Source organism: Glycomyces tarimensis (assembly GCF_054776215.1).
On record NZ_BAAHCB010000002.1, the window covers coordinates 110,680 to 160,957 of the forward strand.

At 69.2% G+C, this 50,278-nt stretch carries 41 protein-coding genes, 3 tRNA genes and 1 pseudogene; 8 read left to right on the plus strand and 37 right to left on the minus strand.

Annotated elements, in window-relative coordinates; genetic code table 11:
• Positions 1-4 precede the first annotated feature (4 nt).
• The 4 genes from ACYVK3_RS02620 to ACYVK3_RS02635 form a co-directional block, all read right to left on the minus strand.
• A complete protein-coding gene (locus ACYVK3_RS02620) occupies positions 5-1,525 on the minus strand; it encodes an alkaline phosphatase D family protein (protein ID WP_460495702.1) in 1,521 nt (506 codons plus the stop codon).
• Positions 1,526-1,664: 139 nt separating this feature from the next.
• Positions 1,665-1,859 carry a helix-turn-helix transcriptional regulator gene (locus ACYVK3_RS02625; RefSeq protein WP_460495921.1) on the minus strand — a complete coding sequence of 65 codons (195 nt, stop codon included), beginning with the start codon at positions 1,857-1,859 and terminating at the stop codon, positions 1,665-1,667.
• A 38-nt stretch (positions 1,860-1,897) separates the two neighbouring features.
• Complete coding sequence (locus tag ACYVK3_RS02630; protein ID WP_460495703.1) at positions 1,898-2,749, minus strand: ABC transporter permease; 852 nt, start codon at positions 2,747-2,749, stop codon at positions 1,898-1,900.
• Positions 2,746-3,669, minus strand: a complete 924-nt coding sequence (locus ACYVK3_RS02635; RefSeq protein WP_460495704.1) for an ABC transporter ATP-binding protein — start codon at positions 3,667-3,669, stop codon at positions 2,746-2,748. Before ACYVK3_RS02635 ends, ACYVK3_RS02630 begins: the two co-directional genes overlap by 4 nt.
• Before the next feature lie 202 nt (positions 3,670-3,871).
• Here ACYVK3_RS02635 and ACYVK3_RS02640 point away from each other — a divergent pair, with 202 nt between their 5' ends.
• Entirely contained in the window at positions 3,872-6,091 is a 2,220-nt protein-coding gene (locus ACYVK3_RS02640) for an HAD family hydrolase (RefSeq protein WP_460495705.1), read from the plus strand.
• A gap of 53 nt (positions 6,092-6,144) precedes the next feature.
• Here the strand turns inward: ACYVK3_RS02640 and yjfF are convergent, their stop codons facing one another.
• From yjfF to ACYVK3_RS02665, 5 genes are all read right to left on the minus strand, one after another.
• Positions 6,145-7,170, minus strand: a complete 1,026-nt coding sequence (gene yjfF / locus ACYVK3_RS02645; RefSeq protein WP_460495706.1) for an ABC transporter permease family protein — start codon at positions 7,168-7,170, stop codon at positions 6,145-6,147.
• The gene (locus ACYVK3_RS02650; RefSeq protein ID WP_460495707.1) at positions 7,167-8,219 is read right to left on the minus strand and encodes an ABC transporter permease; all 1,053 of its coding nucleotides are present in this window, start codon (positions 8,217-8,219) and stop codon (positions 7,167-7,169) included. Before ACYVK3_RS02650 ends, yjfF begins: the two co-directional genes overlap by 4 nt.
• A complete protein-coding gene (locus tag ACYVK3_RS02655) occupies positions 8,216-9,739 on the minus strand; it encodes a sugar ABC transporter ATP-binding protein (protein WP_460495708.1) in 1,524 nt (507 codons plus the stop codon). Before ACYVK3_RS02655 ends, ACYVK3_RS02650 begins: the two co-directional genes overlap by 4 nt.
• 108 nt (positions 9,740-9,847) lie before the next feature.
• Complete coding sequence (locus ACYVK3_RS02660) at positions 9,848-10,831, minus strand: ABC transporter substrate-binding protein (protein WP_460495709.1); 984 nt, start codon at positions 10,829-10,831, stop codon at positions 9,848-9,850.
• Positions 10,832-11,000: 169 nt separating this feature from the next.
• A complete protein-coding gene (locus ACYVK3_RS02665) occupies positions 11,001-11,582 on the minus strand; it encodes a cob(I)yrinic acid a,c-diamide adenosyltransferase (protein WP_460495710.1) in 582 nt (193 codons plus the stop codon).
• A 25-nt stretch (positions 11,583-11,607) separates the two neighbouring features.
• Between ACYVK3_RS02665 and ACYVK3_RS02670 the strand changes: the two genes are divergently transcribed.
• Positions 11,608-12,456, plus strand: a complete 849-nt coding sequence (locus ACYVK3_RS02670; RefSeq protein WP_460495711.1) for a 3-hydroxyacyl-CoA dehydrogenase family protein — start codon at positions 11,608-11,610, stop codon at positions 12,454-12,456.
• Here ACYVK3_RS02670 and ACYVK3_RS02675 read toward each other — a convergent pair.
• The 7 genes from ACYVK3_RS02675 to ACYVK3_RS02705 form a co-directional block, all read right to left on the minus strand.
• Positions 12,443-12,865 carry a hotdog family protein gene (locus ACYVK3_RS02675; protein ID WP_460495712.1) on the minus strand — a complete coding sequence of 141 codons (423 nt, stop codon included), beginning with the start codon at positions 12,863-12,865 and terminating at the stop codon, positions 12,443-12,445. The genes ACYVK3_RS02670 and ACYVK3_RS02675 overlap by 14 nt on opposite strands.
• On the minus strand, positions 12,862-13,230 hold the full coding sequence (locus ACYVK3_RS02680; protein WP_460495713.1) for a hotdog family protein: 369 nt from the start codon (positions 13,228-13,230) through the stop codon (positions 12,862-12,864). Before ACYVK3_RS02680 ends, ACYVK3_RS02675 begins: the two co-directional genes overlap by 4 nt.
• Positions 13,231-13,276: 46 nt before the next feature.
• On the minus strand, positions 13,277-13,447 hold the full coding sequence (gene rpmG / locus ACYVK3_RS02685; RefSeq protein WP_460495922.1) for a 50S ribosomal protein L33: 171 nt from the start codon (positions 13,445-13,447) through the stop codon (positions 13,277-13,279).
• A gap of 101 nt (positions 13,448-13,548) precedes the next feature.
• Positions 13,549-13,620: transfer RNA gene (locus tag ACYVK3_RS02690), tRNA-Met, on the minus strand.
• 100 nt (positions 13,621-13,720) lie between these two features.
• Positions 13,721-13,793, minus strand: a tRNA-Thr gene (locus ACYVK3_RS02695).
• A gap of 75 nt (positions 13,794-13,868) precedes the next feature.
• Positions 13,869-16,334 carry a putative bifunctional diguanylate cyclase/phosphodiesterase gene (locus ACYVK3_RS02700; protein WP_460495714.1) on the minus strand — a complete coding sequence of 822 codons (2,466 nt, stop codon included), beginning with the start codon at positions 16,332-16,334 and terminating at the stop codon, positions 13,869-13,871.
• An 85-nt stretch (positions 16,335-16,419) separates the two neighbouring features.
• Positions 16,420-16,674: a hypothetical protein gene (locus tag ACYVK3_RS02705; RefSeq protein WP_460495715.1), complete on the minus strand. Its 255-nt coding sequence runs from the start codon at positions 16,672-16,674 to the stop codon at positions 16,420-16,422.
• A 277-nt stretch (positions 16,675-16,951) separates the two neighbouring features.
• On the opposite strand from ACYVK3_RS02705, the gene ACYVK3_RS02710 reads away from it, so the two are divergent.
• Positions 16,952-17,938 (plus strand): biliverdin-producing heme oxygenase, encoded by a 987-nt coding sequence (locus ACYVK3_RS02710; protein WP_460495716.1) that lies wholly within the window; start codon positions 16,952-16,954, stop codon positions 17,936-17,938.
• Positions 17,939-18,056: 118 nt separating this feature from the next.
• A complete protein-coding gene (locus ACYVK3_RS02715; RefSeq protein WP_460495717.1) occupies positions 18,057-18,869 on the plus strand; it encodes a M23 family metallopeptidase in 813 nt (270 codons plus the stop codon).
• Here ACYVK3_RS02715 and pcrA read toward each other — a convergent pair.
• The 4 genes from pcrA to ACYVK3_RS02735 form a co-directional block, all read right to left on the minus strand.
• Positions 18,866-21,112, minus strand: coding sequence for an ATP-dependent DNA helicase (gene pcrA, locus ACYVK3_RS02720; RefSeq protein ID WP_460495718.1), 2,247 nt, complete (start codon positions 21,110-21,112; stop codon positions 18,866-18,868). The genes ACYVK3_RS02715 and pcrA overlap by 4 nt on opposite strands.
• Before the next feature lie 63 nt (positions 21,113-21,175).
• A complete protein-coding gene (locus ACYVK3_RS02725; protein WP_460495719.1) occupies positions 21,176-21,445 on the minus strand; it encodes a chorismate mutase family protein in 270 nt (89 codons plus the stop codon).
• A gap of 235 nt (positions 21,446-21,680) precedes the next feature.
• The gene (locus ACYVK3_RS02730; protein WP_460495720.1) at positions 21,681-22,814 is read right to left on the minus strand and encodes a Cys-Gln thioester bond-forming surface protein; all 1,134 of its coding nucleotides are present in this window, start codon (positions 22,812-22,814) and stop codon (positions 21,681-21,683) included.
• A gap of 392 nt (positions 22,815-23,206) precedes the next feature.
• Positions 23,207-24,340: a thioester domain-containing protein gene (locus ACYVK3_RS02735; RefSeq protein ID WP_460495721.1), complete on the minus strand. Its 1,134-nt coding sequence runs from the start codon at positions 24,338-24,340 to the stop codon at positions 23,207-23,209.
• A 213-nt stretch (positions 24,341-24,553) separates the two neighbouring features.
• Here ACYVK3_RS02735 and ACYVK3_RS02740 point away from each other — a divergent pair, with 213 nt between their 5' ends.
• Positions 24,554-25,804, plus strand: a complete 1,251-nt coding sequence (locus ACYVK3_RS02740) for a phosphatidylserine decarboxylase (protein ID WP_460495722.1) — start codon at positions 24,554-24,556, stop codon at positions 25,802-25,804.
• A gap of 129 nt (positions 25,805-25,933) precedes the next feature.
• On the opposite strand, the gene ACYVK3_RS02745 is transcribed toward ACYVK3_RS02740, so the two are convergent.
• Positions 25,934-26,884: an NUDIX hydrolase gene (locus tag ACYVK3_RS02745; RefSeq protein WP_460495723.1), complete on the minus strand. Its 951-nt coding sequence runs from the start codon at positions 26,882-26,884 to the stop codon at positions 25,934-25,936.
• Positions 26,885-26,948: 64 nt separating this feature from the next.
• Positions 26,949-28,493, minus strand: coding sequence for a glutamine-hydrolyzing GMP synthase (guaA, locus tag ACYVK3_RS02750; protein ID WP_460495724.1), 1,545 nt, complete (start codon positions 28,491-28,493; stop codon positions 26,949-26,951).
• A 58-nt stretch (positions 28,494-28,551) separates the two neighbouring features.
• Between guaA and ACYVK3_RS02755 the strand changes: the two genes are divergently transcribed.
• Positions 28,552-30,627: an FUSC family protein gene (locus ACYVK3_RS02755; RefSeq protein ID WP_460495725.1), complete on the plus strand. Its 2,076-nt coding sequence runs from the start codon at positions 28,552-28,554 to the stop codon at positions 30,625-30,627.
• Positions 30,628-31,172: 545 nt separating this feature from the next.
• The gene (locus ACYVK3_RS02760; protein ID WP_460495726.1) at positions 31,173-33,026 is read left to right on the plus strand and encodes an HNH endonuclease signature motif containing protein; all 1,854 of its coding nucleotides are present in this window, start codon (positions 31,173-31,175) and stop codon (positions 33,024-33,026) included.
• Positions 33,027-33,551: 525 nt separating this feature from the next.
• Here ACYVK3_RS02760 and ACYVK3_RS02765 read toward each other — a convergent pair.
• The 4 genes from ACYVK3_RS02765 to ACYVK3_RS02780 all read right to left on the minus strand — a co-directional run bounded on the left by ACYVK3_RS02765 (position 33,552) and on the right by ACYVK3_RS02780 (position 37,455).
• Positions 33,552-34,217, minus strand: a complete 666-nt coding sequence (locus ACYVK3_RS02765; protein ID WP_460495727.1) for a hypothetical protein — start codon at positions 34,215-34,217, stop codon at positions 33,552-33,554.
• 272 nt (positions 34,218-34,489) lie between these two features.
• A complete protein-coding gene (locus ACYVK3_RS02770) occupies positions 34,490-34,798 on the minus strand; it encodes a hypothetical protein (protein WP_460495728.1) in 309 nt (102 codons plus the stop codon).
• 10 nt (positions 34,799-34,808) lie between these two features.
• The gene (locus ACYVK3_RS02775; RefSeq protein ID WP_460495729.1) at positions 34,809-35,594 is read right to left on the minus strand and encodes a Bax inhibitor-1/YccA family protein; all 786 of its coding nucleotides are present in this window, start codon (positions 35,592-35,594) and stop codon (positions 34,809-34,811) included.
• Between the two features lie 142 nt (positions 35,595-35,736).
• A complete protein-coding gene (locus ACYVK3_RS02780; RefSeq protein ID WP_460495730.1) occupies positions 35,737-37,455 on the minus strand; it encodes a bifunctional metallophosphatase/5'-nucleotidase in 1,719 nt (572 codons plus the stop codon).
• A gap of 405 nt (positions 37,456-37,860) precedes the next feature.
• On the opposite strand from ACYVK3_RS02780, the gene ACYVK3_RS02785 reads away from it, so the two are divergent.
• Positions 37,861-39,054 carry an acyl-CoA dehydrogenase family protein gene (locus tag ACYVK3_RS02785; RefSeq protein ID WP_460495731.1) on the plus strand — a complete coding sequence of 398 codons (1,194 nt, stop codon included), beginning with the start codon at positions 37,861-37,863 and terminating at the stop codon, positions 39,052-39,054.
• Between the two features lie 99 nt (positions 39,055-39,153).
• On the opposite strand, the gene ACYVK3_RS02790 is transcribed toward ACYVK3_RS02785, so the two are convergent.
• From ACYVK3_RS02790 to ACYVK3_RS02840, 11 genes and pseudogenes are all read right to left on the minus strand, one after another.
• Positions 39,154-39,795, minus strand: coding sequence for a GAF domain-containing protein (locus tag ACYVK3_RS02790; protein ID WP_460495732.1), 642 nt, complete (start codon positions 39,793-39,795; stop codon positions 39,154-39,156).
• 4 nt (positions 39,796-39,799) lie between these two features.
• Positions 39,800-40,411, minus strand: a pseudogene (locus ACYVK3_RS02795) (GTP-binding protein); the annotation flags it as partial.
• Positions 40,389-40,760: a DUF742 domain-containing protein gene (locus ACYVK3_RS02800; RefSeq protein ID WP_460495733.1), complete on the minus strand. Its 372-nt coding sequence runs from the start codon at positions 40,758-40,760 to the stop codon at positions 40,389-40,391. The gene ACYVK3_RS02800 and the pseudogene ACYVK3_RS02795, both read right to left, overlap by 23 nt.
• Positions 40,760-41,194, minus strand: coding sequence for a roadblock/LC7 domain-containing protein (locus tag ACYVK3_RS02805; RefSeq protein ID WP_460495734.1), 435 nt, complete (start codon positions 41,192-41,194; stop codon positions 40,760-40,762). Before ACYVK3_RS02805 ends, ACYVK3_RS02800 begins: the two co-directional genes overlap by 1 nt.
• Before the next feature lie 115 nt (positions 41,195-41,309).
• Positions 41,310-43,148, minus strand: a complete 1,839-nt coding sequence (locus tag ACYVK3_RS02810; RefSeq protein WP_460495736.1) for a sensor histidine kinase — start codon at positions 43,146-43,148, stop codon at positions 41,310-41,312.
• 484 nt (positions 43,149-43,632) lie between these two features.
• Positions 43,633-43,715: transfer RNA gene (locus ACYVK3_RS02815), tRNA-Leu, on the minus strand.
• A 289-nt stretch (positions 43,716-44,004) separates the two neighbouring features.
• On the minus strand, positions 44,005-45,039 hold the full coding sequence (locus tag ACYVK3_RS02820) for an ABC transporter ATP-binding protein (protein ID WP_460495923.1): 1,035 nt from the start codon (positions 45,037-45,039) through the stop codon (positions 44,005-44,007).
• Positions 45,040-45,044: 5 nt separating this feature from the next.
• Complete coding sequence (locus tag ACYVK3_RS02825) at positions 45,045-46,199, minus strand: ABC transporter ATP-binding protein (RefSeq protein WP_460495737.1); 1,155 nt, start codon at positions 46,197-46,199, stop codon at positions 45,045-45,047.
• Between the two features lie 3 nt (positions 46,200-46,202).
• On the minus strand, positions 46,203-47,114 hold the full coding sequence (locus ACYVK3_RS02830) for an ABC transporter permease (RefSeq protein ID WP_460495738.1): 912 nt from the start codon (positions 47,112-47,114) through the stop codon (positions 46,203-46,205).
• Complete coding sequence (locus ACYVK3_RS02835) at positions 47,107-48,132, minus strand: ABC transporter permease (RefSeq protein WP_460495739.1); 1,026 nt, start codon at positions 48,130-48,132, stop codon at positions 47,107-47,109. Before ACYVK3_RS02835 ends, ACYVK3_RS02830 begins: the two co-directional genes overlap by 8 nt.
• A gap of 98 nt (positions 48,133-48,230) precedes the next feature.
• Complete coding sequence (locus ACYVK3_RS02840) at positions 48,231-49,976, minus strand: periplasmic substrate-binding domain-containing protein (RefSeq protein ID WP_460495740.1); 1,746 nt, start codon at positions 49,974-49,976, stop codon at positions 48,231-48,233.
• Positions 49,977-50,278 lie beyond the last annotated feature (302 nt).

Here is a 50,278-nt window from a genome sequence, read left to right on the forward strand (position 1 = left end):
GCCGTCAGGCGACCGGCTCGATCGCCTGTGTGAAGAGCGTGTTGCCGTCGAGGTCCCGCAGCGCCACCTCGCAGACCTCGGTCTCGGCGTCAATGACGACCTCCCCGAAGTACTGGTGGCCCTCCGCCGGAGAGGTGTTCGCGGCCGGCGGCGCCGAGACGAACACGGCCTCGGGCCCGAAGGTGCCCTCGAGGCGGTTGGGGCCGAAGCCGCCGGCGTTGAGCGGACCGGAGACGAACTCCCAGAACGGGTCGAAGTCCTGGAACGCCGCGCGGTCGGGGCTGTAGTGGTGCGCGGCGGTGTAGTGGACGTCGGCGGTGAGGAACACGAGGTTCCGCACCCCCTTGCGCTTGGCGAAGGACAGCAGCTCGGCGATCTCGGCCTCGCGGCCCAGCGGTGCGCCGTCGTCGCCCTGCGCGATGCCCTCCTGCGCGGCCGAGCCGTCGGGCACGACCAGGCCGATCGGCAGGTCCGCCGCGATGATCTTCCAGGTCGCCTTGGACTGCTTGAGCTCCCGCTTGAGCCATGAGAGCTGCCTCGACCCGAGGATCGAGCCGCCCTCGCCCGTGTTGGCGCCGTTGGCGTCCTTGTAGGTGCGCATGTCGAGCACGAACAGGTCCATGAGCGGCCCGTAGGAGAGCTTGCGGTAGATCCGGCCGTCGCCGTCGATGTCGACGCGGCTGGGCGTGTACTCGCCGAAGGCCTTGCGGGCGCGGGCGGCGAGCACGTCGACGTTCTTCTCGGTGTACTGCGGCAGGTCGAGGATCTCGCCGGGGTACCAGTTGTTGACGACCTCGTGGTCGTCCCACTGGTTCACCATCGGGACGTGCGCGAGGTAGGCGCGGAGGTGCTCGTCGAGCAGGTTGTACTGGTACTGGCCGCGGTACTCCTGGAGCGTCTCGGCGACCTTGCGCTTCGCGTCGGTGAGCGTGTTGCGCCACGTCGAGCCGTCCGGCAGCGCGACGGTCTCGCTCAGCGGCCCGTCGGCGTAGTGGAAGTCGCCCGAGCACAGGAAGAAGTCCGGTTCGGACTCGGCCATGGTCGCGAAGATCCGGTAGCCGCCGATGTCGGGGTTGATGCCCCAGCCCTGTCCGGCCAGGTCGCCCGACCACTGGAAGCGGACGTCCCGCGGCGCCCGGGAGGCGGTCGTGAACGAACCGGTGATCGGCTCGGACTCCCGATCGCCTTCGGCGCGGACGCGGTAGTGGAACCGGCGGCCCGGTTCGAGCCCGCGGACGGTGATCTTGCCGGCGAAGTCGTTCTCCTCGGCCAGTCGCGGGCCGCGGAGGGTGCGGGCGCGCTTGAAGTCGTCGCGGGTGGACACCTCGACGACCATGCGGGAGTGGCGGTCGGCGCGGGTCCAGATGACCGCGCCGTTGTCGCTGACGTCGCCGGACTGGACGCCGTGGGTCAGCTGGGGCCTGGATGAGGCGTACGAGATCCCGGGGGTGCCGAGCAGGACCGCGCCGCCCGCGCCGAGGGCGATGAGCCGCCTTCTGTCGATGTTCACTGTGGTTGTCTCCATACCGTCGGGGTCGGCTGTTCGCCTACAGGCTCGCAGGCGAGGTCGAATCGGCGGTGTATCCGAGGTGAACAGCGGCCCCGCGCCCGGCGCGGCCCGGGTGTTGTGGCCGCGTGTGCCGAGGCGCGGGGCCGCGTCGGAATCAAGCTCCTATCCGCGGGAACGGCTTGGTGGAGAACACGACCTCCACCGGCACTTCGAAGTGCTCGGCGATCTTGAGCGCCAAGTGCAGGCTCGGCGAGTATTCGCCGCGTTCGAGGTAGCCGACGGTCTGGTAGTGGACGCCGAGGGCATCGGCGAGCTGGCGCCGCGAGATGCCCCGTTCGGCGCGCAGCATCGCGATGCGGTTGTACACGACGTCGTCGGCCACGGCCGCTACCCCCAGTTCTGCTCGACCAGCTTGCGCCGGGCCGCCATCGTGGACCCGGATTCCCGGCGGGCCATGCGGCTCAGCAGCTTCGGTGCGATCGCCATCGACGCGACCGCCCATGCAGCGAGCACGATCAACATCGTAAGGGTCCGCCAGCTCTCGCCGATCTCCACCGCCGCGGCGGCATCCGGCAGCAGCGCGTGCCGCATCCCGAGGCCGAGCCAGTAGACCGGGAAGACCTGTCCGACCGCCTGGAGCCAGCCGGGCAGTGCGGTGATCGGGTAGAAGATCCCCGAGACCGCGATGAGGCCCATGAACGGCAGCATGACCAGGCCCATGTTGCGCGGGTTGTCGATGAGCGCGCCGAGGACCGCGCCCATCGGCATCGTCGCGGCCAGGCCCAGCACGAGCACGGCGACGAACATGAGCCACCGGTCGGGCGAGGCGAATTCGAGGCCGGCGAAGAAGACGAGGCCGACGACCATGAGCACCGTGACGGTGAAGGCCGTGAAGATCGCGAGCGAGACGATGTGGCCGACGAGGTAGCCGGTCATGCCGCCGGGCATCGACTTGGCGCGCAGCAGGGTGCCGTTGGTGCGGTCCATGACGAGGATGCCTTGGACTCCGAGGACGCCGCTCCAGACGATCATCATGCCGATGAGGCTCGGCATGTTCATCGCTCCGAGTGAGACCGAGGCGCCCTCGATGTCGACGCCGCGCAGGAACAGCATGACCGTCACGATGATCCCGACGGGCAGCGCGTAGCCCATCACGTCCGACGGCGTGGTCAGCGAGATCCTCGTCTCGATGAGGGCGCGCCGCCATCCGACCTTGTAGGCGTATGCGGTGGTGTTCACTTCGTGACCTCCTGAAAGCTCTCGATGGCGGCGTCGGCCTCGCCGGCCTCGAACTGCTCGACGAGTGTCAGGTAGGCCTGTTCGAGGCTGGCGCGGTGGATCTCCAGGTCGGTGACCGCGCCCTCGTCGGTGGCGAGGAGCTTGCGGGCGAAGGCGGTCGCGTCGTCGGTGGCGTGGACCTGGAGCCGGCCGTCCTGCATCCACGTGACCTCGGCGGTGGTGGCGGCGGCGCGCGCCAGCGCGTCGGGCGATCCGTCGGCGATGATGCGGCCGCCGGCGAGGATGAGGATGCGCTCGGCGAGCTTCTCGGCCTCGCCGAGGTCGTGGGTGGTGAGCAGGATGGTGGTGCGTTCGATGTCGGCGAGCCGGTGGATGAGCTCGTGGAACTCGCGGCGGGCGTGCGGGTCGAAGCCGGTGGTGGGCTCGTCGAGGAACAGCAGTCGGGGTTTGCCGACGATGCCGGCGGCGACGTCGAGGCGGCGCCGCTGTCCTCCGGAGAGGGTGGAGATGCGCTGGGCGGCCTGTTCGGTGAGTCCGACGAGTTCGAGGAGCTCGTCGGCGTTCCACGGCTCGGCGTAGGGACGGTAGTAGTCGGCGAAGTGGGCGAGGAGGTCGCGGACGCGCCACTTGTGGTTGTCGCGCCATTCCTGGAGGACGATGCCCATCTGGGCGCGCCAGCGCTCGTCGGCGTGTTCGGGGTCGGCGCCGAGGACGGCGACGTCGCCGCCGCTGCGGGCGCGGAAGCCTTCGAGGATTTCGACCGTGGTGGTCTTGCCGGCGCCGTTGGGTCCGAGGAGGGCCGTGACCGTGCCGGTCTCGATGGTGAATGCGACGCCGCCGAGGACGTCGTTGTCGCCGTAGCGCATCCGAAGGCCGGACACGGCGATGGCGGGTGCTGCCGTGGACTGGGGGTCCGCCATGATCACCTCCATCATAGAAGTTCGATCGTTGATAGTACACATACTACATCTCGGAGCAGCTCTCTGCATTCCGATATCGGCGCGCCACGGTTGCGGACCACTTGAGCTGGGCATTCAGGGCCGATGGGTGGCGTCGAGCATGCGGCCTTGCATACCCCTAGGGGGTATGTTAGCTTGAAGTCGACCCGGAAGGAGACCCCCGATGAGCGACCACGACGCCAGCAGCGAGGGCACGAGGCACCCCCGCCACGACCACGGCGCACACGAAGGCCATGAGGCGCCGCACACCGATCACCATGGAGGCGCCGAGCACGGCTCCACCGCGACCGACGAGCTCGAGACACACAAGGTCCACGGCAGGCACGAAGGCCACGCGGCCCACGGCAAGCACGAAAGCCACGGGGGACATGGCGGCCACGACAAGCACGCCGGTCACGATCCCGAGGCCTTCCGCCGCAAGTTCTGGCTCAGCCTGATCCTCACCATCCCGATCGTCGTCACCAGTGCGATGATCATGGACTGGTTCGGGTACACACTGGACTTCCCGGGCATCGCGCTGGTCGGTCCCGTCCTCGGCACGGTCGTGTTCCTCTACGGCGGATGGCCGTTCCTCGCCGGCGCCGTCCGCGAGCTGGCCGACCGCGCCCCGGGCATGATGATGCTCATCGCCACGGCCATCACCGTTGCCTACGCCGCCTCCCTCGCGACCAGCGCCGGCCTGTTCGGCCTCGACTTCTGGTGGGAACTGGCCGCGCTGGTCACCATCATGCTGCTGGGCCACTGGCAGGAGATGAAGGCGATCGGCCAGGCCCAGGGCGCGCTCGCCGCACTCGCGGCGATGCTGCCCGACGACGCCGAGCGCGTCGGTCCCGACGGACGGGTCGAGACCGTCCCGGCCTCCGAGCTCGCCGTCGGCGATCTCGTGCTCGTGCGCTCTGGCGCGCGCGTCCCGGCCGACGGCGAGATCACCGAAGGCGAGGCCGAGCTCGACGAGTCCATGATCACCGGCGAGTCCCGGCCGGTGCCCCGCGGGCCCGGCGACCGGGTCGTCGCGGGGACGGTCGCCACCGACTCCTCGATCCGCGTCTCGATCGGCGCCGTCGGCGAGGACACCGCGCTGGCCGGCATCCAGCGGCTCGTCGAGCAGGCGCAGTCCTCGAAGGGCCGCGCCCAGGTGCTGGCCGACCGCTTCGCCGCCATGCTGTTCTACGTGGCGCTCGGCGCGGCGGCGCTCACCTTCGCGGTCTGGTCGGTCGTCGGCGACCTCACCGGCGGCGTCGTGCGGACCGTGACAGTGCTCGTCATCGCGTGCCCGCACGCCCTCGGGCTCGCCATCCCGCTGGTCATCGCGATCTCAACGGCGGTGTCGGCCAAGTCAGGCATCCTCGTCAAGGACCGGTTCGCGATCGAGCGGATGCGCACCGTCGACGCCGTCCTGTTCGACAAGACCGGGACCCTGACCAAGGGCGAACACACGGTGGCGGGGATCGCCGGCGCCGAAGGCGTCGACTCCGGCGAGGTCCTGCACCTGGCCGCCGCCGTCGAATCCGATTCCGAGCACCCGCTGGCCCGCGCGATCGTCGGCCACCACGACCACGCCCACGGCGGTGGCGGCGCGCATGCGAGCCACTTCCGCTCCCGCACCGGCAAGGGCGTCGAGGCCACCGTGGACGGGCGCCGCTACGCCGTCGGCGGCCCCGCCCTCCTGGAAGAACTCGGCGCGGCGGTGCCGAGCGAGCTGAACGCGGACATCGACACGTGGTCCGGGCGCGGCGCGACCGTCCTGTACCTCATCGAGGCCGAGGCCGAACCGAAGGTCCTCGGGGCGCTCGCCCTCGAGGACGAGGTCAGGCCCGAGGCGAAGCAGGCGATCGCCGACCTTCGTGCTCATGGGATCGAGACGATCGCGATGATCACCGGCGACGCCCGCGCCGTCGCCGAGGCCGTCGCCGCCGACCTCGGTTTCGCCGCCGGCCGTGACGAGGTCTTCGCCGACGTGCTGCCCGCCGACAAGGACCGGGCCGTGGCCGACCTGCAGTCCCGGGGCCTGACCGTGGCGATGGTCGGCGACGGCGTCAACGACGCCCCGGCGCTCGCCAGGGCCGACGTCGGCATCGCGATCGGCGCCGGCACCGACGTGGCGATCGAGTCGGCCGGGGTGGTCCTGGCCTCCTCGGACCCGCGCGGCGTCACCGGCGTGATCCGCCTGTCCAAGGCCAGCTACCGCAAGATGGTCGAGAACCTCGCCTGGGCCGCCGGCTACAACGTCGTGGCGATCCCGCTCGCGGCCGGTGTCCTCGCCTGGGCCGGATTCACGCTCGGCCCCGCGATCGGGGCGGTGCTCATGTCGGCCTCGACGATCGTCGTCGCCCTCAACGCGCAACTGCTGCGCCGGGTGAAGCTCGCCCCGCGGGAGCAGTGACGAGGCGGCCGCGGACCCGTTCGGGTCCGCGGCCGTATCGTGTGAGGGTCCCTTCAGGCCTTGCGCTTGTCCCCCGGACGCGCCAAGACCCGCTGGAGCAGGATGAACGCCAGCAGCAGGATGCCGACGACGATGCGGGCCCACCACGAGGACAGGTTCCCCTGGAAGGCGATGATCGTCGACAGCAGGCCCATCACCATGACGCCGGCGACGGTCCCGAGCACGAACCCGGCCCCGCCGGTCAGCAGCGTCCCGCCGACGACCACCGCGGCGATCGCGTCGAGCTCGAGGCCGACGCCGGCGAGCGGGTTGGCGCTCTTGGTGTAGAACGCGGCCACGACCCCGCCGAGGGCGGCGCAGAAGCCGCTGATGGCGTACACGCCGATCTTGGTGCGCGCCACCGGCAGGCCCATGAGCATCGAGGACTGCTCGGAGCCGCCGATGGCGTAGACGCCGCGGCCGAAGCGCGTGTAGTGCAGGACGATGAACGCGACGATCACCACCGCGAAGGCGATGAACGAGATGTACGGCAGGCTGAAGCCCCCCTCGCGCGGGTCGCCGAACTCGACGCGTTCCATGCCCCACGAGAAGAACTCGATGTCCCTGATGGACACGTCGCGATCGGAGATCTGGAGCGTCAGGCCCCGGTACAGGAACAGCCCGGCGAGGGTCGCGATGAACGGCTGCACGTCGAAGTAGTGGATGACCGCGCCGGTGAACATGCCCGACAGGAGCCCGAACGCGAGCACCGCGGGCACGGCCACGCTCGCGGGCAGGCCCGCCTCGACCGTCAGCCAGGCGCACGCCATCGTGGAGAACGCCATCACCGAGCCGACCGACAGGTCGATGCCGCCCGAGAGGATCACGAAGGTCATGCCCACCGCGACGATCAGGAGCGCGGCGTTGCCGATGAACAGGTCCGCGATCAGCTGCGGATTGTCGAAGTGGCGATAGTTGGCCACCCCGCCGACGTACATCGCGACCAGCAGCGCCACGGTCGCGCCGATGGGAATGTAGCGGCTGATACCGCCTGCGAGCGTCGAGCGGCCCGGCCGCTCGGTCAGCGTGGTGCTGCTCATTTGACGAGGGCTTTCTCGGTGGCGGGCTCGGCGGGCGGCACTTCGACCCGCTTTTGGCGGAACGGTTTGAGGATCCAGGCTCGGAACTCCGGGCTCTGGAGGATCGCGACGACGAACACGACGACCGCCTTGGCGGTGAACTGCCACTGGCTCGACAGGCCCACGTTGATGATCGTGACCTCCAGCGTCCCGATGATCGCGACGCCGATGGTGGTGCCCAGCAGGAAGAACCGGCCGCCGATGAGGGCGGTGCCGCCGATGACGACCGCGAGGATCGCGTCCAGCTCGATCCACAGCCCGCCGTTGTTGGCGTCGGCGCTGCCGAGGTTCGCCGCGCCCATGAGCCCCGCCAGGCCCGCGCAGAACGCGCACACCAGGTAGACCAGGACGATGATGCCCTTCGAGCGGATGCCCGCCAGGCGGGAGGCCTGCGGATTGCCGCCGGTCGATTCGAGGAGCATCCCCAGCGCGGTCGTCCGCGTCAGCAGCACCAGCGCGGCGAAGACCGCGAGGCCGATCCAGATGGGCACCGGGACCGTCGCGATCGCGCCGCGCCCGAGCTCGACGAACGGCGTCTCGTCCGACACCGACGGAATCTGGCCGCCGGTGACCAGTTGCGCGATGCCCCGGCCGGCGATCATGAGGATGAGCGTCGCGACGATCGGCTGCACCCCGAAGTGGGCGACCATCACGCCGTTCCACGCACCGATGGCGGCGGCGACGAGCAGCGCCAGGCCCACGGCCGTGAAGACCACGGCGAGCGAGGACTGGTCGCGTTCGAGGATGTACTGGCAGGCGATGGCCGCGCCGATGGCGTAGACGGCGCCGACCGACAGGTCGATGCCCTTGGTGGCGATGACCAGTGTCATGCCGAGCGCGATCAGCAGCAGCGGGGCGCTGCGCCGCAGGATGTTCACGAACGCGCCGCCGAGCCGTCCGTCGTGGACGCTCGGGACGATGAAGTCGAAACCGGTGACGGCGATGTTGACGACCAGGAGCGCCACGAGGACCACCAGCGGCCACATCAACCGCTTGAAGTACGGGTTCACGCCGCACCGCCCTTGCGGACGATCGTCGCGACGATGCGTTCGGTGGTCATGTCGGACTCCTCGTGGAGGACGTCGATGAGCTCGCGGTCGCGCAGCACGGCGATCCGGTCGGACAGTCGTGCGACCTCCTCGAGCTCGGCGGAGATGAACAGGACGGCCATGCCGTCGCCCGACAGTTCGGCCACGAGGCGCTGGATGTCGGCCTTCGCGCCGACGTCGATGCCCCGCGTCGGCTCGTCGAGGATGAGCAGTCGCGGCTCGATGAGCATCCAGCGGGCCAGCAGCACCTTCTGCTGGTTGCCGCCGGAGAGGTTCTTGACCGGCAGGTCCGCCCTGGCCGGGCGGATGTCGAGCTTCTCGATGAACTCGGCGACGAGCCTGTCGCGGCGGGCCGGCGGGATGGCCCTGGCCCAGCCGCGCGAGGCCTGCATCGCCAGGATCATGTTCTCGGCGACCGTCAGGTCTCCCACGAGCCCTTCGGTCTTGCGGTTCTCCGGGCAGAAGCCGATGCCGCGCGCGGCGGCGGTGCGCGGGTTGTGGCCCGAGAGCCTCCGGCCGGCGAAGACCAGTTCGCCGGAGTCGTGCCGGTCGGCGCCGGCGATGAGCCGGGCGGTCTCGGTGCGGCCCGAGCCGAGGAGCCCGGCGAGGCCGACGACCTCGCCTTCGCGGATGTCGAGGTCGAACGGCGCGACCGAGCCCCTGCGGCCCAGTCCCTTCGCCGCGAGCAGCGGTGCGGTGTCGTCGCTCGGGCGGTGGCGGTGCGCCTGGGCCCCGATGGCGTTGAACGCCTCGACCTCGCGGCCGAGCATGTGGCCGATGAGCTCGCTCTCGGGCAGTTCGGCGGTGGCCCATTCGCCGACGAGTCTCCCGTTGCGCAGCACGGTCATCCGGTCGCAGATCTCGTAGACCTGGTCGAGGAAGTGGGAGATGAACACCAGCGCGGTGCCGCCGTCGGCCAGTTTGCGCATGACCCGCAGGAGCACGGCGACCTCGTCGCGGTCGAGCGAGGAGGTCGGCTCGTCGAGGATGAGGACCTTCGCGTCGATGTCGACGGCGCGGGCGATCGCGACGAGCTGCTGCATGGCGATCGAATACGACGACAGGGGCGCGGCGACGTTGAGCTCGACGCCGATGTCGGCCAATAGATCGGCCGCGCGGCGGCGCATGGCGCGGAAGTTGATGAACGGTCCGAAGCGCGGCTCGCGCCCGGCGAAGAGGTTCTCGGCCACCGACAGGTTGTCGGTGAGGTTGACCTCCTGGTAGACCGTCGAGATGCCGCCGGCCTGGGCGTGGCCGGGGCTCGCGAAGCGGACGCTCTCGCCGCCCAGGAGGATCTGGCCGGCGTCGGGGCTGTGGACGCCGGTCAGGACCTTGATCAACGTGGACTTTCCGGCACCGTTCTCGCCCATGATGGCGTGGATCTCGCCGGGTCTGAGGGTGAAATCGACGCCGTCGAGGGCGCGGACCCCGGTGAAGTCCTTCGTGATGCCGGTCATCTGGACGATCGGCTCGTCGGACATAGGCTCTGACCTTCGGTTCGGTGGTGGGATTCGGGGGTGGACGAGCGCCCGGGCGGTGGGGCCCGGACGCTCGCCTGATCCGGTTGCGGAGACCGTCTCGCCCGAAGGCTAGAACTGCCGGTTGTCGATCTCCGCCGCGAAGTCGTCCTCGCCGAAGACGCCCTCTTCGACCGGGACGAACTTCTCGACCTCTTCATCGTTCGCGACCTGCACGACGAGGTCCATCAGCTGGTCGCCGAAGACCGGGTTGCACTCGACGATGTAGTTGAGCTTGCCGTCGACGCCGGCCTGGAAGCCCGCCTTGGAGCCGTCGACGATGATGATCTGGATGTCCTCGCCGGGCGCGAAGCCGGCCTCCTCGATCGCCTGGATCGCGCCGAGGCCCATCTCGTCGTTGTGCGCGTACAGCAGGTCGATGTCCTCCAGGCCGTGCGTGGAGATGAAGGTCTCCATGACGGCCTTGCCGCCCTCGGCGGTGAAGTCGCCCGACTGGGAGTCGACGAGCTCGTAGGGCAGGCCTTCCTCGTCGAGGACCGCGAAGAAACCGGTCTTGCGGTCGTTCGCCGGAGCGGACCCGACGGTGCCCTGGAGTTCCAGGATGCGGGCGTTGTCGTCGTCGGCGAAGGTCTCGGCGGTCCAAGCGCCGGCCTTGCGGCCCTCCTCGACGAAGTCCGAGCCGATGCGGGTCACATAGAGGTCCTCGTCGGCCTCTTCGATGCCGCGGTCGGCGAGGATCACGGGGATGCCGGCCTGATCGGCTTCGGTGAGCACATCGGTCCATCCGGTCTCCACCACCGGTGCCAGGACGATGACGTCGACCTTCTGGGTGATGAAGTTGCGGATCGCCTCGATCTGCTTCTCCTGCTCCTGCTGCGCGTCGACGAACTGGAGCTCGGCGATGCGGTCGTCGGCTTCGGCGGAAGCCTGCACGGAGTCGGAGTTGGCGGTGCGCCACGCGGATTCGGCGCCTACTTGGGCGAAACCGACGACCAGTCCGTCTGCGGAACCGCCGTCGTCGTCTCCGGACCCGCAGGCCGCCGCGCCAAGGAGGAGTGCGCCGGCTCCAATGCCGGCGAGGGCTTTCTTAAGCACGCTTGCGCTGCCTCTCATAGTCGTTGAATTTCGAGGGATTTCGATCTATCTTGGCAAATGTTACCGTTCATATCTTTGCCGCCGACACCGGCCAGGTCAAGCGCCGTAGTGTCTCAATTGGTGTAACAATTTCGCAACGCAGTGCGAACCGCGCGTCACCGGGATCGGGTCACTCCTGTGACCCGCGGGGTTGCCAGAGCACGTCCTGACCGCGGTTCGCCGAGCGCGCCAACACGAACAGCAGATCAGAGAGTCGGTTGAGGTAGGTGACGGGCACCGGGTGCGTCGCCTCGGGCTCCTCGGCCAGCAGCGTCCACGTCGACCGCTCGGCGCGTCGCGCGACGGTGCAGGCCTGGTGGAGCAGGGCCGCACCCGCGGTCCCGCCGCGGAGGATGAACGACCGCAGCGGCTCCAACTCGGCGTTGAACTCGTCGATCCAGCCCTCGAGACGGCTCACGTAGTCCTCGTCGATGCGCAGCGGCGGGTGCTTCGGATCCTCGGCGATCGGGGTGGAGAGGTCGGCGCCCACATCGAACAGGTCGTTCTGGACGGCCACCAGGACGGCCGTCATGGGTCCGCCGATCTCGCCGCCGTGCAAGGCCAGCGCGGTGCCGATCACCGCGTTGAGCTCGTCGACGTCGCCGTAGGCCGCGAGCCGGGGGTGCGTCTTGGGGACCCGGGAGAAGTCGGCGAGTCCCGTCGTGCCGTCGTCGCCGGTTTTGGTGTAGATCCTGGTGAGATTGACCGCCATACCCCAGACCATATAGCCTCACCGCATGGCGCATGTGGCGGTAATCGGTTCAGGACTCATGGGTTCGGGCATCGCGCAGGTCGCGGCCCTCGCGCGGTGGGAGGTCACGCTGGTCGACAGCGATCCGCGCGCGCTGGAGCGGGCGGGGGCCGGCATCGCCGACTCCCTCGACCGCTTCGTCGCGAAGGACAGGATCGAGGAGGCCGACGCCCGGGCGGCCCGCGAGCGGATCTCGTCCACGACGGACCTGGAGGCCGCCGGTCAGGCCGAGATCGTGGTGGAGGCGGTGTTCGAGCGCCTGGAGATCAAGCGGGACGTGTTCGAACGGCTCTCGGAGGTCTGCTCGAGCGAGACGGTCCTGGCGACGAACACCTCGGCGATCCCGATCACCGAGATCGCGGCGTCGGCCTCGCATCCCGAGCGGGTCGTGGGCACCCACTTCTTCTCCCCCGTGCCGATGATGCGGCTGTGCGAGCTGGTGCGGGGCATGCGCACGAGCGACGACGCGCTCGCGAAGGCGCGCGACTTCGCCGAGAGCTGCGGCAAGACCTGCGTGGTCGTCAACCGGGACGTCGCCGGTTTCGCGACGACGCGGCTGATCTGCGCGTTCGTGAACGAGGCGGCCTCGCTGGTGGAGGACGGCGTGATCTCGGCCGAGGATCTCGACACGGCCTGCAGGCTCGGTTTCGGGCACCCGATGGGGCCGCTGGCGACGGCCGACCTCACGGGAGTGGACGTGCTCACGCACGCCACCGAGAACATCTACGAGGACACCGCGGACCCGAAGTTCTTCCCGCCGTCGCTGCTGCGCCGGCTGGTCGCGGCGGGCGAGCTGGGCCGCAAGACCGGCAAGGGCTTCTTCAGCTACGAGTGATCGTGGCGCGGGAGGGGGCCAGGACCTTGTCGCCGCCGCTGAAGGCGGTGATGGCGAGCTCCAGGCTCCCGGCCTCGACCTTGCGGACCTTCGCCTCGATCTCGACGGTCGCGCCGGTGTCCGCGGGCACCACGACGGGCTTGGCGAAGCGGGCCGAGAACTCGGCGAGCCTCGCGTCGATGCCGGCGCCCTCGCACCATTCGAGCACGGCGCGGGAGACCAGGCCCATGGTGAACATGCCGTGGGCGATGACGTCGGGCAGTCCGGCGGCCTTGGCGGCGGCCTCGTCGAGGTGGATGGGGTTGTGGTCGCCGGAGGCCTCGGCGTAGGCGGCGAGGTGCTCGCGCGAGACCGGGAAGGCGGCGGTGAACACCGCGTCCCCGGGGGCGTAGCCGTTGAAGCCGCTCATGCGCTCGCCCCTGCCACGAAGAGGGTGGTCCAGACCTCCGCGGCGAGGCCGTCGGCGTCGGTGACGTCGGTGCGCAGGGTCAAGAGGTCGTTGCCCGCGACGGTCTTGATCGACTCGACCGTGGGCGTGCAGGAGACCTCGGCGCCGGCGCGCAGCTCCCGGTGGTACACGAAGCGCTGCTCGCGGTGGAGCACCTTCGACCAGTCGAGCCCGAACACCGGGTCCTGGATGAGCGGATCCGCGGCGGGCAGCGTGATGGAGATCAAGTAGGTAGGCGGCACCGTCGCGTCGTCCGAGAGCCCGAGGGCGCGCGCGAAGCGCGAAACCGATGCCGCGGTGATCGCCACCGGGTCGGTCGTCGGCAAGGACCGGCCTACATACGAAGCATTGAGCATGCCGGGCTGGAAGGGCCTAGCGGGTCTCTTTGTGAGCTCGCGAGGTCTTGCAGCGCGGGCAGTACTTCTTCAGCTCGAGCCGGTCGGGGTCGTTCCGCCGGTTCTTCTTCGTGGTGTAGTTGCGCTCCTTGCACTCCACGCACGCCATGGTGATCTTGGGGCGAACGTCAGTAGCCTTGGCCACGATGAGTGCCTTCCTCTAAGTGTCGGCGAACCCTTCCGGTCCGCCGCTGCGAACAAAACAAAAGCGTCGACTAGCCTAGCTCGGTAGTCGACGCTGAACAAAAGTAGCGATGGCCGGGATCGAACCGGCGACACAACGATTATGAGTCGTTTGCTCTACCACTGAGCTACACCGCCGTGCGCCCACTGCCACCAGACGAATCTGCAGAAGGCAGTCAAAACACCGCCTTCATCCTCGGTTCGCAAGCTTCACCGAGGCGTTTCAGCAGTGGTTCCGAGCCCCAAAACGGAATCGAACCGTTGACCTTCTCCTTACCATGGAGACGCTCTGCCGACTGAGCTATTGGGGCGCTCACGCTCTCGCGCGGCCTTGACAAGAGTACATGATGGCGGCCGGACTTCCGAAGCGGGGCCAGCGTTGCGGCTCAGACCACATGCAGGCGACCGGCGTCCTTTCCGCCCTCCTGGGAGCCCAGCCAGGCCGCGAAACGGTCCGGGTGGAGCGGCCTGGAGAAGTAGTAGCCCTGGCCGATCACGCACTCCATCTCACGCAGTTGGTCGACCGCCCGGTGCGACTCGATGCCCTCGGCGACCACGTCGATCTCGAAGTGCCGCGCGAGCCCGAGCACCGCCTTCACGATCGCCCGGTCGTCCTCGTCGGTGGCCATGCCCTGGATGAACCGCAGGTCGATCTTGATCTCCTGGATCGGCAGCCCCCGCAGGTACGCCAGCGACGAGTAGCCGGTGCCGAAGTCGTCGACGGACAGCCGCACCCCCATCTCGTGGAGGCGGTCGAGCACCGGCGTCAGGCGCGAGCCGTCGGCGACCATGTCGCTCTCGGTGATCTCGAACGTCAGCCGCTCCGGCGGCACCGCGTGCTCGGCCAGCAGCTGCGCCACCCGTTCGGGGAAGTCCGCGTCAGTCAGCGTCCGGGGCGAGAGGTTCACCGCCATGCGCAGCGGTCCGTCCTCCGCGCCCCACTCGGCCGAGCGGCGCAGCGCCTCGGCGAGCACCAGCTCGGTGAGGCGGCCCAATTGCCCGGTGCTGCCCGCGATCGCGATGAACTCCTCCGGCGGGACCGGCCCGTATGTCGGGTGCGACCAGCGCACCAGGGCCTCGGCGCCGGCCAGCGCGCCGCTGGCGAGCGCGACCTTCGGCTGGAAGTGGACTTCGAGCTCGTCGCGGTCGAGGGCCTGCCGCAGGTCGGCGGCCAGGCCGATCCGGCGCATGCTCTCGGATTCGAGTCCGGAGTGGTATGCCTGAACGCCGTCGCCGACGTTCTTGGCCTGCCGGGTGGCGGTGTCGGCCCGCTTGAGCAGCTCGTCGGCGTCGGTGGCGAAGTCCGGGTGCGTGACCACGCCGATCGCCGCCGAGACGTCGACGGCGACGCCGCCGAAGGCGAACGGGTCCTGGAGCCGTTCGCGCAGGCAACGGGCGGTCTCGACGGCGGCCTCGGTGGAGGGCAGCCGCGTCTGGAGGATGAACTCGTCGGAGTCGATGCGACCGATGAACGAGGCGTCCGGGGCGTGCTCGGTGAGCCGCCGGCTGAATTCGACCAGGAGCGCGTCGCCGGCCTCGTGGCCGAGCGCGTCGTTGATCTCGTGCATGCCGTCCACATCGAACATGAGGACGGCGACGACCTCGCCGGGCACGGTGATCGCCAGCGCCTCTTCGAGCGCCGCGAGGGAGCGGCGCCGGTTGGCCAGTGAGGTGAGCGGGTCGTGGTAGGCGTCGTAGCGGAGCTGGTCGATCAGGCGCGTGTTGTCGACCGCGACGCTGACGTGCGCGGCGACGGTCTCCAGCAGTTCGAGGTCGAGCGGCTGGAAGTGCGAGAGCTCGCCGCCGATCCGGTCGGCGACCGACAGGCAGCCGTAGACGTCGTCGCCCGAGCGCAGGGGCACGAGGATCGCGCCGCGCAGCCCCGCGCCCTCGAGCTCGGCGCGCTGGTCGCGGCTGCCGGACTTGGCGCTGACGAGCATCGGGTGGTTCGTGGCGATGACCTCGCGCTGGAGGCTCTCGGGAACCGGGTCGAGATCGGTCAGTCCGATGTCGTCGACTTCGGCGGTCAGCCGGATCTCGGAGTAGCGCCCGCCGGCGGGGACCCAGACCGTCGCGGACTCCGCGGAGAGGATCTCGCGCAGGCGCCCGAGCATGGCATCGATGAGGCGGTTGGAGCGCACGGAGTCGGCGACGAGTTGTGTGAAGGTGTTGAGTTCTGCAAGGACGTGTCGCTGCCGGCGCAGCTTCATGTAGCTGCGCGCCAGGAAGACCATCGTGAGCAGCAGGACCGCGAGCGGAACGGCCGACCATACGGTGGCTTCGAGGAGGATGAGGAAGATCAGCCCGATGGAGGCGGCGAGCATCGGGCCGAAGAAGGTGAGCGAGAAGGCGAGCCAGGCCTTGATCATGCTGTCCCAGCCGCTGATGATCAGCAGCATGAGCGAGAGCAGCGCGGTGGTGACGGCTCCGCACAGGGCGACCGCTCCGACCAGGACGGCCCAGCTCACCGGGTCGTGCGCGTCGCCGATGCCGACGTACTGGACGAACGCGGCAGCGGTGGCGACGCCCAGGACCGACATGCCGATGTTGAACAGCGGCTTGAGGACGCCGATGCCGACGCGCAGGTACCGGCCCGTGTAGTAGATGAGCGAGGCCGCGAGGCGGATGCCCAGGACCCAGAACGGCGGCAGGTAGAACAGCGCCAGGACGAGCGGGATGTCCGCGAGGTTGAACGAGATCCGGTGCGAGCGGACGTAGCGTTCGACGAGCAGGTTCTGCGCGATGACGAAGACGGTCAAGAAGAGCAGGAGCTGCGCGGGCGCAACGGGGTCCACGGGCCCGAAGTACACCAGCGCCGCGACGTCCGCGGCGAGGATGAGGCCCGTGAACACCCATGGCAAGGCCAGGAAGAGACGAGGATAGCGGTCTCTGATCACTGGCACACGCGCCTAACGAGACGTGGGCTGCGACGACGCCTCAGCCAAGGTCGCTGGAGTTTCCGCCCGAGGCGGTCACGACGGAGGCGAGGTCCGTGGAGTTGTCCGTGTCGACGTCGCCGAGGTCGGTCGAGTTGTCCGGATCGGTAGCGCCGAGGTCGGACGAATTCGACTCGTTCGCGAGATCGGTCGAGTTCGAGGCCGACATCTCTGCTGTACCGGCGAAGATTCCGAGCACGAGGAGACCTGCCGCCGTGACGGAGGCGAGTTTCTTGAGCAGTCTGACCGGTTTCACGAGGCCTCCCGTGAGTTGCAATGACGTACGTTCAAGGGGACCAGTCCAGCCCATGGTGCCACAGGTCTGTCTTACATGGGAAGTCCTGCGGACACGATTCCCGGGCCTTTTCTGGTTTCAGCCGAACGACTGAGTGCGGCTGGCACCATTGTCCCCGATCGCCACATCGGCTTCGCCGAAGGGTCCGAGGAATGCGAGCCGTAGCCTATTTCCGTCCACTAGGTTAGGCTTGCCTTACCGATACTGCCGTCGCCGATCCGACCACGGGGAGCCTGCCATGCCCGCGAACGCGCCCAAGGCGAGCGAGGTCTCGGGGCCGCCGTTCTCCGCCCGCATCCGGGAGGCGAGCTGGTCGCGGCACCAGTCCCTCGACCCCGCCGACGGCGCCGAGCACGCGAGGGGCGTGTTCGACAGGCTCTTCGACGGGACGTTGACGCTCGGCGACTACGCGCGCTGGCACGCCCAGCAGTTCTTCGTCTACGAGGCGATCGAGTCGGCGGCCGAGCGCTGGAGAGGCCACCCGGTGGGCGGGGCGTTCGTGTTCGACGAGCTCGCGCGCCTGGACGCCCTCGCCGGCGACCTCGAATTCCTCATCGGACCCGACTGGCGTTCGCGGACCGCGCCCCTGCGGGCCACCCGGCGCTACGTCGAGCGGATCGAATCGGCCGCGAACGCCTGGGCCGGCGGCTACATCGCGCACGCCTACACCCGCTACCTCGGGGACCTGTCCGGCGGCCAGGCGTTCGGGCGGGCCGCGCGGGGCCGGTTCGGCTTCGGCGAGCGCGGGGCCGCCTTCTACGACTTCGACGACATCGCGGATCCCAAGGCGTTCAAGGACGCCTACCGGGCCCGCCTCGACGACGCCGACCTCGACGAGGACGAGCGCGATCGCCTCATCGACGAGGTCCTGGCCGCCTACGACCACAACGGAGCGGTGCTGCGGGCGCTGGCGTCGCAGCTGAGCGAGGGCGAGAACCCGTTCGGCGCCGAGGTCGTCGCCGCGGTCTGCAGGCACATGAACTCTGACCACGCCGCCGAGACGCTCGTCATGTGCCGCGGCCTCGGCGGCCGTCCGGCGGCGACGGCGGCGCGCATGACCGGTGTCGACGGCGAGGGCGGCGACTACGTCGTGACCGTCGACGGCGCCGAGGAGGCCCTCCGGATCCCGTGGGGCTCGCGGCTCAGCGAGCGCGCCGAGATCCGTGCCGAGGTCGTGCGGATCTTCACCGAGTCGCAGGAGGCCCTCCGACACGCCGAGCGGTGACGAATCTCGCCCGCTCCGTCCCCGCGGCGCTACGGTGAGTCCGTTGCCATGCTCACGTTCGAGCAAGCGCCCCATGGCGTTCCTCGGCGATGAGCGCAGCCACGGACCCGGAGGAGCGATGTCCGATCCCGGACCGGCAGAGGAGATGACCATCCGTCGCCATGCCGCCCGGCCACACCGCGTGCGAGGCCAGCACCGTGCCTCGTGGGCCGCCGAGCTCTCGCAGCTGATCGACGGGACGCAGCGGCGATACACCGCCGTCGTCGGCACCGCCGTCGCCGCCTCGTCGGTCGTCGCCATGGCCGCCACCGCGGGGCTCCCCTCTGGAGAGCCCGACCCGGCCGCCTCGGAGGCCGTCGCCGACATCGCGGCGCTCGCCGAGGAGACCTCGCAGGCCGAGGCCACCGCCGGTGAGGCGCAGGGCGCCGAGCCCGAGGCCGGTTCGCACGGGGCCGAGGCCGAAGCGCCGGCGGCAGCGGCGGCCGTACCGGACGAAGTGGAACCGGAGCGCGACTCGCCGGTGATCGTGCAGCCGGCGGAGATCGAGTGGACGCCGATGCTCGACGAGGTGAACATCACGTCGCTGTTCGGGCCGCGCTGGGGCCGCAACCACAACGGCATCGACTTCGCCGCGGCCACCGGCACCCCGGTCTACGCCGTCTCCCCGGGCACCGTCGCGCACGCCGGCTGGGAGTCGGGCTTCGGCAACCTCGTGATCATCGACCACGGCGACGGCGTCGAGACGCTCTACGCGCACAACTCCGAGGTCTACGTCGCCGAGGGACAGTGGGTGGACGCCGGGACCCACATCGCGGACGCGGGCAACACCGGCTTCTCCCTCGGCCCCCACCTGCACTTCGAGGTGCATGTGGACGGACAGCCGGTGGAACCGATCGGCTACCTCGAATCGGCCGGTCTCGAACTGCGTTAAAGCTTGTTCAGCGGCGCGAGGCGCAGGATCACCCATTTGGGCTCGCCGTCGCCGAAGTCGATGCGCGCCTGCGCGCGCGGCCCGGCGCCCTTGAGCTCGACGACGCGGCCGAGTCCCCACTTGTCGTGCGTGACCCGGTCCCCCACTTCCACCGACGGCACGTCGGCGGCGCTGCGCATCGCGATCGGCTGCCCGAACGACGGCGACTTGCTCCTGACCGGGCGCGGCGGCGGTGCCGACTCCGTCCATTCGATGAGGCCCGAGGGAATCTCCGAGAGGAACCGGCTGGCCGCGTAGAACTCCGGCTGCCCGAACACGTTCCGTGTCCCGGCGCGGGTGACGTGCAGGTGCTTGCGGGCGCGGGTGAGGCCGACGTAGGCGAGCCGGCGCTCCTCCTCGAGCTCGCCGGGCTTCGACATGGACCGCTCGTGCGGGAACATGCCGTCGTCCATGCCGGTGAGGAACACCGTGTCGAATTCGAGGCCCTTGGCGGTGTGGAGCGTCATGAGCGTGACCACGCCGCCGTCCTCGGCCTCCGGGTCTGGGATCGAGTCGGCGTCGGAGACGAGCGCGACGTGCTCCAGGAAGGACGCGACGTCGGCGTCCATGTCCGGCTCGTCGTCGACCGGGTCGGCCGCGCCGCGGACGGTCTGCTCGGTGAACTCGTGGGCGACGGCCACGAGTTCCTGGAGGTTCTCCACGCGCCCCTCGTCCCTGGGGTCGTTGCTCTGCTCGAGCCCTTCGAGGTAGCCGGTGTCGGCGATGAGCTTGTCGAGCACCTCCTCGGGCGGGGCGGTGCGGGCCAGCTCGGTGGCCTCGTCGATGATCTCGCAGAACCGCTTGATGCCGCCGCGGGCGCGAGCCGAGACGCCGATCGCCTCGTCGGCGCGGTGCAGCGCGGCGGGGAACGAGATCCGCTCGCGCGCGGCGAGCGCCTCGATCTCGGCGACGGCGCGGTCGCCGACGCCCCGCTTGGGGACGTTGACGACCCGCTGCGCCGAGACGGTGTCGTCGGGGTTCACGGTGAGCTTGAGGTAGGCGAGCATGTCGCGGACCTCTTTGCGCTCGTAGAAGCGGACGCCGCCGACGACCTTGTAGGGGATGCCGCGGCGGACGAACACTTCTTCGAACGCCCGGGACTGGGCGTTGGTGCGGTAGAAGATCGCCACGTCGCCGAAGCTGGTCTCCTTGGCGTCGACGAGCTCGTCGATGCGGTTCGCGACCCAGGCGGCCTCGTCGTGCTCGTTGTCGCCGGTGTGGCCGAGGATCGCCGAGCCGGCGCCCTCGTCGCTCCACAGGCGCTTCTCGCGGCCGCGCTCGCTGTTGTGCTGGATGACGCCGTTGGCCGCGTCCAGGATCGTCTGCGTGGAGCGGTAGTTCTGCTCCAGGAGGATCGTCTTCGCGTCCGGGTAGTCGCGCTCGAACTCGATGATGTTGCGGATGGTGGCGCCGCGGAAGGCGTAGATGGACTGGTCGGCGTCGCCGACGACGCACAGCTCGGCGGCGTCCTCTCCGGTGCCGACCAGTTCGCGCACCAGCACGTACTGGGCGTGGTTGGTGTCCTGGTACTCGTCGACCAGGACGTGGCGGAACCGCCTCCTGTACGTCTCGGCGACCTCGGGGAAGGCCCGCAGCAGATGCACGGTGGTGCCGATGATGTCGTCGAAGTCGACGGCCTGGGCGAGGCGCAGGCGCTCGTCGTACTGGGCGTAGACGTCGGCGATGAGCCTGGCGCGGGCGTCGTCGGCCTCGGCGGCGGCCTGCTCGGGGCCGATGAGCTCGTTCTTGAGCTTGGAGATCTCGGCGGCGAACCAGCGCGGCGAGTGCTTCTTGGAGTCGAGGCCGAGCTCCTTGACGATCTGGGTGAGCAGACGGCGGGCGTCGTCGGTGTCGTAGATCGTGAAGCTGGACTTCCAGCCGAGGCGGTGGGCCTCGCGGCGCAGGATGCGCAGGCACGCGGAGTGGAAGGTGGAGACCCACATGGCCCGCGAGCGGGGGCCGACGATCGCGTCGACGCGTTCGCGCATTTCGGCGGCGGCCTTGTTCGTGAAGGTGATCGCGAGGATCTCACCGGGGTGGACGCCGCGCTCGGCGAGGAGGTGGGCGATGCGCTGGGTGAGGACGCGGGTCTTGCCCGAGCCCGCCCCCGCGACGATGAGCAGGGGGGAGCCGGCGTGCTCGACGGCTTGTCGTTGCGGTTCGTTGAGGCCGGTCAGCAGGGCGTTGGCAGCGTCGTCACTCATAGGAGGACCATTATGCCGCGCCGGGTACGACACTCCTCCGGCGCGGCACGGGTCGGCGGGGTCTTAGAGCGGCCCCCGGCCGGCTCGGAGGATGAGCATCGCGATCTGCGTGCCGTCCTCGCCGAGCGCGGAGCGGTACTTCTCGAGGATGGCGCGCTCGCGGTCGAGGACCAGGCGAGTGCCGCCGTTGGCCATGCGGATCTCGCCGATGCGTTTGGACAGGCCGGCTCGCTCCTGCCAGAGGCGGACGATCTCGGAGTCGAGCGCGTCGATCTTGGTGCGCAACTCGTCGAGTTCTTCGGTTCCGGTCTGGTCGGCGGTGGTGGCGGTCATCAGGGCTGCTCCTTAAGCGTTTCGGATCGAATGTCCGGGTCGGCGCCCTGGGTGTGCGAAAACCCCGGGCGTTTCGCCCGGGGCTGTAGGTCTGTGGTCAGCGCGACGACCTACGGCTCGGACGATCCGTGCCGTAGTAAAAGTAAAATCGCGCGATCTGATGCACGTGGCCAAGTATGCCACACGCCCGCCGGCGGCACCAGCGGGCGTGTGGGAACCGTCTCAGATGATCGGGCTACTTGTCGTCGCCCCAGTCGCCACCGGCGGTGGCGGCGCGGCGGCGCATGAGCACGATGGCGGCCACACCGGCGACGAGCACGGCGCCGCCGATGCCGGCGACCGTGGTCAGGCTGGTGCCGGTCACGGGCAGCTGGGGCTGCGCCGAAGGCGACTCGGAGGGGACGTCCTCGATGACGAGCTCGAACTCGACCTCGGCGGCGATCTCCTCTTCGTGCGACTGGCCGAGAATGAGGTTCTGGCCCGTGAGGGTCTCCGAGCTCGCGTCGACCGGGACGAAGACGCGCCCGACCGGGGTGGTCCAGATGACCGACTCGGTGGTGATGTTCACCGTGCTGCTCTGGGCCTCGTCGAACTCGACCCAGACGGACTGGCCGTCGCTGAACTCGGTGACGGCTTCACCGTTCTCGTCGACGATCGTCGCGCCCTCGGGCTGCTGGAACGTGACGGTGCCGAGGTTGGTGGAGACGGTGAACGGGCCGACGGTGGTCCCGTCGACGGCCGCTTCGGAGTCGTCGACCTCGAAGTACGGGTCCATCTCGGGCTCTTCGGCCGGCTCGGAGTTCTCGAGCAGGTAGGTCTGGACGCCGGTCACGGCGGCATCGACGCCGTCGCCGCCCTGGGTCGGGTCTTCGGCGTTGATGGTCCAGCCGTCGGTCAGCGACCAGACGGCGGCCTGGGTGCCGGCGTAGGCGACCTGGTCGGCGGAGAAGTCCCCGAGGTCGGCGTCGGTGACGCCGGCGGCCTCGATGAGCTCGGTGGCGTTGCCGCCGTTGTAGCCGTTGAGCAGCACGCCGAGCACGAGCGGGAGGTCCTCGACCGGGACCTCTTCCCAGGCGCGCTCTTCGTGGACGCTGTTCTTCAACAGTCCGACCTGGATCTGGATGCAGTAGACGGTGCGGGCGTCGCCCTCGCCGAGCTCGATGCTCAGCATGCTCGCCTCGACGTTCTTCTCGGCCTCGCCGATGGAGCCGTAGAGGCCGACCCCGTTTTCGGAGGACACCGTTCCGGAGGCGACGGGGATCGGCTCCTCGCCCTCTCCGTCTTGAGCGAGCGCCATGCTCGCGGTTCCGAGGCCGAGCGCGATTCCCGCGGCAGCGGCCAGCGACCCTTTCAGGGCTTTTCTCATCATTTGTTGAAGTCCCTTTTGTTTTCCGAGGGATTGACGCGTTGATTCTGCCTACGACACGTTAGTGAGCGCCGGACGGTTGCACCAGACCCGGTCCAGTCATTGATCGGCCACTACCAGGTATTTCACCTGCGCGGCAAGGGATTGCGGCGGGCAAGGGAGAGCGGCGACACTATAACGATTCGGCAACGACACGTTTTGCACCGGCTGGACTGTGGCGGATGGACGTTCGTGGGACGGAACATGCCGGGGCCGAAGCGATCGCTTCGGCCCCGGCCGCACCATGCGTCGGATTCAGGTGTGTGAGCCGCCGGGGCGTGCCCGGCCCCGAACTGGATCGACAAGATTCGGACGCCCCGGCGGCAGCGGGGCGCTCGCCCCGCGTTAGATCGGGCCTATTCGGCGGCGGCCCTCCGCCGCGTCAAGGCCAGGACGGTGAGCCCGCCGATCAGGAGCGCGAGCCCGCCGGCGAAGGCGAGGCTCAGGCTCGAGCCGGTAGCCGGGAGCTTCGGCTGCGCGGCCGCCTCCTCGGTGGGCCGGTCGGTCGGGGGCAGTTCGAGGGCGAAGGCCCACTCGGCGGGGACCTCGGACTCCCTGGGCTGGGCCAGGATGAGCTTCTGAGACTCGCCGGACTTGACCGGGTTGGCCGCGTCGCCCGAGAGCGACGCTTCGGTGGTGGCCATGAAGACCCGGCCGACCGGCAGATCGTAGGTGGCGTGCCCGCCGATGGTGATGCCCTCGGAGTCCTCGTCGAGGACGATGTGGAACTCCTCGCCGTCCTCGAGGCTCGCGATCTCGTCGCCGCCGGCGTCCACGAGCCTGCCGCCGTCGGCGGTCAGCTCGACCGGCCCTGCGTTGGAGCGGACCGTGTACGGACCGAACCTGCCATCCTCATAGGAGGCTTCTTCGACGCCGTCGAGCTCGATGTAGAACTCCGAGGGATCGGGCAGGCGCCCCGCGTTGGCGGTCAGGTACTCATAGACCGCGGCGACGCCCTCGCTCTCTTCGCCGCTGCCGCCGATCACGGCGTCGTCGGTGTCCAGTGTGAAGCCGTCGGTGAAGTGCCACACCGCGGCCTGGGTGCCCGCGTAGGCGACCCGGCCGATCGCGGCCTCGTCCCAGCCCTCGGCCGCCTGGGCGCCGGAGGACTCGATGAGCGCCTCGGCGGTGACGTTGGGGTGGCCGTTGAACAGGACCCAGCGGACCTTCTCGAGGTTGGCCACGCCCGACTCGTCCCAGTCGCCCTCGGTGTACGGGCTCTCCTGGTCGAGCGGCGTGTGGATGTCGATGCAGTAGACCTGAAGGACCTCCTCGCCACCGTGCGGCTTGAGGCCGAGCACGTTCGCCCACACGTTCCACGGCTCGCCGTCGAGCTCGCCCCGCAGTTCGAGGCCCTCCTCGACGACGATGTCGCCGCTGACCGGCTCGCTCTCGCTCTCCTGAGCGGCGGCGGCGCCCGGCACGGCCAAGGCGGCCAAGGCCGCGGCGCCGAGCGCGGCGAGTGGGGCGAATCTGGAGTGTCGTGTCATCGTTCTTCAGTCCTCCTGGAGCGGTGAGGTTGGGATCCGCTTGTACGAGGGGAAACGAGGGGCCCCGGCGGCCCGGCGCGGCCGCTCATCCGAATGATTCTTAGGAATCGCCGAAAGTACGATGACAAACCGGTCCATAGCCAGTCATTCGCCACTGACGTCACGGCTGCGGGCGGGGCCGATCCGCAGCCGGAGCGCTCTATAGTCTGGGTTATGCCGATCTCGAAAGCCGCGGCTCGCGGCATCACCGACGAATTCAGCCGCCGGCGCGGCCCCAAGAGCGGCCTCGTCGTGGGCGCCGCCTGGGGAAACCCGGTGCTGACGGCGGCACTCGAGGCGCTCATGCCCAGCGACCGCCTCACCGTCGTCGCCGATCGAGCTTCTATTGAGGACCTGCGGGCGGCGCTCGACGCCGAAGGCTCGTGGACGGCGGGCATCGTCACCGTCGTCGCCGACCTGGCCGAGGCCGAAGCGGCCGAACAGGTCATGCTCGCCTCGCCCGTCACCGTCGAAGCCGAGGCGTTCATCGCCGACATCGAAACCCTCCGCGCCAAGGTCCTCCCCGGCGGTGTGCTCTCCTTCGCCGCGACGCTGACCGCGCCGGCCCGCGAGGAGATCGCCGAACTCGTCGCCGAGTACGGCATCGGCACCGACCTCATCCTGCGCTCGCTGCCGCCGCTGCGCATCCACAAGCTCCGCATCGGATCGGCCGGCGGCAACGAGGCCGAGCCGCGCGCCCTCGCCCCCGCCGAAGACCTCGCCCCGGCGTGGCGGGCCTCCTCGGTGCCGCTCACCCCCGGCCTGCACGTCGACTCCAACGGCATGATCATCGGCGGCATGCTGCTCGGCGCCGCCTGGGCGGCCAAGCGGATCCGGCCCGCCTCGAAGGCATGGCTGCTGCCCGCCGCGGCCGCGCTCCCCGCCGCGGCGTTCTTCCGCGACCCGCAGCGCGAGGCGGACCTGCGCGGCGAAGACGACGAACCGGAAGCCGTCCTGGCCGCCTCCGACGGCAAGATCATCGGCATCGAGAACGTCACCGACGAGCGCTTCGGCGCCGCCACCGGCACCGCCGGCGCCGACTGGCTGCGCATCTCGGCCTACCTGTCACTGCTGGACGTGCACATCAACCGCTCCCCCGTCTCCGGCGAAGTCGTCGACGTGTTCCTCGAGCGGGGCGGCTACTCGAAGGTCTCGGCGCCCGAGGCCGAGCACAACGCCGCCTGCTACACGGTGCTGGCCACGCCGCGCGGACGCGTCGTCGTCGCCCAGCGCACCGGAGCCGTCCTGCGCAGGCTCGTCAACCGCACCAAGGTCGGCGCGGCCCTCGCCAAAGGCGAGCGCTTCGGGCTCATCCGGTTCGGCTCGCGCACCGACGTCTACCTGCCGGCCGGCGCCGCCGACGCGATCTGCTCGCCCGGCGAACCGGTCAAGGCCGGCGAGACGATCATCGCCCGCTGGCGCTAGGGCCTCTCCTGTGCGTCAGGACGAGTCGATAGCCGAGGTCGTTCGCTCGCTCGCAAGGCGGAAGGGCGCCCCGATACAACACCGGCAGCGGGGCGCTGTGACAACGCAGCGAACGGACGAATGGACCGGCTAGCGGCCGTTCTGATGCACAGGAGAGGCCCTAGGCGGCACCGCGAGCTTGTGCAGGTCCACGACCTGCAGCGCGTCCTCGACCGCCGCCGACAGCGGCAGGCCGGCGAGCGCGTCGGCGTCGAACCAGCGCGACTCCGACGTCGAACCGCCCGCGGCCTCGATGACCTGTGCGGCCGAGGGATCGGGCACCGTGGCGGAGTAGATCGCGCGCACGCCGTGCCAGTCGAGCGGATAGCCCTCGGGTCCGATCGCGCGGCGGTGGCGGAACGAGGTGACGTTGAGCAGGGCGCCGACGCGGGCGTCCTGCCCGGTCTCCTCGTAGATCTCCCGGAAGACCGCCGCGCGCGGCGACTCCCCGAAGTCGACCCCGCCGCCGGGCAGATGCCAGGTGCCCGCGCCCGGGTAGCCGTCGGCGATGCGGGCCAGCAGGATGCGGCCGGCCGAGTCGGCGACGACGCCGTAGGCGCCGAAGCGCTGCCCGCGGCGGCGCCGGCCCTTCTTGGCCTTGGTGGGCGGCGTCGGCCGCATCTGGGTCGGCGTCTTGTCGACGCGACCGGCGAGCCGGTCGTCGGCCAGGCCGAGGCAGGCCGAGACGAACGGCGAATGCGGCTCGGCCGCGGCACGGGCCGGGTCAACCCATTCGACCGACTCGCTCTGGGAGGCGGCATCAGGGCCGCCGGTCACGGTCGCCCGGTAGATGATGGCGTTGGTGTGGGTGCCGCGTCTGGCGACCGCCACGGCCTCGAGCGGCTCGCCGACGGCGACGTCGTGGCCGGTGTACTCGTTCACCAGGCGCTGTGCCGCGTGCTTCGGAGGTTCCCCGTGGTCGATGACGCCCCCTGGGAGATGCCAAGGGCCCGCGTCGCGCCCCGCGCGGTGGCGGCGGGTCAGAAGGAGCCGACCTCTCTCGTCACGTACCTCCCCGTACGCAGCTATCCGGAATTGCATCCCTCAACTGTACGACCTTGACCATCGCACGCGGTGAAGCTCGCGAAGCCGCGCTCCGGACGGCCTATTCCCACTCGATCGTGCCCGGCGGCTTGCTCGTGACGTCGAGGACGACGCGGTTGATCTCGGGCACCTCGTTCGTGATGCGCGTGGAGATCTTCGCGAGCAGCTCGTACGGCAGGCGCGACCAGTCCGCGGTCATGGCGTCCTCCGAGGTGACCGGGCGCAGCACCACCGGGTGACCGTAGGTGCGGCCGTCGCCCTGGACGCCCACGGAGCGGACGTCGGCCAGCAGCACGACCGGGAACTGCCACACCGACCGGTCCAATCCGGCGGCGGTGAGCTCGGCGCGGGCGATCGCGTCGGCCGCGCGCAGCAGGTCGAGGCGCTCGCGCGTCACCTCGCCGACGATGCGGATGCCCAGACCGGGGCCCGGGAACGGGTGGCGCCACACCATCGCCTCCGGCAGGCCCAGCTCGATGCCGATGGCGCGGACCTCGTCCTTGAACAACGTGCGCAGCGGCTCGATCAGGTCGAACTGGAGGTCGTCGGGGAGCCCGCCGACATTGTGGTGGCTCTTGATGTTCGCGGTGCCGGTGCCGCCGCCGGACTCGACCACGTCCGGATAGAGCGTGCCCTGGACCAGGAACTCGATGTCCTTCTCGGCGGCGATGCCGCGCGCGGCGGCCTCGAAGGTGCGGATGAACTCCCGGCCGATGATCTTGCGCTTCTCCTCGGGGTCCGCCACGCCCTTGAGCGCGGTCAAGAACTGCTCCGAGACGTCCACGGTGCGCACGTCGATGCCCGTCAGCTGCGCGTAGTCCTTCTCGACCTGCTCGGCTTCGCCGGCACGCAGCAGCCCGTGATCGACGAAGACACAGGTGAGCTGGTCGCCGATGGCTCGGTGGACCAGCGCGGCCGCCACCGAGGAGTCGACGCCGCCCGAGAGGGCGCACAGGACCTGCTTGTCGCCGACCTGCTCGCGGATCGCCGCCGCCTGCTCGTCGATGATCTGCGCGTTCGTCCACGACGGCTCGAGGCCGGCCACGTCGTGCAGGAAGTGGCGGATGACGGCCTGCCCGTGCGGGGTGTGCGCGACCTCGGGGTGGTACTGGACGCCCGCGAGGCGCTTCTCGAGGTTCTCGAACGCGGCGACCGGCGCGCCCGCGGTCGAGGCGACCACGTCGAAACCGTCGGGGGCGGCCGTGACCGAGTCCCCGTGGCTCATCCACACCGACTGCCGCTCCGGCAGCCCGGCGAGGAGTTTGGACTCACAGGTGACACTGAGCTCAGTGCCGCCGTACTCGGAGGTTCCCGTCTTCGTGACGGTGCCGCCCAAGGACTGGGCCATCGCCTGGAAGCCGTAGCAGATCCCCAGGATCGGCACGCCCGAGGAGTAGACGGCCTCGTCGACGTGCGGAGCGCCCTCGGCGTACACGCTCGAGGGGCCGCCGGACAGGATGATGGCGGCCGGATTCTTCGCGAGCATCTCGCTCGCGGGCATGTCGGATGGGACGATCTCCGAATAGACCTGGGCCTCGCGGACCCTGCGGGCGATGAGCTGCGCGTATTGGGCCCCGAAGTCGACCACCAGCACCGGTTGTTGCATGAGGTCAAGCCTAACCGGTCGCACCCGTCACACCGGGAGGCGAGGCTAGCCTGGGGGCGTGGTCAACCCGGGAGTAGCGGAGTCGGTCAGGCGCGTCGGACGCGACCTGCGCTCCTGGGCCCCCGGCGAGGCCGCTCCCGTGCTGGCGGTCCGCGCGGCCTCCGGGGTCGCCGTGGTCATGGTCGTCGCCCAGGTCCTCGACATGCCCGGATGGGGAGAAGCGGCGATCCTCGGCGCCTGGCTCGGCGGCGTCGGACTCGTCAACCCCGGCGTCCGCACCGAGCCGACCGTGCCCCTGCTCATCGGCCTGGTCGGCGCCGGCGGGGTCCTCCTCGGCGCCACCGACCATCCCGTCCCGCTCGTCGCCGCGGCCGCGGTGTACGCGTTCGGGCTGACGTTCGTCGGCTCGATCTCCCCGGGCGCCGGCGTGACCCTCACCGTCGCCGGTGTGCTGTTCTTCCTCTCCGACCACCTCACCGAGGGCACCAGCGCGGGGACCGCCGCCGTCGCGGTGTTCGCCGCCGCCGCCGTGCAAGGGCTCGGGGCGCTCCTGCCGCCGCGGTACCGGTGGGCCGAGGACCGCAAGATTCTCGCCGAAGCCTGGCGGGCGCTCGCCGACGAAGCCGACGCGCTCGCCGCCGACCCCAACGTCCCCTTCCGCACCGAAGCGCTCGCCGAGGCCGCCCGCGAGCTCGACCGGCGCCGCGCGCTCCCCGCCGCCGTCAAGGACGCGCGGAACCAGATCTACGCCCTGTCCGCCGCGATCGGACGCGTCGCCTCAGCGAGGTCCCGCGCCGACGCCCGCGAGGCCGACACCGTCGCCTTCCACTCCGAGGCGCTGCACCTGTCGGCGCGGCTGCTGCGGCACTTCGCAGGCGAGATCACCAGCAGGCGGCCCGCCGCCCTCGACTGGGACGAGCTCCTCGACGGCCTCGCGCAGCACCCCGTCGCCACGTCCACCGGGACGATCCCCACCGAGATCAGCGGCCTGCTGCGGACCCTCCACGACACCGAGGGCTACGCGAGCCTGATCGCCACCGGATCGGACGACGTCATCGCCGACCCCGCGCTCATGTACGCGACCGGGCAGGCGCGCGAGGCGGCCGAGCAGCTGCGCTCCCGGGTGCGCTGGGCCGACCCGACCTTCCAGCACGCGATGCGGCGCGCCGGCGTCGTCGCGCTGGCGATGACCCTCGGACTCGCCTGGCCCAGCGACCACGGCTACTGGATCCCGCTGACGTCGTGGCTGGTGCTTCAGGCCGACTTCGCGGGGACCCTCACCAGGGGCGTGACCAGGGCACTGGGGACCCTCGGCGGCGTCATCGCCGCCTCAATGCTGGGCCTGGTGGTGCCGCACGAGCCGTTGTGGCTGAGCCTGCTCGTGCTCGGGTGCGCGCTGCTGGCCTACTGGACACGGCCGGTGTCGATGCTCGCGTTCGCCGCGATGGTCGCCGCCTTCACGGTCTTCCAGATCGACCTGTCGGGCGAGGACCCCATGCGCGCCGGCGTGGACCGGGGGCTGTGCACCGCGATCGGGGCGTCGCTGTCGATCGGGTTCTACATGCTGGCGCCCACCTGGCAGACCCGGCGGCTCGGGGACCTCTTGGCCGAGCTCGTCGACGCCTACAGCGACTACGCGCGGCTGGTGTTCGACCGGCAGGCGCACCCCGAGGACTACGACGCCATGCTCATGCACTCGGTGATCGACCGGGTCCGCGCCAAGCGGGCGGCGCTGACGACGGCGGCCGATCAGGCCAAGGCCGAGCCGGTGGCCGGGCCCGGGCCGCTGTCGGCCGATGCGATGGGGGCCGAGGAAGCGCTGTCGAGGGCGGCGCGGGCGCTGGTGGCGGTGAACGCGAGCGTGGGAAGGGGCGAGGCGGCGGCGCTGCCGGGGGTGGAGGACTTCGCCGGTGCGGTGGAGGGCGCGTACCGGAGGCTGGCGGCGCTGGCGAGGGGCGAGCAGTCGCCCGCGCCGGTGGACCTGGAGTCGGCCGCGAGGAGCTTGGAGGCGCAGCTGGCCGAAGGAGGGCCGGAGACGCGAACCAGGAGGAGCGTGGTGCGGTGGGAGATCGACAACCTGGTCGAGGCCTTGGACGATGCGGGACTGCTGATGGCGGGCTGGGGCGAGGCTTAGAGGGCGGGACCGGTCAGTCCGCGCGTCAATCGCGCTCGACTTCCCCGGCCGAGCGGCGGCGCTGGTCATCGCCGACTCGTTCTGCGACACGCGCCGGACTTGTGCCGCCCTGAGGAGTTCAACCACCTGCTGGGTAGGTACCTGGACAAGCTCGAATGGAACTGACATAGGCGCAACGGGGTGTCACGAGCAGCGACGACGAGGTAGGAATCTGTCGGGCTCGATCTTCGGGGCCGGGTCCGTGTGAGTGCGGCTTCAACCGGGCGGCGACGAAAGGGTAAGTGCTTTGTGGAGGTTGGGTCGGCGGGCATGAGGGTTCCTTTGGGCGCGGGCCGGTACGGCGGTCCTGATTGGTGTCCGGTTTCTCTTGCGGGGCAGGGATTCTCGTGGTTCCGGGCGGGGAAACGTGAGTGTTTTCCCACCCTAATGGGTGATGACATGGGCCTTGTGACCTGGGAGAATAGAGGTATAGCACGAACCGGCGGAAACAGCAGGTTCGTACGAGACCTCAATGACCGAGGGGGTGTCAGATGGCCAAGGCGAGCATGAAGCCCAGTAAGACGGAGCGGACCGAGCGGGCGCAGGCCATCCACACCCACCTTGACGAGGCCGCCGCGTTGATGAACTCGGTGCACGCGCGAGTGCTGTCGGACGTCATCGACGCGAAAGCCTGGAATATCCACCGCGACTGCGACGGCTTCTCCGCCCTGCGCGAGTGGCTGGTATCGACCTTCGACTTCCACCTCCGCGTCGCGGCTGATCTGGCGGCGATCGCCCGCACGGCAGGGAAGTTCACCGTCCTGGCCGAGACGGCGACGTCGGCTGCGGCGCGGATTGACCGGGTCGCGGCGGCCGTGCGCCGCCTCGATGCGACCAAGGCCCTGCGGGTGTACGCCCGGACTCCTTGCAAGGAGCCGGTGCCGTCCCCGTTCGACGCGGACATCCTCTGCCCCACCCCGGAGCATCTGATCGCGCAGTACTGCATTCACGCCACCGTCAAGGACGTGCACGCCCAGCTCGACGAGCTCCAGGCTGCCCTCGACTCGGGTGAGGAGCTGTTGGACGGGTTGGGGCAGCAGTCGTTGCAGCGGCTCGACTTGGTGGAGACCGAGAACGGCATGTTCGTTCTCTCCGGGCTGCTGTCGGCCGACACCGGGAAGCTGTTCGCGAAGCTGTTGACGACGGCCGTGCCGCCTCCGCGTCAGGACGAGGTCGATCAGGACGGGTCGCTGCCGCCGGCGGCGAACCGGCGGGCTGAGGCGTTCCACCAGATGGTCGCGGCCCACGGGGCCGACCCGAACGCGGCCAAGCGGCACGGGCACACCGCCATGCTGCACCTGTCAGTCGACATCGAGACCCTGGCTGGGGAAGACACCGGACGCGTCGCCACCTTGGAAGGCGACCCGATCAGCCTCGGAAAGGCCCGCCTGCTCGCCTGCGAGGGCCTGGTCATCCCCAACGTGTTCAACTACCGCACCGGCGAAGCGATCGAACTCGGCCGCGCACTCCGGCTCCCGAACTCGGCGCTGCGCAGGAAGTTGGAACTCGAGCAGCCCGGCGGGTGCGCCTGGTCCGGCTGTCTCGCACCGGTGCAGTGGACCGAGGCCCACCACATCCGCCACTGGGCGAATGGTGGCCCGACAGTAGCCGAGAACCTGATTCTGCTGTGCCGGTTCCACCACGGCCGCATCCACACCCCCGGCTGGACCATCCAGAAAACCGGACCGGGCAAGGCCCTGATCGTCCACCACGACGGGCACGAGGACACCGACCCCGACCTCACATGCGGGTGCTCGGACTGGCGCACCGACGCGGACTTGGATGCCGACTTCGCCGAGGACATCGCGAACGCCTTCCCCACCGGCCTGTATCCCGAGGAATGGTCGGAGACATTGAAACCCGACCTCGAAGCGGCTGCTGAGCAGGCCGAGACCGAGCAGGTCATGGCCGCCGCGAAAGCCGCCCGCGCTAAAGCGCGAGCACGCTTCACAACACCGACACCCCAAAGCGAGACCGAACCCGAACCGGAGACCGGAACGGGAACCGAGAGCAGCGCCAGGACCGGACCTGAGCCTTCCACACCACTGACGGAACCGAAGTGGACTCATAGCCTGGTAAGTGCCGCACCGGCACCGGACTACGGACCGCCACCCTTTTTAGGTCGCCCGTCGCGGGATGCCGTGGCGGGGAAGGCACCTCATAGGTCGCCAGCTCGAACCGGAGACCGGGTTCGAGCACATCCCCATGCCCCGAGCCCGAACCGGACCACCAGCCACCCCGCATCCGCCGCCGGGCCCTCCTCAGCCCAACCCGGCACGGCACCACCGGCCACCTCCGCGCCGACCAGCCAACGCCACCCCACCTGCCACCGCTTTTGTCGCCGCCTTGGCGCAGAGTGACCATCATGCCCGCCCGTTCCCGCCAACGCCCCCGCTTCCATTGCAGATCTCAGCAGGCCCCCGCCCGACCACAGCGCCACCCATGACGGCTACCGATCCCGATGCGCCCGGCCCCCTCATCGTCGCTGATGGAAGCGGGGGTGTTGGCGGGAACGGGCGGGCGTGAACATTCCGTGCCAATGCGCCGTGCCAGCCCCGCCACCGCATCCGCTTCCTTCCCGAACGAGACGAATCGCTTCCCGTCCGGGCAACGCCACGTCCAGTCCTCCGCTACCGACTGGGACCCTTCGAACGCCTGCCAGTGCGCTCCTTCGACCTTGCTCAGCTCCATGTTCTGAGGCTATGGCCGCACCCGCGCGCGCCAACGTGATCTCGGCCGGGGCGTCGCGTCCTTCGGCGACGCCGAGGGGAAGGGGCTGATCGATGCTCGTCGAGATCGACCAGCCCCGGACCCTCGACGCGAACCTGGGGGTTAACTGCTTCGAGGGGGTCTGGCGACCGTGGTGGCACGGTTCTCCCGCATGGTCATTCGGTGAAGACGTCCATCTCACCGTCGCACATCCAGCATCGCAGGTCCAGGGAGCCGTCCGCGTTGCGCTGCTGCGGCACCGCCCGGTGGCATCTCGCGCACCCGAGCGCACCGCACGACTTGCACTGCTCGCCATGCCCGCCCATCTCCATGTCCTCCAGAGACAAGAACCACCACGTCGAGCCGTGCTCCTCACTCGAATCCGAGAATCCCGGCGAGGCCGCCGGGATCACCGAGTAGCCGCAGCGGGCGCAGTCCTCGCTGGAGTATCGGGGCGTCGGCAGGGCGGTGCGCTCGGCGATCTCGACGAAGGCCCCGTCGGCCTCCTCGAAGACCATCACCAGGTCCTTGCCGAGGTTGCCCTGCGGGTTCTCGGCGATGACGTAGACCCGCTCGTCCCGCACCTCGCAGCCTCGCAGGAATGCCAGTGCCTCAGCCCGGTTCTCGAACTCCTCGATGAGATAGAGCGAATCCGGCCGCCGCACCGTCCGGATCGGCCTCGTGTCCGAGTAGCCCGGCGGCCAGGTCACCCGCGGCCTCTTCGCCGTCATGCGGAGGCCGTGGCCGGCTTCCGCGGCCGGCGTCGGCCGTTCACCTTGCCGCCGCATGACGATGACGGCCACTGCCAGTGCCACCGCGCCCAGTGCGATCCAGATCCACACGCCGCCTCCGCATCGTCGATTCGAGAGCCCGCGACCACGGTACGCAGGGCGCCTCGGGACCGGTCCCGGACGGCTTCTCAGGTTCGGGCCGCACCTCGGATACACGCCTTCGCATGGGCGCATGACCATCGATCTGTTCGCGGGCACACCGGTTCGCGACCGCGCCGTGTCCGCCGCCCGGTACGAACGGCTCCTCGGGAGCCTCCGAGCCTCCCGGCGTTCCTGCCGAACGACTCCGAGACGGTGTGGGAGCCGGCCACTCGGGCCGGGGTTCAGAAGAGTTCTTGACGCGCCTTGGCGATGGCCTCGTCCACGGCCGCTCGCTGTCCGACGGTGAGCTTGTCGGCCACGTCCAGGAGGTCGAGGCCGATCACCTGGAGCTGGTCGGGCAGGTGGAGGTCGTTGCCCAGCCGCGGCACTTCGCGCCGCGGCTCGCCTTCGACATCGGCGCACACGTCGGCCAGCGCCTGGACGAGCCGGTGCATGGCCTCGGCCCGCCGGTGCTGGGACCAGCGAGCGGGCGACCAGTGGCGCGTGCCTTCGACGACGCGCCCGATCGCCCGCTCCAAGGTTCGGTCCATCGCGGCCGAGCTACTCGTTGAAATAGCTCAGGAGCCGCAGCAGGCTCCAGTACAGGAAGATCAGTCCGGCGGTGAGGCCGAAGGCCCCGGCCCAGGCGAACTTCTTGGGCGCGCCGGCGTTGACCGACTGCTCGATCATGTCGAAGTCGAGGATGAAGGAGAACGCGGCCCACAGGGTGAGGGCGATCGCGATGACCCACTGGAGGGTCGTGGCCGACTCGCCGGGGCCGGCGAACAGGCCGAGGTCGGCGCCGAAGAGGCCGGCGACGAGGTTGACCGCGATCAGGGCGAAGATGCCGAAGCCGGCACCGACGATGACCTTGGTGAACATCGGGGAGTTCTTGAGGATGCGGAACTTGTAGAGCGCCAGCATGCCGCCGAAGACCAGGACCGTCGCGAGCAGCGCGTTGACGGCGATGCCCGGCTGGGTCTGCTCGAAGGCGGCGCTGACGCCGCCGAGCAGGAGTCCCTGCCCGATCGCGTAGACGAAGCAGACGATCGGGTTCATCACCGGCCGGAACATCGAGAAGAGGATGACGCCGAGACCGACGAACGCGCCGATGCCTCCGAGGGTGAAGGCGGTGCTGATGGCGGCCTGGTCACCGTTGGCGATGCCGTTGGCGACCATCGTGAAGGTGATCATGGCCGCGACGAATGTCGCGCCGATGAGGGCGACGGTGCGGACGATGACGTCGTCGATCCGCATGGTGTCGACCTGCGGCGCCTGGGTCATCTGCCCGTAAGGCCCGTATGCCGCGCCCATGTGCTGCTGTTCGGCGTACTGGGTCTTCATCATGTTTCTGAGGGATGAGTTTCTGCTCTGAGGCATGTCTGCGGTCCTCCGTATATGTCAGGGCGTCTCTAGACTATCCGGTCTGGGCCAGCGATCGCGGGAGCGGCGGGGAGCGGTCGCTCCCCGCCGCCTGAATTGTCCGCGACTAGATGACGTTGACCCTCCCGGGCTCGGGCGCCTCCACGGGGGCGTCCGGGCTGGAGTGCTCGGCGAACCAGGCCTCGAACGCGACGAGGTCGACCTCGCCGGTCAGGCGGTTCTCGCCCTCGGCGAGGACGTAGAACGAGTCGCCGCCGTCGGCGAGGAACGAGTTGACCGTCACACGGTAGGTCTGGTCGGCGACGATCGGCTCGCCGTTGAGCATGAGCGAGTCGGCCACGATCTGCTCGGTGCCCTCCAGGGTGGTGTCCCAGGTGTAGGTGAAGCCCTCGGAGACCTGGAGGAACAGGGTCGTCGACCGGTCCTCGCTCGGCAGCTGCTGCTGGAGCAGGGTGAGGATCTGCGCCCCGGTGAGGTCCATGGTGACCAGGTAGTTGTTGAACGGCTGGACGCTGAACAGCTCGGCGTAGGTGACGGTGCCGTCCTCGCCGTACAGCAGGTCGGCCCTGACCCCGCCCGGGTTCATGAAGGCGATCTCGGCGCCGCCGAGCTCGGGGTCGGCGGTGCGGGCGAGTTGGGCGTCGGCGATGAGGCTGCCGAGGGGGAACTCCTCGGCGCGGGTGTCGCCGCGGGTGATGTCCTCGGCGATGTAGCCGACCTCGCGCCCGGCGACCTCCTCGACGTCGTCCTGGTAGCCGGCGATGAGCTCGGACTGGACCGGGTCGGCCTCGACGTCGCGTTCGACGACGGTGTTGGAGCCGGTCACCGAGGAGCGGACGATGTCCTTGGTGCGCCTGTCGTAGGTCGCGTCGATCTCGGTGAAGACGCGGCCGTAGGAGGACGCGGAGGTGACCATGCGCGGCTGGCCGGCCGGGTCGGGGACCGAGCAGACGTACTCCTGGTGGGTGTGGCCGGTGACGATGATGTCGACGGCCGAGGACATGTTCTCGGCGATGTCGACGATCGGACCGGACATGCCGACGCCGGAGCCGTCGAGGGACTCGCACTCGTGCCCGGTGTCCTCCTCGACGGGGTAACCGCCCTCGTGCATGAGCACGACGATGGAGTTGACGCCCTTGCGGCGCAGCTGCTCGGCGTACTTGTTCGCGGTCTCGACCTCGTCGACGAACTCAAGGCCCTCGATGCCGGACTTGGCGACGATGTCGCCGGTGCCCTCGAGGGTCATGCCGATGAAGCCGACCTTGACGCCGCCGCGGAACTTCTTGATCCAGTAGGGGTCGAGGACCGGTTCGCCGGTCGCCTCCTCGACGACGTTGGCGCCCAGGTACGGGAAGTCGGCGCCCGCGTAGTCGCCGTCGCCTTCGATGTGGCGGTGGAGGTCGTCGATGCCCTTGTCGAATTCGTGGTTGCCGACCGAGGAGACCTCGACGCCCATGGCGTTGAGCGATTCGATGGTGGGCTGGTCGCCGAAGGCGGCCGAGAGGAAGGGGCTGGCGCCGATGAGGTCGCCGGCGGCGACGGTGGTGCTGAACCGCTCGCCCTCGCGGGCCTCGTCGAGGTACGTGGCGAGGTATTCGGCCCCGCCGGCGGGGATGGTCTCGCCGTCGAGCTCATAGGTGAGGCCGTCGGAGGCTTCTATGTTGCCGTGGAAGTCGTTGATGGCCAGCAGCTGGAGGTCGACCTCGCGGCCGTGTCCGCGGCCGGGGTCCGCGGCGGCCGACCAGGCGCCGACGGCCGTGATGGTGACGGCCAGTCCGGCCGCGGCGGCCGCGGCCAGATAGCGTTTCGGTTTCGCGTTGAACATTGCACTCCTGGGGTCGGTGGAGATGGCGCGGGGCATGTCGCTCCGATCGTGATCCAATCATGGGACGATTGCACCTGCGTCAATACAAGATAACGGCTCGACAAAGCTGAGATAACGCCCCCGGAAAGAGCCGAGAAGGCTTTCCGTTATCATATGCACATGCAGAACGCACCCCCAGTCTCGAATTCTGAGAGTAGTCGAAGGTGTCCATTTCTGTTGCGGCACAACGGAATGTTACCGTCCCGTAACGGCGGAATGTCCACAAAGCTTACCCTTGCCCCATGCGATAACGGTTGCTACAGTCACTCCGAGAAAGTTTCACATAACAGCTCGTCGTGAGTTCATGGTGGGGACTGCTGACCGAGCGGTCGATGGCGAGCCTGAGCTGCCCACAGGGGGTAACCAATGACCGGCTACTTCACCAATGACCAGCATGACACCCTCAGGAAAGAGGTCAGGGACTTCGCCGAACGCGAAGTCCGGCCCCGGATCCGCGAAATGGAAGCCACCAAGACCGCGCACCACCGATTGTCGAGAATGATCGCCCGACAGGGCTGGCTCGGCGTCACCATCGGCCGCGAGTACGGCGGCATGGGCATGGGCCACTTGGCGAAAACCATCATCATCGAAGAGCTCTCCCGGGTCTCCGGCGCGATGGGAGCGATGGTGCAGGCCTCCCAGCTCGGCGTCGCCAAGATCATCCACTTCGGCAACGAAGTCCAGAAGAAGACCTGGCTCCCCGCCGTCGCCGCCGGGCACTGCCTCCCCACCATCGCCGTCACCGAGTCCATCTCCGGCGGACACGTCCTCGGCATGCAGGCCAACGCCGTCCGCGACGGCGGTGACTACATCCTCAACGGCCACAAGGTCTTCGTCGGCAACAGCCACGTCGGCGACCTGCACGGCGTGATCGTGCGGACCGGACCGGGCAAGGACGGGCTGTCGGCGTTCCTGGTGGAGGCGGACCGGCCGGGATTCGCGCTGGCCCCGCAGCAGTCGACGATGGGCCTGCACGGCTTCAGCTTCGGCGAGCTGCTGTTCGACAACTGCCGCGTGCCCGCGACGAACATGCTCGGCACCGAGGGCGACGGCCTCAAGGTCGCCTACTCCTCTTCGGTCCTCTACGGGCGCTCGAACCTGACGGCGGTGTCGCTCGGGATCCACCAGGCGATCCTCGACGAGACCGTCGCCTACGCCTCGCAGCGCACGCTCTACGGCAAGCCGCTCGCCGAATTGGACAACATCAAGCAGAAGATCGGGCAGATCCATTCGCGTCTGATGACGGCGCGCATCACGGCCTACCACGCGGTGCACCTGCTCGATCAGGGCGAGGCGTGCGACGTCGAGCTGATGAACGCCAAACTCGTCAACGTCGAGTCCGCGCTGGACTCGGCCCGGGAGGCCATGGAGATCCACGCCGCGGCCGGCCTGTCGACCGACCGGCCGATCGAGCGGTATCTGCGCGATGCCTTCCATATCTTCGCTCCCGCGGGTACCTCGGACATCCAGCGCCTGCGGCTGGCCGAAGAGGCCCTGGGGCGCTCCAGGGGCCAGTGGTCCGAACGGATCGTCGGAGGCGAGCCGGTCGCAGTGGCATAGGGGCATGTCTGGAGGATCGGCCAGACCATGCCGGGCCCGTCACGGGCGGAACGAACCGAACACAGCTCAGAGGAGGCGGCGGAAGCGGCCTCCTCTTCGCTATGCCTCTCCCGGATATCCGAGTGCCTGCTGCCCCGGTGCCTGCTGCCTGACCGCCTGCTGAGCCGACTCCTGCTCGTGCTGCTTGCGCTCGCGGATGCGGTCCATGACCTTCGCGGCCATCTCCTTGATGACGTCCAGGCCCGGGCGGCCCCACTCGTGGGTCTCGGTGTCGACCACGCACACGGTCCCGAGCGTGTTGCCGTCGTCGTCGATGAGCGGCGCGCCCATGTAGGAGCGGATGCCGATCTTGTCGACGACCGGGTTGCCCGCGAAGCGCGGGTAGTCGCACACGTCCCCGAGCACGAGGGCCTTGCCGCGCACCACGACGTGCGGGCAGTAGCCGTGGTCGCGGTCCATCTCCCGGCCGACCTCCGGCGGCGGCTCGGCACCCGCCAGGGCCTGCGAGGCCGTGTCCCCTTCCGGCGCGGCCAGACCCGCGAAGTACTGGCGGTCCTCGTCGATGAAGTTCACCATCGCGTAGGGCGCGCCGGTGATCTCGGTGAGCTGCTTGGCGAGGTCGTCGAACTCCGGGTCGGGCTGGTCGCCGATCCCGAGCTCGCGCAGACGCCTGACCCGCTCGGGCGCGCGCGGGTCGTCGGGGGTGATGGTGAGTCGGAAGTCGTTGTCGGACGTGGTCATTCTGGGCTCCTAACCGGGCGACCGCGGCAGCGGCCGACATGAGGTGCTTGGTCAGGGTGACCAGCACCAATGTAGCGGAACGTGGATCGCGCGCGTCGCAGGTGACGATCGGGATATTCGGTTTGAGGTCCAGGGCGGTGCGCACTTCTTCGGGCTCGTAGTGGTACGAGCCGTCGAACTCGTTGACCGCGACGATGAACTCCGTGCCGCGCCGCTCGAAGAAGTCGAGGGCGGGGAAGCAGTCCTCGAGCCTGCGGGTGTCCGCCAAGACGACCGCGCCGAAGGCCCCGTCGGACAGCTCGTTCCACATGAACCAGAACCGGTCCTGCCCGGGGGTGCCGAACAGGTACAGGATGTGCCGCTGGTCCAGCGTGATGCGTCCGAAGTCGAGGGCGACCGTCGTGGTCTCCTTGTCCCCCAGGCCGGTGAGGTCGTCGGTGCCGATGCTGGCCGTGGTGATGGTCTCCTCGGTGCTCAGCGGTTCGATCTCGCTCACCGAGCCGACGAAGGTGGTCTTGCCGACGCCGAATCCCCCTGCGACGAGGAGTTTGATCGCGGTGGGCAAGGGTTGGTGTTGTTGTGCAGGCGAATGGTCAGAGTCGCCGTTGTAGGCCATTGAGGAGTGCCTCCAATACGGTTCGGTCGGTGGGATCGACGGCGGGGTCGGGCGATTGGGCGGTTACGGCGCCGCAGTCGACGAGGTCGGACAGCAAGACCTTGATGACCATGGCGGGGAGCCGAAGGTGGGCCGACACCTCGGCCACCGAGATCGGCTCCCTGCACAGGAGCAGCGCCTCCGCGTGCTCGGCTTCGAGCTGCGAGGGCCTCATCTGCCCGGTCGACCTCACCAGCGAGAGCAAGTCCAGCTTCGCGGTCGGAGCGGTGCGTCCATTGCTGACCGTATACGGGCGGACCAGCGGACCGGCGTCCTCGTCGAGCAGTGGAAGGTCCTCGAAGTCGGACATCAGCCCACCATTTCACCACTGGTGGCCGCGGGCCTGCGAACGGGCGTCTCCAGGTACGGGCGCACGCTCTTGACCAGGATCGACATCTCGTATCCGAGCACGCCGGCGTCGGCCTCGCGCCCGGCCATGACGGCCAGGACCGCGCCGGATCCGGCGGTGGAGACGAACAGCAGCGTGTCGTCGAGTTCGGCGACGACCTGCCGTACCCCGCCGGCCGAGCCGAACTGGGCGCCAGCGCTGCGCGCCAATGAGAACATGCCCGAAGCGATGGCCGAGAGCTGGTCGGCCTGGTCGGTGCTGAGCCCGTGGAACGCCTTCTTGATGCCGTCCGAGGACAGCAGGAGGGCGCTGCGGGTGTGGGGCACCCGTTTTATCAGACCGGCCAGCAGCCAGCCCAGATCTGTCGCTTGCGCCGCTGCCTCATCGCCTGCCATTAGGCCTCCTCGTTTCGGTATGGAGTGGAACGGTCTCCGAAGTGAGGACCCCTGCCATCAGGCCTCCTCGTTTCGATACGGACTGGAACGGACTCCGAAGTGAGGACCCCTACCATCAGGCCTCCTCGCTTCGATACGGACTGGAACGGTCCGAAGTGGGGATCTGGGTTTCGTCCTGCGTGTCGGCCCGGAACTGGCCTTGCTGGAACGCCTTCATCAATTGGGGGTCGTGGCCGGACTCGGACCCGCGCGCCGCCGGCTGCGGCGCCTCACGCAACTGCGGGGCGAGGTGGGTCTGCTTGTTGCGCTTCGGCAGCGCCGGCCGGGCGTCGGACTCGCGCCCGGGAGGGGGGCTCTGGTGGTGCGAGCCGCCCGCGCGTCCCGAGGCGTCGACGGTCGGCATCTCGGCGGTCTCGTATCCCGCGGAGCCGTAGCCGGGGCCGCCCGCGGTGCCAGTGCCGTAGCCGGAGTCGTATCCGGGCTCGGAGCCGTAGCCGGCCCCGGGGGCGTTGCGGGGCGGCGGGGCATAACTCGACTGGATCGCGCCGGTCTGGTGGCCGCTGCCGGCGACCGGTTGCGGACGGGCGGCGTGGCGGCCGGTGTCCGCGGCGACCGTCGCCAACTGGACCGATGGCAGGGCCGGGAGCTGGCTCGGCGGGGCCGAGGGCACCCGGACGGGCATCTGCTGCTGCTGCGCGGGCGGCGCCTGGACCTCTCTGGGAGCGGGGCGCTCGGGTGTGTCGCCGAGGAGGTCCTCGCCGAGCACCATGATCGCCTGGGTGCCGCCGAAGATGTTGGACTGGAGCTGCACGGTGAGGTTGTGGCGCCGGGCCAGCGAGGAGACGACGTACAGGCCGATGCGCCCGTCGGCGAGCAGCTCGTCGAGGTCGACGTCGTCGGGCGTCGTCAGCATCGTGTTGTAGCGCTCGCGTTCGTGCTGCTCCATGCCCAGACCGCGGTCCTCGACCTCGACGGCCAGGCCGGAGCGGACGCGCTGGACACGGATGAGGACCTGCGTCTGGGGGGCCGAGAAGGTGGTGGCGTTCTCCACGAGCTCGGCGACGAGGTGGATGACGTCGGCGACGGCGTGGCCCTTGAGGGTGCCCTCGATGGGCCGGACCAGCTTGACGCGGGCGTACTGCTCCACTTCGGCGACGGCGCTTCGCAGCGCCTCGTAGACGTTGACCGGGCGCGACCACTGGCGGTGCGAGCTGGCGCCGCCGAGGACCGCGAGGTTCTCGGCGTGGCGGCGGATGCGCGTCGCGAGGTGGTCGACCGAGAACAGGCCTTTGAGCAGGTCCGGGTCCTCGACCTGGTTCTCCAGCTCGTCGAGCTGCTCGATCTCGCGGTGCACCAGCGACTGCAGGCGGCGGGCGAGGTTGACGAAGATGCCGACGCGCGGGTGGACCGCGGTGTCGAACCCGCTGGTCGGGATGGCGCCGGTGTTGGCGCCGGCGCCGCTCTGAACGGCGTTGCCGTTGCTGACCGCGGGCGAGGGCTGGGGGACGCCGCGGCTCGCGATGACGCCGGCCACCTGGCGCAGTTGCTGGGCCTCGGCGGCGAGCATGCGGATCGCCTCGGACGTCGGCACGTCCTGGCGCGTCTCGGATGGCATCGGCACCGACCAGCGCTGCTCGGGCGGGACGGTGCGCTGGAGCTCTTCGAGGACCTGCCAGATCTTGTAGTGCGTCTCGGCCGTGGAGCGCCGCACCGCCGCGATCTGGCGGCCGATGTCGGTGTTGATCTTCAAGGCGGAGTGGACGGCCAGGTAGAGCACCATGCACAGGAACAGCGCCGCGGTGCCGACCACGATGGCGGGCATCCATGCCGGGCCCGCGCCGATATCGGTGCCGGTCAGGAAGACCGTGACACCGACGCCGAGGGCCGCGGTGGCCGCCAGCGGCAGTGTGGCCAGCCGCAGCAGTCGGGACTTCAGATCCGCGGAGCCGTGCACCGGTCCGTCAGTTCCGGCCGCGCCATTCGGCTGGGCCAGTCCATTTGATTGGAACGTATGGGTTGTGGACCGAGGTGTTTCGGGCATCGCCATCCTCACGACACAGGCCAATCGACTCCGCGATACCAAAAAAGTGGCAAAGTCATTGCAGCAGAAGGGAAGTGACTCCCAGCGATCTGGTTCGACATGATGGTATCAGCGCTCTTTCCCTGGATAGCACGCGTACCCAAGACAGTCAACATTGAGATGAACCAGACTCACAGTCATGTAACGGTACATCCAGCCCACAATGAGCCTTTGAGCAGGGGTCCGATCGCGTTCGGCGATCGGGACCGGTGCGCCCGCCTCCGCTCAGACCTTCACCCGATCGGGGTGGCACTAAGGCGGCGGCATCGAACGTGACCGGCACCGCAGTGGCGGAATCGGCGCGGCTTAGCGCTGAGGACTTTTGGATCCTCTTGACGGCCTTGCATACTCCCAGTAGTGCCCGAGACGGGACTCGAACCCGCAAGCCGCGCGACGGCCAGTTTTAAGCTGACTGTGTCTACCAGATTCCACCACTCGGGCTCGTATGCAAGACACGCTAGCGGCATTTCGCGCCGAGTGGTGCGCCCCGATCCGGTGATTGGGACCGAGCACAGCGTGAGACCCGGTTTTGTCGGGAGTACGACAGTAGATTCGCCCTTCAGCGCCGTCCTCACCGCGCCGCGGAAGCCCGGCCGCCTCCGATGGGAAACCCACAGCGCCGTCCTCACCGCACCGCCGAAGCCCGTCCGCCTCCTTTGGGAAAATACAGGCGGGCCGTCCCGCGGAGGCGGGACGGCCCGGTGATTCGATATTCGCGAGGCGAGGCGGCTCAGACGAGCTGCTTCGGCGCGGCGTAGTGGCAGGCCGCGCGCGTCTGGCCGTCGTGGTCGGACCGCAGCAGCGGCTCCACCTCGATGCATTGGCGCTGCTCGCCCTCGGAGAGGGTCTGGAACAGCGGGCAGCGGGTGCGGAAGCGGCAGCCCGACGGCGGGTTCGACGGGCTCGGCACGTCGCCGACCAGCACGATCCGCTCCCGGGTGCGCTCCTTGCGCGGGTCGGGCAGCGGGATCGCCGACATGAGCGCCTGCGTGTACGGGTGCGCCGGGCCGGCGAACAGCTGGTCCGTCGTGCCCTCCTCGACGATCTTGCCGAGGTACATGACCGCGACCTTGTCGGCGATGTGGCGGACCACCGACAGGTCGTGCGACACGAACAGGTACGTCAGCCCCAGCTCGTCCTGCAGGTCCTCCAGCAGGTTGATGACGCCGGCCTGGATCGACACGTCCAGGGCGCTGACGGGCTCGTCGAGCATGAGCACCTTCGGCTGGAGTGCCAGGGCCCGCGCGATGCCGATCCGCTGGCGCTGCCCGCCGGAGAACTCGTGCGGGTAGCGGTTGCGGTGCTCGGGGTTCAGGCCGACGATCTCGATCAGCGAGTTGACGCGGTCGCGTCCCCCGTTCTTGAACATGCCGTGCACGCGCAGCGGCTCGGCGATGATCTCGAAGACGGTCATGCGCGGGTCCAGCGATGCCATCGGGTCCTGGAACACCAGCTGGATGTCGCGCCGGATCGGCCGCATCTGCGCGCGCGAGAGCCGCGTGAGGTCCTTGCCCTCGTAGAACACCTCTCCCGAGGTCGGCTCGATGAGGTTCATCAGCAGCCGGGCCAGGGTGGACTTGCCGCAGCCGGACTCGCCGACCAGCGCCAGGGTCTCGTTCGCGCCGATCTCCAGGTTCACCCCGGAGACGGCGTGGACGGCCCCGACCCTGCGCCGCACGATCCCCTTGGAGCGGACCGGGAACTCCTTGACCAGGTTCTTCCCGGCGATGACCGGGCTCGTGGCCGCCTGCGGCGTGTCGAGCATGGCGTTCACATGTCCTCCTGGTGCTTGGTCTCCTGAGGAAGGCTCCCGTGCGGGGCGTCGGACTCGACCGCGGCCTCGATCTCGGGGTCGGAGGCCACGGGCGCGAACACGTCCTCGGGCCGCTTGCCTTCCAACTGATCGGCGAAGTGGCAGGCCGAGACGTGGCCGCTGGGACTCACCGGCAGCAGATCCGGCTCGATCTCGGCGCAGATGTCCTGCGACATGGGGCACCTCGGCCGGAACGGGCAGCCCGGCGGCATCTTCAGCATCGACGGCGGCGTGCCGTGGACGGGCGTGAGGCGGTGGCCCCGCTCCTCGTCCATGCGCGGCATCGAGCCGATCAGGCCGAGCGTGTAGGGCATGCGCGGCTCGTAGAAGATCTCGTCGACCGTGCCCTTCTCGACCGGGCGGCCGGCGTACATCACCAGCACGTCGTCGGTGTGTCCGGCGATGACGCCCAGGTCGTGCGTGATGAGGATGAGCGCGGCGTTGACTTCCTCGCGGGCCTTCTCCAGCGCCTCGAGCACCTGCGCCTGCACCGTCACGTCGAGCGCCGTGGTCGGCTCGTCGGCGATGATGACGTCCGGGTTGTTGGCCATGGCGATCGCGATGACCACGCGCTGGCGCATGCCGCCCGAGAGCTCGTGCGGGTAGGCGTCGACGCGCTGGGACGGGTTCGGGATGCCGACCATGTCGAGCAGGTCGATGGCGCGCTGACGCGCCTCGGCCTTCTTCACGTCCGGGTAGTGGACGCGGATCGCCTCGGCCAGTTGGAACCCGACCGTGTAGACGGGGTTGAGGCTGGTGAGCGGGTCCTGGAAGATCATCGAGATCCGCTTGCCGCGCACGACCGAGAGCTCCGCGTCGCCGAGCCCGACGAGCTCCTCGCCGAGGAGCTTGGCCGAGCCGGTGATCTCGGCGGTCTTGGGCAGCAGGCCCATGACCGCCATGGAGGTGACCGACTTTCCGGAGCCGGATTCGCCGACGATGCCGAGGCTCTGGCCCCGGCGCAGCTCGTAGGAGACGCCGCGGACGGCGTGGACGGGCCCGTCGTCACTCGGGAAGGTCACGTTGAGGTCGTCGACCTCCAGGACGAGTTCGCCTTTGGCCGATGCGCGCGCGGCGCCGTCGGCCGGGGTGCCGTTGACCGTCAAGTCCATGGGTTAGCGCCTCACCATCGTCTGCCGGGGGTCCATCGCGTCTCGCAGGCCGTCGCCGACGAAGTTGATCGTCAGCGCGATGAGGATGACGAAGATGCCCGGGATGTAGAACAGATACCAGCGTTCGCTGAAGGCCGACGATTCGGCCGCCTGGATGAGCAGGCCCAGCGACGTGTCCGGGGCTTGGATGCCCAGACCCAGGAATGAGAGGGTCGACTCCGACAGGATCGCGAAGGCGATCTGAAGGGTCGCCGAGACGATGATGACGCTCATCGTGTTCGGGATGAGGTGCCTGAAGATGATGTGCAGGTCGGAGCCGCCGACCGAGCGTGCGGCTTCGATGAATTCCTTCTCCCGCAGGCTCAGCACCTCGGCGCGCACGGCTCGGGACGTGCCGAGCCATCCGAAGATCATGAGGATCAGGGCCATGTGCCACCACGTGGTGCCGCCGCGGATGTTGCCGGCCATGGCGGCGGTGATGACGAGGAACGGGATGACGAACAGGACGTCGACGATGCGCATGAGCACCGCGTCGACCCATCCGCGGTAGTACCCGGCGACGGCGCCGACGACGGCGCCGATGAACGTCGAACCGATCGCGACCACGAGCGCGACCTTCAGCGACTGGGCGGTGGCGCGCATGACGGTGCCCATCATGTCGCGTCCGGCGCGGTCCGAGCCGAACGGGTGCTCCAGCGACGGCGGCTCCCACGACCCGATCTCGGTGTGGATCCGGTGGTCCCACGTCCAGAGGAACGGCCCGAGGAAGGCGAACAGGATGATCAGAACGAAGCCCACGAGGCTGACCACGGCCGCCTTGTGGCGGAAGAAGCGCATCGTGATCATCTGGAGCTGCGTGCGCTCCTTCGAGGTGATGGCCTCGGCGTCGAGGACTGCGGAGGTCGTGTTACTCATAGCGGATCCTTGGGTCGAGCACGCCGTACATCAGGTCGGAGATCAGGATGCCGATCAGGACGATGACGCCGGAGATGAACAGGTAGCCGAGCACTGCGAACGCGTCGTTGTGGGTGATGGCGTCGTAGGCGAACGCGCCCAGGCCCCGCCAGCCGAAGATCCGCTCGATGACCAGCGAGCCGCCCATGGCCGTGGCGATGCCCAGCGGCGCGAAGGTGGCCACGGGGATCAGGGCGGTGCGAAGCGCGTGGCGGCGCATCACGGTCCCGTTCCGGACGCCCTTGGCGCGGGCCAGGCGCACGTAGTCGGAGTTGAGGACCTCCAGCATCGAGGCGCGCTGGTACCGGGACATCGCGGCGTAGCCGGTGAGCATGAGCACGATGGTCGGGATGACCAGGTACGGAATGGCGTCGAGGAAGACCTCCCAGCCGTTGCCCTGGAATCCGCGGGTCGAGTCGCGGTAGGTCTGGAAGACCGTCGAGCCGATGGCGTTGTTCGTCTGGACTGCCGCCTCCTTCATCAGCAGGCCGAACCAGAACGTGGGCATCGAGAGGGCGAGGAATCCGATGAAGGTCAGCAGGTAGTCGACCTTCGAGTACTGCTTGACCGCCGAGACCACGCCGGCGAGGATCGCGATGGCGATCGAGGCGAAGGTGGCGAACAGGACCAGGCGCAGGGTGATCCAGAAGCGGGAACCGATCTCGCCGCCGATGTCGATCGCGCTGCCCTCGACCGACGGGCCCCACTCGCCTTGGAGCAGCCCGATGTCGCCGTTCGTCTCACCGAAGCCGGTCAGCCACAGCCAGTAGCGCTCGGGCATCGAACGGTCGTAGTACAGCCGTTCCTTGATGTTGTCCACGGTCTCCTGGGGCACCGGCTCACCGGTGGCCTGCTCCAGCAGGAATACCTGGTCGGCGACGGGGTCCCCCGAGATACTCACCAGGATGAACGCGAGCATGGAGGCGCCGATGAGGACCGGGATCATCATCACGATGCGCCGAATGGTGAATACAAGCATAGTTCCTCGATAATTGCAAAGGCGTGATCGATGGCCTGCGGCGGAGTGGTCCCGGCTGCCGAACTCGCGCGAGCCGGTCCGCCTGCCACTGGCGGGGATTACTCAGTACCGTCGACTCCCCACTCGGCGATGTTGTACAGCGCCCGTTGCTGGGAAGCCCAATTGTCCCTGACGTTGACGAGCTGCTCCGAAGCCATGACGGCGACCGGTGTGTCGATGATCGGCAGCACGTAGGCCTCGGCGATGACCTGTGCGACGGCGTCGTTGGCGATGTCGGCCGCCTCGTCGGGATCGAGCGTCTCGTCCAGCAGGGCGAGGGTCTCGTCGAGCGCGTCGTCGTCGAGCCCGCCGAAGTTCGAGGACGAGGAGCTGGACCAGTACTGGCTCGCGCTGCCGACGAAGGTCGGGGTCGAGGACCAGCCGTATTGGATCATGTCGAACCGGCCTTCGAACAGCGTGGGGCCGAGGTCGGCCGAGGCGAAGGGGTCGAGTTCGATCTCGAGGCCGAGGTCGGCGAGATTGGCCTGGACGATCTGGGCGCTGACGGAGCGGTCGACGCGGCCCTCGGTGTAGCCGTACGAGAGGGTGACCGGCTCGTCGTCGGGCGTGCGGAGACGGTCCTCGTCGTCCCAGGTGTAGCCGGCGTCGCTGAGCGTCCGGCGCGCGAGCTCGATGTCGCCGAAGCCCTGGCCGGTGGCGGTCAGGTGGTCGACGAAGTGCTCGGAGGCGCCCCGGAAGAGGTGGTTGAGCTTGCGTTCGGCGTCGAACTGGACGTTCGCGTAGGTGCGGTCGATGATGTTCTCGACATCGATCGCCTGGAACACCGCGTTGCGCAGCGCCTCGTCGGACAGGAACTCGTTGTTCGTGTTGAGGTCGATGTGCTCCCAGCCGGGCCCGGGGGCGATCGCGTAGTCGATGCCGTCGGCCGTCTCCAACTGGGAGATGTGCTCGACGCCGACCGAGACGGGGCTCGCGCCGTCCACGGTGCCCTGCCGCATCTCGGTCACGATCGAGTCGACGGAGTCGAAGGCCTCGAGCGTGATCCGGTCGAGCGTGACCTCGGTCGAGCCGGCCCACTCCGGGTTGGGCTCGTAGATCACGAACTCGCCCAGGGCGCCGTCGGTCACCCGGTACGGTCCGGCGGTCCAGGTGGGGACGGTCTCGGTGAAGTAGTCCTGCGACGCCTTCATCGCCTCGGGGTCGTCGCTCCACGAGTAGCCGGACTGCTCGGCGATGTGGGCGGGGTGCGACAGGACCTCTTCGTACCGCCACTCGGCCGAGGAGTAGCCGTCGGCGTAGGTGACGGTGACCGTGTCGCCCTGGGCGTCGATCGAGGCGACGGCGGAGCCGTATGCGGTGGTGGCCGGGGTGCAGCCGGAGCAGAGGGACTCGTCGCCGGATCGGGCGTACCAGTGGTAGACGAAGTCGTCGACGCCGATGCGGGTGCCGTCGCCCCAGGTGGCCTCCGGGTTGAGGTGGTAGGCGACCTGGACGGGATCCTCCCTGACCAGTTCGGGATCGGCCGAGAGGAGTCCGTCGTTGAACTTCCAGTCGCCGTCCTGGTCGAACTGGCCCAGGTGGGGCCACACGCCCGCCAGCGCCATGCTCAGGTAGGAGCTGTTGTCGGCGGCGACGGAGGGGTTCCATCCGGACCAGGAGCCGTCGATGGCCCAGGTGATCTCGCCGCCGTCGGCGCGCTCGCCGGAGTTGCAGGTGGTGACCTGGTGCTCGCAGTCGTCGAATCCGCCGGCATCGGCCGACGCGCCTCCACCGCACGCCGACAGCAGCAGTGCCGTCGCGGCGGGGAGGGCCGCGGCGGTCGCGGGCCCGTACTTCAGACGCATCGTTCTCCTCCGGAAACCACATGGTGTGCCCGTCCTCGGTCCGCGGACCGGGGGATGGCGGGTCCACTGGCTCGGCGCGGGTTCGCGTCGCCGGGGCTTCGGCTGCTGTGCCGTGCGACGCTGATACAGCCTTCCACGTGAGAGGGGCCGACGGCTCCCCTCGAACTCCATATGAGCCTTGTTCGTTGTTCTATCGTTATGTTTTTCGGCGGAGCGCGGCTGCGGCGCCGCAGGCCCGCGTCCATCCGGCGTCATCACCGTGACCGTCGTGTGATCAACGGCCTCGACCGCCCACGAAGAGG

What these genes read in the sequence shown, in the direction of transcription:
- ACYVK3_RS02620 (WP_460495702.1), bottom strand. Translation starts at nt 1,525, where the DNA reads ATGGAGACAACCACAGTGAACATCGACAGAAGGCGGCTCATCGCCCTC.
- ACYVK3_RS02625 (WP_460495921.1), bottom strand. Translation starts at nt 1,859, where the DNA reads ATGCTGCGCGCCGAACGGGGCATCTCGCGGCGCCAGCTCGCCGATGCC.
- ACYVK3_RS02635 (WP_460495704.1), bottom strand. Translation starts at nt 3,669, where the DNA reads ATGGCGGACCCCCAGTCCACGGCAGCACCCGCCATCGCCGTGTCCGGC.
- ACYVK3_RS02640 (WP_460495705.1), top strand. Translation starts at nt 3,872, where the DNA reads ATGAGCGACCACGACGCCAGCAGCGAGGGCACGAGGCACCCCCGCCAC.
- yjfF (WP_460495706.1), bottom strand. Translation starts at nt 7,170, where the DNA reads ATGAGCAGCACCACGCTGACCGAGCGGCCGGGCCGCTCGACGCTCGCA.
- ACYVK3_RS02655 (WP_460495708.1), bottom strand. Translation starts at nt 9,739, where the DNA reads ATGTCCGACGAGCCGATCGTCCAGATGACCGGCATCACGAAGGACTTC.
- ACYVK3_RS02665 (WP_460495710.1), bottom strand. Translation starts at nt 11,582, where the DNA reads ATGGCGGTCAATCTCACCAGGATCTACACCAAAACCGGCGACGACGGC.
- ACYVK3_RS02670 (WP_460495711.1), top strand. Translation starts at nt 11,608, where the DNA reads ATGGCGCATGTGGCGGTAATCGGTTCAGGACTCATGGGTTCGGGCATC.
- ACYVK3_RS02675 (WP_460495712.1), bottom strand. Translation starts at nt 12,865, where the DNA reads ATGAGCGGCTTCAACGGCTACGCCCCCGGGGACGCGGTGTTCACCGCC.
- ACYVK3_RS02710 (WP_460495716.1), top strand. Translation starts at nt 16,952, where the DNA reads ATGCCCGCGAACGCGCCCAAGGCGAGCGAGGTCTCGGGGCCGCCGTTC.
- ACYVK3_RS02715 (WP_460495717.1), top strand. Translation starts at nt 18,057, where the DNA reads ATGTCCGATCCCGGACCGGCAGAGGAGATGACCATCCGTCGCCATGCC.
- pcrA (WP_460495718.1), bottom strand. Translation starts at nt 21,112, where the DNA reads ATGAGTGACGACGCTGCCAACGCCCTGCTGACCGGCCTCAACGAACCG.
- ACYVK3_RS02725 (WP_460495719.1), bottom strand. Translation starts at nt 21,445, where the DNA reads ATGACCGCCACCACCGCCGACCAGACCGGAACCGAAGAACTCGACGAG.
- ACYVK3_RS02730 (WP_460495720.1), bottom strand. Translation starts at nt 22,814, where the DNA reads ATGATGAGAAAAGCCCTGAAAGGGTCGCTGGCCGCTGCCGCGGGAATC.
- ACYVK3_RS02735 (WP_460495721.1), bottom strand. Translation starts at nt 24,340, where the DNA reads ATGACACGACACTCCAGATTCGCCCCACTCGCCGCGCTCGGCGCCGCG.
- ACYVK3_RS02740 (WP_460495722.1), top strand. Translation starts at nt 24,554, where the DNA reads ATGCCGATCTCGAAAGCCGCGGCTCGCGGCATCACCGACGAATTCAGC.
- ACYVK3_RS02745 (WP_460495723.1), bottom strand. Translation starts at nt 26,884, where the DNA reads ATGCAATTCCGGATAGCTGCGTACGGGGAGGTACGTGACGAGAGAGGT.
- guaA (WP_460495724.1), bottom strand. Translation starts at nt 28,493, where the DNA reads ATGCAACAACCGGTGCTGGTGGTCGACTTCGGGGCCCAATACGCGCAG.
- ACYVK3_RS02760 (WP_460495726.1), top strand. Translation starts at nt 31,173, where the DNA reads ATGAAGCCCAGTAAGACGGAGCGGACCGAGCGGGCGCAGGCCATCCAC.
- ACYVK3_RS02770 (WP_460495728.1), bottom strand. Translation starts at nt 34,798, where the DNA reads ATGGACCGAACCTTGGAGCGGGCGATCGGGCGCGTCGTCGAAGGCACG.
- ACYVK3_RS02775 (WP_460495729.1), bottom strand. Translation starts at nt 35,594, where the DNA reads ATGATGAAGACCCAGTACGCCGAACAGCAGCACATGGGCGCGGCATAC.
- ACYVK3_RS02780 (WP_460495730.1), bottom strand. Translation starts at nt 37,455, where the DNA reads ATGTTCAACGCGAAACCGAAACGCTATCTGGCCGCGGCCGCCGCGGCC.
- ACYVK3_RS02785 (WP_460495731.1), top strand. Translation starts at nt 37,861, where the DNA reads ATGACCGGCTACTTCACCAATGACCAGCATGACACCCTCAGGAAAGAG.
- ACYVK3_RS02790 (WP_460495732.1), bottom strand. Translation starts at nt 39,795, where the DNA reads ATGACCACGTCCGACAACGACTTCCGACTCACCATCACCCCCGACGAC.
- ACYVK3_RS02800 (WP_460495733.1), bottom strand. Translation starts at nt 40,760, where the DNA reads ATGTCCGACTTCGAGGACCTTCCACTGCTCGACGAGGACGCCGGTCCG.
- ACYVK3_RS02805 (WP_460495734.1), bottom strand. Translation starts at nt 41,194, where the DNA reads ATGGCAGGCGATGAGGCAGCGGCGCAAGCGACAGATCTGGGCTGGCTG.
- ACYVK3_RS02820 (WP_460495923.1), bottom strand. Translation starts at nt 45,039, where the DNA reads ATGCTCGACACGCCGCAGGCGGCCACGAGCCCGGTCATCGCCGGGAAG.
- ACYVK3_RS02825 (WP_460495737.1), bottom strand. Translation starts at nt 46,199, where the DNA reads ATGGACTTGACGGTCAACGGCACCCCGGCCGACGGCGCCGCGCGCGCA.
- ACYVK3_RS02830 (WP_460495738.1), bottom strand. Translation starts at nt 47,114, where the DNA reads ATGAGTAACACGACCTCCGCAGTCCTCGACGCCGAGGCCATCACCTCG.
- ACYVK3_RS02835 (WP_460495739.1), bottom strand. Translation starts at nt 48,132, where the DNA reads ATGCTTGTATTCACCATTCGGCGCATCGTGATGATGATCCCGGTCCTC.
- ACYVK3_RS02840 (WP_460495740.1), bottom strand. Translation starts at nt 49,976, where the DNA reads ATGCGTCTGAAGTACGGGCCCGCGACCGCCGCGGCCCTCCCCGCCGCG.